Origin of the sequence: Paractinoplanes atraurantiacus (assembly GCF_900215205.1) — a bacterium.
In the GTDB taxonomy this organism is placed as follows: domain Bacteria; phylum Actinomycetota; class Actinomycetes; order Mycobacteriales; family Micromonosporaceae; genus Actinoplanes; species Actinoplanes atraurantiacus.
Genome location: NZ_OBDY01000006.1, coordinates 1 through 56,818, shown reverse-complemented (window position 1 = coordinate 56,818; position 56,818 = coordinate 1). Strand labels below are relative to the sequence as shown.

The 56,818-nt window shown below is 69.6% G+C and carries 54 protein-coding genes (1 of these 54 cut by a window edge); 28 read left to right on the top strand and 26 right to left on the bottom strand.

The annotated features are described in order from the left end of the window. Window positions 1–1,525, bottom strand: partial view of an FtsX-like permease family protein gene (locus CRP55_RS16190; protein WP_097320859.1) — the 5' portion only. It extends 971 nt beyond the left edge of the window; the window shows 1,525 of its 2,496 coding nt (coding positions 1–1,525); the start codon lies at window positions 1,523–1,525; the stop codon falls past the left edge of the window. Then, complete coding sequence (locus CRP55_RS16185; RefSeq protein WP_179855205.1) at window positions 1,522–2,277, bottom strand: ABC transporter ATP-binding protein; 756 nt, start codon at window positions 2,275–2,277, stop codon at window positions 1,522–1,524. The genes CRP55_RS16190 and CRP55_RS16185 overlap by 4 nt, the downstream gene beginning before the upstream one ends. A gap of 145 nt (window positions 2,278–2,422) precedes the next feature. On the opposite strand from CRP55_RS16185, the gene CRP55_RS16180 reads away from it, so the two are divergent. Genes CRP55_RS16180 through CRP55_RS16170 form a run of 3 tightly spaced genes read left to right on the top strand, consistent with a single transcriptional unit; the run spans window position 2,423 to window position 4,978 of the window. Beyond that, entirely contained in the window at window positions 2,423–3,595 is a 1,173-nt protein-coding gene (locus CRP55_RS16180; protein WP_097320856.1) for a sensor histidine kinase, read from the top strand. A gap of 14 nt (window positions 3,596–3,609) precedes the next feature. Continuing rightward, the gene (locus tag CRP55_RS16175; protein WP_097320854.1) at window positions 3,610–4,248 is read left to right on the top strand and encodes a response regulator; all 639 of its coding nucleotides are present in this window, start codon (window positions 3,610–3,612) and stop codon (window positions 4,246–4,248) included. Window positions 4,249–4,252: 4 nt separating this feature from the next. Further along, window positions 4,253–4,978: a PIG-L deacetylase family protein gene (locus CRP55_RS16170; protein WP_097320852.1), complete on the top strand. Its 726-nt coding sequence runs from the start codon at window positions 4,253–4,255 to the stop codon at window positions 4,976–4,978. On the opposite strand, the gene CRP55_RS16165 is transcribed toward CRP55_RS16170, so the two are convergent. Further along, complete coding sequence (locus CRP55_RS16165) at window positions 4,959–5,282, bottom strand: STAS domain-containing protein (RefSeq protein WP_143234658.1); 324 nt, start codon at window positions 5,280–5,282, stop codon at window positions 4,959–4,961. The genes CRP55_RS16170 and CRP55_RS16165 overlap by 20 nt on opposite strands. Before the next feature lie 157 nt (window positions 5,283–5,439). Here CRP55_RS16165 and CRP55_RS16160 point away from each other — a divergent pair, with 157 nt between their 5' ends. Next, window positions 5,440–6,018 (top strand): RNA polymerase sigma factor, encoded by a 579-nt coding sequence (locus CRP55_RS16160; RefSeq protein ID WP_097321165.1) that lies wholly within the window; start codon window positions 5,440–5,442, stop codon window positions 6,016–6,018. A 2-nt stretch (window positions 6,019–6,020) separates the two neighbouring features. Continuing rightward, on the top strand, window positions 6,021–6,599 hold the full coding sequence (locus CRP55_RS16155) for a hypothetical protein (protein ID WP_097320849.1): 579 nt from the start codon (window positions 6,021–6,023) through the stop codon (window positions 6,597–6,599). Here CRP55_RS16155 and CRP55_RS16150 read toward each other — a convergent pair. From CRP55_RS16150 to CRP55_RS16140, 3 genes are all read right to left on the bottom strand, one after another. Then, window positions 6,589–8,523, bottom strand: coding sequence for an ABC transporter permease (locus tag CRP55_RS16150; RefSeq protein WP_245923025.1), 1,935 nt, complete (start codon window positions 8,521–8,523; stop codon window positions 6,589–6,591). The two genes, CRP55_RS16155 and CRP55_RS16150, sit on opposite strands and share 11 nt — an antisense overlap. Before the next feature lie 26 nt (window positions 8,524–8,549). Then, on the bottom strand, window positions 8,550–9,965 hold the full coding sequence (locus CRP55_RS16145; RefSeq protein ID WP_245923023.1) for an extracellular solute-binding protein: 1,416 nt from the start codon (window positions 9,963–9,965) through the stop codon (window positions 8,550–8,552). Between the two features lie 112 nt (window positions 9,966–10,077). Continuing rightward, window positions 10,078–10,848 carry an IclR family transcriptional regulator gene (locus CRP55_RS16140; RefSeq protein WP_097320843.1) on the bottom strand — a complete coding sequence of 257 codons (771 nt, stop codon included), beginning with the start codon at window positions 10,846–10,848 and terminating at the stop codon, window positions 10,078–10,080. 34 nt (window positions 10,849–10,882) lie between these two features. Here CRP55_RS16140 and CRP55_RS16135 point away from each other — a divergent pair, with 34 nt between their 5' ends. After that, entirely contained in the window at window positions 10,883–11,725 is an 843-nt protein-coding gene (locus CRP55_RS16135; protein ID WP_097320841.1) for a fumarylacetoacetate hydrolase family protein, read from the top strand. Between the two features lie 35 nt (window positions 11,726–11,760). After that, window positions 11,761–12,471 (top strand): phosphatase PAP2 family protein, encoded by a 711-nt coding sequence (locus CRP55_RS16130; protein ID WP_097320838.1) that lies wholly within the window; start codon window positions 11,761–11,763, stop codon window positions 12,469–12,471. Here CRP55_RS16130 and CRP55_RS16125 read toward each other — a convergent pair. Both CRP55_RS16125 and CRP55_RS16120 read right to left on the bottom strand, forming a co-directional pair. Further along, entirely contained in the window at window positions 12,468–13,943 is a 1,476-nt protein-coding gene (locus CRP55_RS16125; RefSeq protein ID WP_097320836.1) for a mannitol dehydrogenase family protein, read from the bottom strand. The two genes, CRP55_RS16130 and CRP55_RS16125, sit on opposite strands and share 4 nt — an antisense overlap. A 189-nt stretch (window positions 13,944–14,132) precedes the next feature. Further along, window positions 14,133–14,357 (bottom strand): hypothetical protein, encoded by a 225-nt coding sequence (locus CRP55_RS16120; protein ID WP_143234656.1) that lies wholly within the window; start codon window positions 14,355–14,357, stop codon window positions 14,133–14,135. A 216-nt stretch (window positions 14,358–14,573) separates the two neighbouring features. On the opposite strand from CRP55_RS16120, the gene CRP55_RS16115 reads away from it, so the two are divergent. Beyond that, a complete protein-coding gene (locus CRP55_RS16115) occupies window positions 14,574–15,296 on the top strand; it encodes a hypothetical protein (protein WP_097320832.1) in 723 nt (240 codons plus the stop codon). Between the two features lie 208 nt (window positions 15,297–15,504). Continuing rightward, window positions 15,505–15,702, top strand: a complete 198-nt coding sequence (locus CRP55_RS16110) for a hypothetical protein (protein ID WP_143234654.1) — start codon at window positions 15,505–15,507, stop codon at window positions 15,700–15,702. A 349-nt stretch (window positions 15,703–16,051) separates the two neighbouring features. Here the strand turns inward: CRP55_RS16110 and aceB are convergent, their stop codons facing one another. Beyond that, entirely contained in the window at window positions 16,052–17,686 is a 1,635-nt protein-coding gene (gene aceB, locus CRP55_RS16105; protein ID WP_097320828.1) for a malate synthase A, read from the bottom strand. Then, window positions 17,686–18,975: an isocitrate lyase gene (gene aceA / locus CRP55_RS16100; protein WP_097320826.1), complete on the bottom strand. Its 1,290-nt coding sequence runs from the start codon at window positions 18,973–18,975 to the stop codon at window positions 17,686–17,688. The genes aceB and aceA overlap by 1 nt, the downstream gene beginning before the upstream one ends. Before the next feature lie 130 nt (window positions 18,976–19,105). Between aceA and CRP55_RS16095 the strand changes: the two genes are divergently transcribed. Further along, the gene (locus tag CRP55_RS16095; RefSeq protein WP_179855204.1) at window positions 19,106–20,560 is read left to right on the top strand and encodes an XRE family transcriptional regulator; all 1,455 of its coding nucleotides are present in this window, start codon (window positions 19,106–19,108) and stop codon (window positions 20,558–20,560) included. 3 nt (window positions 20,561–20,563) lie between these two features. Here the strand turns inward: CRP55_RS16095 and CRP55_RS16090 are convergent, their stop codons facing one another. After that, a complete protein-coding gene (locus CRP55_RS16090; RefSeq protein WP_097320824.1) occupies window positions 20,564–21,823 on the bottom strand; it encodes a sensor domain-containing phosphodiesterase in 1,260 nt (419 codons plus the stop codon). 124 nt (window positions 21,824–21,947) lie between these two features. On the opposite strand from CRP55_RS16090, the gene CRP55_RS16085 reads away from it, so the two are divergent. From CRP55_RS16085 to CRP55_RS53050, 5 genes are all read left to right on the top strand, one after another. Further along, window positions 21,948–22,691: a lytic polysaccharide monooxygenase gene (locus CRP55_RS16085; protein ID WP_097320822.1), complete on the top strand. Its 744-nt coding sequence runs from the start codon at window positions 21,948–21,950 to the stop codon at window positions 22,689–22,691. Beyond that, on the top strand, window positions 22,676–23,224 hold the full coding sequence (locus CRP55_RS16080) for a DUF305 domain-containing protein (protein ID WP_097320820.1): 549 nt from the start codon (window positions 22,676–22,678) through the stop codon (window positions 23,222–23,224). Before CRP55_RS16085 ends, CRP55_RS16080 begins: the two co-directional genes overlap by 16 nt. A 15-nt stretch (window positions 23,225–23,239) precedes the next feature. Continuing rightward, window positions 23,240–23,764, top strand: coding sequence for a GNAT family N-acetyltransferase (locus tag CRP55_RS16075; RefSeq protein WP_097320818.1), 525 nt, complete (start codon window positions 23,240–23,242; stop codon window positions 23,762–23,764). 2 nt (window positions 23,765–23,766) lie between these two features. Next, on the top strand, window positions 23,767–23,937 hold the full coding sequence (locus CRP55_RS53055) for a hypothetical protein (RefSeq protein WP_179855203.1): 171 nt from the start codon (window positions 23,767–23,769) through the stop codon (window positions 23,935–23,937). Between the two features lie 420 nt (window positions 23,938–24,357). Then, a complete protein-coding gene (locus CRP55_RS53050; RefSeq protein WP_179855202.1) occupies window positions 24,358–24,585 on the top strand; it encodes an SbtR family transcriptional regulator in 228 nt (75 codons plus the stop codon). Here the strand turns inward: CRP55_RS53050 and CRP55_RS16065 are convergent. Next, window positions 24,561–25,109 carry a hypothetical protein gene (locus CRP55_RS16065; protein ID WP_097320816.1) on the bottom strand — a complete coding sequence of 183 codons (549 nt, stop codon included), beginning with the start codon at window positions 25,107–25,109 and terminating at the stop codon, window positions 24,561–24,563. The genes CRP55_RS53050 and CRP55_RS16065 overlap by 25 nt on opposite strands. A gap of 84 nt (window positions 25,110–25,193) precedes the next feature. Between CRP55_RS16065 and tnpB the strand changes: the two genes are divergently transcribed. The 3 genes from tnpB to CRP55_RS16050 are packed head-to-tail and all read left to right on the top strand — an operon-like array spanning window position 25,194 to window position 29,794. Then, complete coding sequence (gene tnpB, locus CRP55_RS16060; RefSeq protein WP_245923021.1) at window positions 25,194–26,753, top strand: IS607 family element RNA-guided endonuclease TnpB; 1,560 nt, start codon at window positions 25,194–25,196, stop codon at window positions 26,751–26,753. 26 nt (window positions 26,754–26,779) lie between these two features. After that, a complete protein-coding gene (locus tag CRP55_RS16055; protein ID WP_097320811.1) occupies window positions 26,780–28,765 on the top strand; it encodes a prolyl oligopeptidase family serine peptidase in 1,986 nt (661 codons plus the stop codon). Window positions 28,766–28,774: 9 nt separating this feature from the next. Beyond that, a complete protein-coding gene (locus tag CRP55_RS16050; protein WP_143234652.1) occupies window positions 28,775–29,794 on the top strand; it encodes a hypothetical protein in 1,020 nt (339 codons plus the stop codon). A gap of 15 nt (window positions 29,795–29,809) precedes the next feature. On the opposite strand, the gene CRP55_RS16045 is transcribed toward CRP55_RS16050, so the two are convergent. The 3 genes from CRP55_RS16045 to CRP55_RS16035 are packed head-to-tail and all read right to left on the bottom strand — an operon-like array spanning window position 29,810 to window position 32,667. After that, complete coding sequence (locus CRP55_RS16045; protein ID WP_097320808.1) at window positions 29,810–30,514, bottom strand: phosphatase PAP2 family protein; 705 nt, start codon at window positions 30,512–30,514, stop codon at window positions 29,810–29,812. A 40-nt stretch (window positions 30,515–30,554) separates the two neighbouring features. Beyond that, window positions 30,555–31,127, bottom strand: a complete 573-nt coding sequence (locus tag CRP55_RS16040; RefSeq protein ID WP_097320806.1) for a redoxin domain-containing protein — start codon at window positions 31,125–31,127, stop codon at window positions 30,555–30,557. Window positions 31,128–31,176: 49 nt separating this feature from the next. Beyond that, on the bottom strand, window positions 31,177–32,667 hold the full coding sequence (locus CRP55_RS16035) for an MFS transporter (RefSeq protein WP_438865797.1): 1,491 nt from the start codon (window positions 32,665–32,667) through the stop codon (window positions 31,177–31,179). A 55-nt stretch (window positions 32,668–32,722) separates the two neighbouring features. Between CRP55_RS16035 and CRP55_RS16030 the strand changes: the two genes are divergently transcribed. Further along, window positions 32,723–33,175, top strand: coding sequence for a CGNR zinc finger domain-containing protein (locus CRP55_RS16030; protein WP_218854547.1), 453 nt, complete (start codon window positions 32,723–32,725; stop codon window positions 33,173–33,175). Here CRP55_RS16030 and CRP55_RS16025 read toward each other — a convergent pair. Continuing rightward, a complete protein-coding gene (locus tag CRP55_RS16025; RefSeq protein WP_097320804.1) occupies window positions 33,153–33,980 on the bottom strand; it encodes an SDR family oxidoreductase in 828 nt (275 codons plus the stop codon). The two genes, CRP55_RS16030 and CRP55_RS16025, sit on opposite strands and share 23 nt — an antisense overlap. Window positions 33,981–34,066: 86 nt before the next feature. Here CRP55_RS16025 and CRP55_RS16020 point away from each other — a divergent pair, with 86 nt between their 5' ends. Together CRP55_RS16020 and CRP55_RS16015 are read left to right on the top strand one after the other, a co-directional pair. Then, window positions 34,067–34,726, top strand: coding sequence for a TetR/AcrR family transcriptional regulator (locus CRP55_RS16020; protein WP_218854544.1), 660 nt, complete (start codon window positions 34,067–34,069; stop codon window positions 34,724–34,726). Window positions 34,727–34,748: 22 nt separating this feature from the next. Then, on the top strand, window positions 34,749–35,210 hold the full coding sequence (locus tag CRP55_RS16015) for a GNAT family N-acetyltransferase (RefSeq protein WP_097320801.1): 462 nt from the start codon (window positions 34,749–34,751) through the stop codon (window positions 35,208–35,210). Here CRP55_RS16015 and CRP55_RS53045 read toward each other — a convergent pair. Continuing rightward, the gene (locus tag CRP55_RS53045; RefSeq protein WP_179855201.1) at window positions 35,169–35,324 is read right to left on the bottom strand and encodes a hypothetical protein; all 156 of its coding nucleotides are present in this window, start codon (window positions 35,322–35,324) and stop codon (window positions 35,169–35,171) included. The genes CRP55_RS16015 and CRP55_RS53045 overlap by 42 nt on opposite strands. A gap of 43 nt (window positions 35,325–35,367) precedes the next feature. Here CRP55_RS53045 and CRP55_RS16010 point away from each other — a divergent pair, with 43 nt between their 5' ends. The 3 genes from CRP55_RS16010 to CRP55_RS16000 all read left to right on the top strand — a co-directional run bounded on the left by CRP55_RS16010 (window position 35,368) and on the right by CRP55_RS16000 (window position 38,097). Then, window positions 35,368–35,721: a hypothetical protein gene (locus CRP55_RS16010; protein WP_097320800.1), complete on the top strand. Its 354-nt coding sequence runs from the start codon at window positions 35,368–35,370 to the stop codon at window positions 35,719–35,721. A gap of 89 nt (window positions 35,722–35,810) precedes the next feature. Then, entirely contained in the window at window positions 35,811–37,424 is a 1,614-nt protein-coding gene (locus CRP55_RS16005; RefSeq protein WP_143234650.1) for a hypothetical protein, read from the top strand. A 112-nt stretch (window positions 37,425–37,536) separates the two neighbouring features. Beyond that, a complete protein-coding gene (locus tag CRP55_RS16000) occupies window positions 37,537–38,097 on the top strand; it encodes a hypothetical protein (protein WP_097320797.1) in 561 nt (186 codons plus the stop codon). A gap of 3 nt (window positions 38,098–38,100) precedes the next feature. On the opposite strand, the gene CRP55_RS15995 is transcribed toward CRP55_RS16000, so the two are convergent. Further along, window positions 38,101–38,667, bottom strand: a complete 567-nt coding sequence (locus CRP55_RS15995) for a GNAT family N-acetyltransferase (protein WP_097320795.1) — start codon at window positions 38,665–38,667, stop codon at window positions 38,101–38,103. Between the two features lie 17 nt (window positions 38,668–38,684). Here CRP55_RS15995 and CRP55_RS53040 point away from each other — a divergent pair, with 17 nt between their 5' ends. Continuing rightward, the gene (locus tag CRP55_RS53040; protein WP_179855200.1) at window positions 38,685–38,927 is read left to right on the top strand and encodes a hypothetical protein; all 243 of its coding nucleotides are present in this window, start codon (window positions 38,685–38,687) and stop codon (window positions 38,925–38,927) included. Here CRP55_RS53040 and CRP55_RS15985 read toward each other — a convergent pair. From CRP55_RS15985 to CRP55_RS15960, 6 genes are all read right to left on the bottom strand, one after another. Further along, window positions 38,878–40,200, bottom strand: coding sequence for a 6-phospho-beta-glucosidase (locus CRP55_RS15985; protein ID WP_245923019.1), 1,323 nt, complete (start codon window positions 40,198–40,200; stop codon window positions 38,878–38,880). The genes CRP55_RS53040 and CRP55_RS15985 overlap by 50 nt on opposite strands. Further along, the gene (locus CRP55_RS15980; RefSeq protein WP_097320793.1) at window positions 40,184–41,197 is read right to left on the bottom strand and encodes a carbohydrate kinase family protein; all 1,014 of its coding nucleotides are present in this window, start codon (window positions 41,195–41,197) and stop codon (window positions 40,184–40,186) included. Before CRP55_RS15980 ends, CRP55_RS15985 begins: the two co-directional genes overlap by 17 nt. A gap of 57 nt (window positions 41,198–41,254) precedes the next feature. After that, on the bottom strand, window positions 41,255–43,477 hold the full coding sequence (gene yicI, locus CRP55_RS15975; RefSeq protein ID WP_097320792.1) for an alpha-xylosidase: 2,223 nt from the start codon (window positions 43,475–43,477) through the stop codon (window positions 41,255–41,257). A gap of 11 nt (window positions 43,478–43,488) precedes the next feature. Next, window positions 43,489–44,349 carry a carbohydrate ABC transporter permease gene (locus tag CRP55_RS15970; RefSeq protein WP_097320790.1) on the bottom strand — a complete coding sequence of 287 codons (861 nt, stop codon included), beginning with the start codon at window positions 44,347–44,349 and terminating at the stop codon, window positions 43,489–43,491. Window positions 44,350–44,379: 30 nt separating this feature from the next. Beyond that, entirely contained in the window at window positions 44,380–45,279 is a 900-nt protein-coding gene (locus CRP55_RS15965; RefSeq protein ID WP_097320789.1) for a carbohydrate ABC transporter permease, read from the bottom strand. Window positions 45,280–45,340: 61 nt separating this feature from the next. After that, entirely contained in the window at window positions 45,341–46,651 is a 1,311-nt protein-coding gene (locus tag CRP55_RS15960; RefSeq protein WP_097320787.1) for an extracellular solute-binding protein, read from the bottom strand. Between the two features lie 434 nt (window positions 46,652–47,085). Between CRP55_RS15960 and CRP55_RS15955 the strand changes: the two genes are divergently transcribed. Next, window positions 47,086–48,042 carry a PrsW family intramembrane metalloprotease gene (locus tag CRP55_RS15955; RefSeq protein ID WP_101536195.1) on the top strand — a complete coding sequence of 319 codons (957 nt, stop codon included), beginning with the start codon at window positions 47,086–47,088 and terminating at the stop codon, window positions 48,040–48,042. A gap of 13 nt (window positions 48,043–48,055) precedes the next feature. On the opposite strand, the gene CRP55_RS15950 is transcribed toward CRP55_RS15955, so the two are convergent. Then, entirely contained in the window at window positions 48,056–49,060 is a 1,005-nt protein-coding gene (locus tag CRP55_RS15950; RefSeq protein WP_097320784.1) for a LacI family DNA-binding transcriptional regulator, read from the bottom strand. A gap of 84 nt (window positions 49,061–49,144) precedes the next feature. Further along, window positions 49,145–52,039, bottom strand: a complete 2,895-nt coding sequence (locus CRP55_RS15945; RefSeq protein ID WP_097320782.1) for a glycoside hydrolase family 3 protein — start codon at window positions 52,037–52,039, stop codon at window positions 49,145–49,147. A 658-nt stretch (window positions 52,040–52,697) separates the two neighbouring features. Between CRP55_RS15945 and CRP55_RS15940 the strand changes: the two genes are divergently transcribed. Both CRP55_RS15940 and CRP55_RS15935 read left to right on the top strand, forming a co-directional pair. Next, window positions 52,698–54,743: a CpsD/CapB family tyrosine-protein kinase gene (locus CRP55_RS15940; RefSeq protein WP_097320780.1), complete on the top strand. Its 2,046-nt coding sequence runs from the start codon at window positions 52,698–52,700 to the stop codon at window positions 54,741–54,743. A 659-nt stretch (window positions 54,744–55,402) separates the two neighbouring features. After that, complete coding sequence (locus CRP55_RS15935; protein ID WP_097320779.1) at window positions 55,403–56,329, top strand: siderophore-interacting protein; 927 nt, start codon at window positions 55,403–55,405, stop codon at window positions 56,327–56,329. Window positions 56,330–56,818 lie beyond the last annotated feature (489 nt).

Genomic DNA, 56,818 nt, shown 5'->3' with positions numbered 1-56,818 from the left:
CCCGCTCGGCCAGCACCCGGATCGACGCCCCGCCGACCAGTGCCCCGGCGATCAGGGTGACGCCGAGGGCGACCACGACCGAGATCGCGGCGGCCCGGCGCGGCGCCGCGCCCACTCCCCCGGCCGCCAGCCGGCCCACCGGCCCGGACCGCCGGATCGGCGCGCCCAGCAGGGCCAGCACCGGGCGCACCAGCACCGGGCCGAGCGCGACCAGCGCGAAGAAGGCCAGGGCGCCGGAGCCGACCACGGCGAACAGCATCGGCGTGGGGTCGTAGTCCTTCGGGTCACGGCCGGGCAGGCCATTGATGACGTACGCCGCGGCGAGCCCCGCCCCGGCCGCCAGCACCAGGCCGGTGACCCAGCGCAGGGCGCCGATGTCGCGCCGGGCCCCGGTCGTGCCGGAGCTACGCAGCGCCTCCAGCGGCGACACCCGGGCGGCCGAGGCCGCCGGCGCCAGCACGGCCAGCACGGTGATCAGCACGGCCAGCGCGACCGTGCCGAGCGCGGCCGGCACCGGGAAGCCGGGTGAGGACATCGTGAAGCCGAACCACCCGGACACGACCGGGATCAGGTGGCCCGCGCCGAGCGCGATCAGCACCCCCGCGACGCCGGTGACCAGGCCGGTCAGCGCGCCCTCGGCGGCCAGCGACCGGGTGATCGAGCCGCGTCCGGCGCCGATCGCCCGCAGCAGGGCGAGCTGGCGCATCCGCTGGGCGAACATGATGCGGAAGGTCGAGGTGGCGACGAGGGCGGCCGCGACCACGGCGATGGCGACGAACATGGCGATGACCGCGAAGACCGCGTTGACGCCGGACGCCTTCGCCTCGGCCTCCTCGTGGCGCACGTCGTCGCCGCTGGACACCTCGGCGCCCGGCGTTTTCTGCGCGATGATCGACTGCACGTCCCCGGCATCTGGTGCGTACCGGACGTCGACCCGGTTGACCTGCTGGGCGCCGGTCATCGCGATGACGGCACTCGTCGGGGCGTACGCCTGGAAACCGTAATCGTCGCGGGCCTCGACCAGGCCGACCACCGTGACCTTCGTCGGCGCCAGGGGTTTGCCGTCCTCGCTGTAGCGGAGCTGGACGCTCACCGTCTCGCCGAGGGCCATGCCCATCCGCTCGGCCGTGCGCGCGGTGACGGCGACCTCGCCCGCCTTCTGCGGATAGCGGCCCTGCTTGACCGTGGCCAGCGCCAGCGGACCACTGCCGGGATCCGACTGGAGTTGCAGATAGTCGCGGGCGCCGACCGTGCCGCCGGCGTCGATGCGGGCCACCGCCTCGGCCACCCCGGGCACCTGGCCGATGGCGGCCGCCGTCTTCGTGGTGATCTCACCGTTCTGCACGACCAGGTCGACCGCCTCGGGCGTGCCGCTGAGGCCGTTGAGCACGCTGCGCTCGGTGATCTGCTGGGCCAGCACCGACGCGTAGACGACGAAGGAGACGACCAGGACGGCCAGGCCGGTCAGCAGCAGCCGGGCCGGGCGGCGGAGCACGCCGCGCATCTGGGTGCGGAGCACGCTCATCGGGCGGCCGCCAGACCCTGCAGCGCGTCGGTGACGCTGGCGGTGTCCGGGCGGTCGATCTCGCCGGCCACCCGGCCGTCGGCCAGCAGCACGACCCGGTCGGCGTAGGCGGCCGCGCCCGGATCGTGGGTGACCATGACGATCGTCTGGCCGAGCTCACGCACCGAGTTGCGCAGGAAGAGCAGCACCTCGGCGCCGGAACGGGAGTCGAGGTTGCCGGTCGGCTCGTCGGCGAAGACCACCTCCGGGCGCGAGACCAGCGCCCGGGCCAGCGCGACCCGCTGTTGCTGGCCGCCGGAGAGCTCGCCGGGCCGGTGGTCGAGGCGGGACACGATGCCGAGCGTCTCGGTCAGGTGCGCGTAGAGGTGGTGGTCGGGCTTGCGGCCGGCCAACTCCAGCGGCAGCGTGATGTTCTGCGCGGCGGTCAGCTGCGGCAGCAGGTTGAACGCCTGGAAGACGAAGCCGATCCGCTCCCGGCGCACCTTGGTCAGCACCTTGTCGGACTGTTTGGTCAGGTCGGTGCCGCCGAGCAGGGCCTGCCCGCTGGTGGCGGTGTCGAGGCCGGCCAGGCAGTGCATGAGCGTCGACTTGCCGGAGCCGGACGGCCCCATGATCGCGGTGAACTGGGCGCGGGCGAACCCGACGGTCACGCCGTCCAGGGCCCGTACGGCGGTGTCGCCGCTGCCGTAGACCTTGGTCAGGTCGACCGCGGCGACGGCCGCCATCGTGTCTTGGAGTACGGGCGTCTGCATGGAATCTCCACTGGGCGTCGTGTCGTTGGTGACGCCGGAAATGCTCGTTCTTTTGATCAGCCCGGCACATCCGCCCGCGGCCAGGGATCCGGATCTGTCTTTCGGCCGATGAAGGCGCGCTCACCTGCAACTACGCTGGGTCACGATGCAGACGAACACGAACCGGTTGATCCTGCTGCGCCTCGGGCAGTTCCTCGCGCTGGCCGCCATGGCCGTGCTCGGGTTGTTCGACGTCGCCCAGGGTCTGCTCCGCACCTCGGAGCTGCTCGCCCTGGTCCAGGTGCTGACGGCGATCGCCGCCGCGATCGTCTGGCTGCCCGCGCACAAACAGGGGTCCACCGCTCTGCCGAAAGTCGCAGTGGCGCTCGGCCTGGCCTCGCTGCTGCTGACCGCGACGGTCGTCCTCGGCTACCGCAACGAGTACAGCTACCTCAGCTGGGGCCTGGCCGAGTCGACGGCGCTGCTCGGCGTGCTGTTCGTGCTGGCCCGCCGCGCCTCGCCGGGCTGGGCGGTGGCCGCGGTCATCACGGTCGGCGCCGCGGTCAGCTTCCAGCCGCTGCGCGGCGGCCAGTCGGCCGAGTTCGTCATCTTCGGCCTGATCCAGGCCCTGGCCGGCGCGGCCGCCATCGGCGTCGGCATCTACCTGCGCATCCTGGAGAGCTCGCGGCAGCGGGCAGTCGACGCCGTACGGGCCGAGCAGCGCGCCGAGTTCGCCCGCGACCTGCACGACTTCATCGCCCACCACGTGACCGGCATCGTCGTGCAGGCCCAGGGCGCCCGGTTCATCGCCGAGCAGGACCCGAAACGGGTGCTGCTGGCCCTGGAGCAGATCGAGGAGGCCGGCGCCGAGACGATGGCCTCGATGCGCCGGATGGTCGGCGTGCTGCGCGACCCGTCCTCGTCACCCGACGCGCCGCTGGCCCCGGTGGCCGGCCTGGGCGAGCTGCCGGTGCTGCTCGATCAGTTCAACTCGGCCGGCGGGGCGACCGCCCGCATCCACGTCGACGGCGACGCCGAGGGCCTGCCGGTGGAGGTGTCGACCTCGGCCTACCGGGTGGTGATGGAGGCCCTGACCAACGTCCGCCAGCACGCCCCTGGGGCACAGGTGGCCGACATCTGGGTGCGCCGCACCCCCGACTGGCTGCTGGTGCGGGTGGCCAACGACGGCGTTCCGGCGCGCGCCACCACCCCGCGGGATCGCCCGGGGTACGGTCTCGTGGGCCTCACCGAACGGGTCCGCGCGGTCGGCGGCCGGATCACCGCCGGTCCCGGCATCGAGGGCGGCTGGGTGGTCGACGCGGCCTTCCCCATTCCTTAAAGGCGGTTCTTCAGTTGATTCGCGTGCTTATCGCCGACGACCAGGCGATGGTCCGTACCGGCTTCGGCATGATCATCGGCGCCCAGCCCGACATGGAGGTCGTCGGCGAGGCGGCCGACGGCGTCGAGGCGGTGGCTCTGGCCCGCAAGCTCAAGCCGGACGTGGCCCTGTTCGACATCCGCATGCCGAAGATGGACGGCCTCGAGGCCCTGCGCCTGCTGGCCGGCCCCGGCGTCGCCGATCCGCTGCGCATCGTCGTGGTCACCACGTTCGACCTGGACGAATACGTCCACCAGGCGCTGCGCAACGGCGCCGCCGGCTTCCTGCTCAAAGACTCCGGCCCGGCCCTGCTGATCGAGGCGGTGCGGGCCGCGGTCTCCGGGGACGCGCTGATCAGCCCGTCGATCACCGTACGCCTGCTGGAGCACCTGTCGGCCCCGGCCGCCGCCACCGACGAGGGCGGCCTGTCGCCCCGCGAGCTGGAAGTGGTCAAGCTGACCGCCCGCGGCCTGACCAACGCCGAGATCGCGGCTCAGCTCTTCATCTCGGTCGGCACGGTCAAGACCCACCTGGGCAGCATCCACACCAAGCTGAACACCCGGAACCGGGTCGAGATCGCCGCCTGGGCCTGGGAGCGCCGCCTCGTAGGCTGAGGGCATGACCTCATTGCAGCCCGTCGACGAGTCCTGGCAGCGCGGCCTGGCCATCGTCGCGCACCCCGACGACCTCGAGTTCGGCACCGCCGCCGCCATCGCCCGCTGGACCGCGCAGGGCAAAGACATCACCTACGTGCTGCTGACCAGCGGCGAGGCCGGCATCGACGGCATGGACCCGGCCGACGCCGCCCCCGCCCGCGAGGAGGAACAGCGCGCCTCGGCCGCCATCGTCGGCGTCAAGCAGGTCGACTTCCTGGGCCTGCCCGACGGCGTCCTGGAGTACGGCGTCCCGCTGCGCCGCGAGCTCACCCGCGTGATCCGCACCCACCGCCCCGACATCATCATCACGAACAACTTCCGCGAGAGCTGGGACGAGGCCGGCCAGGCCCTCAACATGTCCGACCACATAGTCACCGGCCGGGCCGTCCTCGACGCGGCCCGCGACGCCGCCAACCGCTGGATCTTCCGCGACCTCGACCTCGAGAAGTGGTCCACCCGGCAGGTCTGGGCGGCCGGCTCGCCGCGCGCCACCCACGGCGTCGACACCACCGGCACGTTCGACCTCGGCGTCCGCTCGCTGGAGGCCCACGCCGCGTACCTGAACGGCCTGACGTCCGGCTCCTTCGACGCCGAGGAGTTCCTCGAGGGCTTCTCCCGCCAGGCCGGCACCCGCCTGGGCGTCCGCTACGGCGCCTCGTTCGAGGTCTTCAACCTCGGTCTCCTGTGACGAGCAGGCCGTACAGCCCGGTGATCACCAACGACCGGCGCACCAGCGGCCGCACATTGGTCACTCGCAGCCGGATGCCGGAGGCCGACGCCCGGGAGTAGGCGGTGGCCAGCTCCCGGATGCCGGTGGCGTCGCAGAAACCGGCGCCGGCGAGGTCCAGCACGACCTCGGCGACGTCCTCGCCGGCCAGCGCCTCCCGCAGCAGCGCCGCCAGGCCGTCCACGGTGTCCATGTCGATGTCACCGCTCACCGCCAGGTGCACGGTCCGCCCGCCGCCCATCCATCCCCCCAGATCGGCCCCCACAGTAGAAAGAGGGACGGGCGGAGTTCAACGCGAATGGCGAGAATCGCGCAGTGAGCATTATCAAGGCCCTGAGGAGTAACAAAAACAGGCCGTGAATCGCTCAGATTCCAGCGCATTCGCGGGCGCATATGCTCCTGTGCTCGAGGGGGTGCGCCATTTGCCGAAGGATGACGAGCTGGCCGCCGCGCTGACCGCCGCGCGGGCCGGCGACGAGCGGGGCTTCGCCGTCCTCTGGCGGGCGCTGCACCCCGCCGTGCTGCGCTATCTGCGGGTGCTCGCCGGCGACGCCGCCGAGGACGTGGCGTCGGAGACCTGGTTGCAGATCGCCCGCGACCTCGGCCGGTTCACCGGCGACCCGGCCGCCTTCCGGGCGTGGCTGTTCCGCGTCGCCCGGCACCGCGGCATCGACGAGGTGCGCCGCAGCGGCCGGCGCCGCGAGGATCCGGCCGAGACCGTCGACACCGGCTCGGCCGGCCCGGACGCCGCGGCCGAGGTGATCGAGGGTGACGAGACGGCGTGGGCGCTGAGCCGGGTCGCGCTGCTGCCCACCGACCAGGCCGAGGCCGTGATGCTGCGGGTGGTGGCGGGCCTCGACGTCGCCACCACCGCCCGGGTGCTGGGCAAGCGGCGCGGCGCGGTGCGGATCGCGACCATGCGCGGCCTGCGCCGGCTGGCCGCCGACCCTCAGGTCGTCCACCGGGCGGCGGACAGCCGCGACTCCAGCGAGAGGGTGTGACCATGCCCATCCGGCCACCGGACGAGCACGACCCCGCGCTCGATCACCTCCTCGGCGCCCTCCGCGCCCCCGCGACCGCCGACGAGCTGCGCGGTGAGCAGGCGATGGCGGCCGCGATGGCCGCCGAGTACCGCCAGGCCGCCCCGAAGCAGAAGAAGCGCCTGCGGCCCCTCGTCGTGTCCATCGTGGCGGCGGTGTCCGTCCTGCTCGCCGGGGGCACCGCCGTGGCGGCGCGGACCGGCCTGCTGTCGAAACCCGCCGCCACGCAGACCCCCGCGCCCACGCCGACGACCGCCCCGATTCCCCCGATTCCCCTGGCTCCCCCGCCGTCCCACGCGCCCACGCCGGCCCGCTCGGCCCCTCCGCGAGCGGACTGGTGCGCGGCCTGGCTGACGGCCGCCGCCGGTGGTAAGCCGATGAACGGGCGGGATCGCCGGGACCTCGAAGCCGCGGCCGGCGGCGAGGCTTCCGTGGCGGCCTACTGCGGTGCGGCGACCCCCGCCGAGACGGCGAAACCGGGTAGGCCCGCCAAGTCGAAGAAGCCCAAGAAGCCCAAGAAGTCCAAGGACGTCAGCCCTTGACCGCGCCCGCGGTGAGGCCCTCGGTCAGGAAGCGCTGCCCGAAGGCGTACATCACGACCACCGGGATGCTCACCAGCAGCGAGGCCGCGGCGAGCTGCCCCTGGGGGACGACGTCGCCGGCGATCATGGACTGCATGCCGACCGGGAGGGTCTTGTACTCGTCCTTCGTGATGAACACGAAGGCGAAGAGGAACTCGTTCCAGGCGTTGGTCAGGGTGAACAGCGCGACCGCCAGCAGTCCCGGCTTGGCCAGGGGCAGGACCACGCGGCCGAACGCCTGGACGCGGGAGCAGCCGTCGACCAGCGCGGCCTCCTCCAGCTCGGCCGGGATCGACGAGAAGTACCCGGCCAGCAGCCAGGTGGCGAACGGGATGGTGAAGGTCGGATAGGTCACCACGAGCGACCACAGCGAGTCGGTGAGCCTGGCCCCGATGAGCAACTGGTACAGCGGGATGAACAGCAGCGCGCCCGGCATCACGTAGGTGAGCAGCACCGTGACGGTGAAGCCCTGCGCTCCCCGGAACCGCAGCCGGGCCAGCGCGTATCCGGCCAGCACGGCGCAGACCAGAGCGACCACGGTGGACGCCGCCGACACCAGCAGCGTGTTGAGATACCAGCGCCCGAACGGCTGGTTGGCGAACAGGGCGGTGAACTGCTCGAGGCTCCACGGCGCCGGCCACAGGTCGCCGGTCCGGGCGACGACCTGCCCCTCGGTCTTGAAGGCGGTGACGGCGATCCAGTACATCGGCCCCAGCACGAACGCCAGCAGCGCCGCCAGCCCCAGGCCCGACACCCCCGATGACGTACGCCGGCGGCCCGCGACCACCCGGCCGACGGCCCAGGCGATCACCAGGATCACCGCGAGGATCACCGCCGCCTTCCAGAAGATGTCCGGTGCGGCCCAGGCCAGCAGGACGGTGAAGACCGCGGCGATGCTCCACGGCAGCGCCTTCCTGATCGTTCCCGGTGGTCGGGCCGGACCGGTCCCGCGATCCTCGCGCAGGAGCCGGACCAGGAAGAACACCAGCGCGGCGATCACCGGCAGCATGACCAGGGTGACCGCCGCCCCGGCGCCGTACTGCAGTTGCAGGATCGCCTTGGAGTAGGCGACGAGCACGTACGGCGCGGTCACGTCGCCCGGGCCGCCCTGCGTCAGCAGCCAGATGAGGTCGAAGTTGTTGAACGTCCAGATCGACGACAGGGTCACCGTCACGGTGATCACGTGGCGCAGCCCGGGCAGCGTCACGTGGGTGAACCGTTGCCGGGCCGACGCGCCGTCGATGGTGGCCGCCTCGTACTGATCGGCCGGGATGGCCTTGAGCCCGGCCAGGAAGCAGACGGTGAAGAACGGCACCCCCTTCCACACGTTGACGAGGATCACCGACGGCATCGCCAGCGACGCGTCGGACAGCCAGCCCGCGGGCCAGCTGTCGACCAGATGCACCTCGGCCAGCAGCGGCCCGATGCCCGAGGCGGTGAGCAGGGTGTTGACGCTGCCGAAGATCGGGTCGAGCAGCGACCGCCAGCTGAACGCCGTCACCACCGTGGGCACCACCCACGGCACCAGCAGGAGCCCGGTCAGCAGCGCCTTTCCGCGGGCCAGGTTGTGCAGCAGCAGGGCCGCGGCCAGACCCAGAACGACCTTGAAGATCTCGGCGTACGCGGTGAAGACGAAGGAGTTCACCACGCCCGTACGGAACTGGTCGTCGCTCACCAGGGCGAGGTAGTTGTCGAGGCCGACGAACACGCTGTCCGCGCCGTGCCGTTCCGTGGTGCTGGTGATCGCCGACCGGATGATCGGCAGGAGCACGAGCACGCCGACCAGCACGGCCGTGGGCGCCAGGAACAGCACCGCCAGCCGCCAGTCACGGCCCAGCCGGCGCTGGGTCTTCGTGAGGGAGCCGGGCCCCGGTGGTCTCTTCACCGGGGCCGGCGCCGACCGTAGGGCTGTCACTGCGGCAGCCCCTGCTGCGTGAAGATCTGCGCCATCTTCGTGTGGGCCGCCGTCACGGCCTGCGCGGGCGGCGTTCCCTGCACGACCTGCTGCATCATGTCGGTCAGGACGTAGGCTGCTACGACCGCCTGCTGCCCGGCGCTGGCTTTCTGCGGGAACTTCAGGCCGTTCTTGGTCGACAGCGGCAGCGGCTGCTGCGACATGGTGCGGACCATGGGGAACGCCGGGTCACCGCCGCTGAAGTACGGGTCGGCGTCCCACACCTTCTCCCAGGCCGGCATCACCAGGCCGGGCGCCTCCTTGGAGACGCCGACCAGCGCGGGCGCGGTGATCAGGTACTGGGCCAGGAGCTTGGCCAGCGGAGCGTTCTTGGCGCCCTTGAAGACCACGAAGCCCTGTGACTGCCCGAGCAGCAGCGACTTGGTGGTCGCGGGGCCGGTGCAGTCGGAGAAGACGTGCGTGTTGCCGTACACCGGATTCTTCTTGGTCTTGGAGTCCGCGTAGACGCTGAAGCTGTTGCGGGTGTAGCCGAGGACGCCGGCCAGCCAGTTCTCGTTGTTGCTGGTGTCGGTCCAGCTGGCCACGCCCGGCGGCAACATCGGCTTGTACTTGGGGTTGGTGTAGATGTCGCCCAGGAAGGTCACCGCCTGCACCGTCTCCGGGGAGTCGAAGGTGACCTTCCGGCCGTCGTTCGAGGCGATCGCACCGCCGTACGAGTTGATCAGCGCCTCGATCAGGCCGTTGCCGTCGCCGGACCGGTTCACCGACATGCCCCAGCCGAACCGGCGCTTGCCCGGGTCGGAGATGGCCAGGCACACCTCGCGCAGCTCTTCCCAGGAGTAGGTGTCCTTGGGGGTGATGCCCTTCTCCTGCATCCAGTCCTTGCGCAGGAACGAGCCGATCCCGATGAAGTGGTACGGGATCGCGAACCATTTGCCGTCGAAGACGCAGAAGTTCTTGGCCTCGGCGCACGGCTCGCCGTACTTGGCGGTCAGCGCCTCGACGACGTCGGTCACGTCCTCCAGGTCGCCCAGCGCGTGGAACTGCGCGATGAACCGTGAGTCGGTCATGAACGCCAGATCGCGGGCCACGCCGCCCTTCACCTCGGCGTCGATCTTGGCGACCACGTCACCGGCGTCGGCCTGGACGAGACTGTTCTCGATCTTCGAGCCGGTGGCGTCGGCGAACTTCTTGATCGAGTTGTCGAGTGCGTCGTTGGCCGCCGTCGAGTAGAGCTTCTGCGACAGCAGCCCCATCGAGGTGCCCTTCATCGGCGCCGCGGCGTCGAGCAGCTCCTTCGGAACGTCCGCCGGCACAGCCGTGGACGACGTCGAGGTTCCGCCGCACGCCGCCAGGCCGGCCGCGCCGAGCACCCCCACCCCCATCCCCAGAAATTCGCGCCTGGTCCGCATGATATGTCCCCTCGCTTGTTGTTCGAAATCTCGAACCGTGGTTCGATATTTCGTATGGAGTGGACGCGACGCTAGAACAGGACCGCGAAGGGTGTCAATGTCTGAAAGTCGGCTATCGAGACTGCTGCGGATATCCCATGCGCGCGGACAGCCTGGCCGCCCCGTCCCGGACCAACTGGGTCCACTCCCCGTGCGCCTCGGGGGTCCAGCGGATGATCGGCGCGGAGACGCTCATGGCCGCGATGACGGCGCCGGAATGATCCCGGATCCCGGCCGCGACGCAGCGCATGGCGCCGTCGGACTCACCGACGTCGACGGCGACGCCGTCGGCCCGCACCCGCTCGAGATGCTCCCGCAGGCGGTCCGGGTCGGTGATGCTGTCCGGCGTCATGCCCGGCAGCACACCCTTCGCCAGGACGTCGTCCAGCGCCGCCCGGCCGAGGCTCGACAGCAGCACCTTGCCCACCGCCGTGCAGTGCGCCGGCAGCCGCAGCCCGACACCGGAGACCATCCGGACCGGGTGCGTGCTGTCGACCTTGACGAGATAGACGACGTCCGCTCCGTCGAGCACCGCCACGTGGACCGCCTCGTTGCACACGGCCGCGACCTCCCGCGTGACGTTCTGCGCCTCGTGCACCAGATCGAGCCGGCCCGCGAAGGCCGCGCCGAGCTGGAACAGCGGCAGGCCGAGCCGGTACTGCACCGGCTGGCCCGGCACGACGATCAGGTACGAGCGCTCGACGAGAGTCACGAGCAGCTCGTGAACGGTGGTGCGCGGCAGGTCGAGCCGCTCCATCACCTCGCGGGCGGACAGCTGCGGGCGGTGCAGGAACAGTTCGAGGATGTCGAGCGCGCGGCTGACCGCCGGTACCACACGGGGCATTCGATGAGAGTATCTCCGCACCTAGGATGGTCTGATGTCGATCTCTCTGTATCGCCTGCGTGACGGCGACAAGACGCGCTGGGCGGTGCGCTCGGGCGACGGGTGGCACGAGCTCGGCGGCACGCTCGCCGGCCTGCTCGCCCTCCCTCTCGAGCAGGCCCGGGCCGTCGTCGAGACGGCCGCCCGCGACGCTGTCGGCGCCATGCCCGGCGACGAGGTGCTCGCGCCGGTCGACGAGCAGGAGGTGTGGGCGGCCGGGGTGACGTACCGGCGCAGTCGCGACGGGCGCAAGGAGGAGTCCGGGCACGGTTCGCTCTACGACGACGTCTACGACAGCGATCGCCCCGAGCTCTTCTTCAAGTCCAGCCCGTGGCGGGCCGTCGGGGACGGCGACGCCGTCGCGATCCGCGGCGACTCCGGCTGGGACGTCCCCGAGGCCGAGGCCGGCCTGGTCCTCAACTCGGCCGGCGAGATCTTCGGCTACACCCTGGGCAACGACATGAGCAGCCGGTCGATCGAGGGCGAGAACCCGCTCTACCTGCCGCAGGCGAAGATCTACGACCGTTCCTGCGCCCTGGGCCCGGGCATCGTGCCGAGCTGGGCCGTGGCGCCGGGCCCGTTCGAGATCAGCCTGCGCGTCCGGCGTGACGGCGATGAGGTGTACGCCGCGACGACCACGACGGCGGCGATGGCGCGCGGCTTCGACGACCTGGCCGCCTGGCTGTTCCGCGCGCTCACCTTCCCCACCGGCGTCGTCCTGCTGACCGGCACCGGCGTCGTGCCGGACGCCGACTTCACCACGCGTCCCGGCGACACGATCGAGATCGCCTCGCCGGCGCTGGGCACCCTGACCAACCGCGTCGTCGCCCTCGGCTGATTGGCGTGTCGCCCGATCGGGTAAAGCATCGCCCCATGCCCCCCGAGACATCGACGTGGGCCACCTCCCTCGGGCAGGTGGCCAAGCGGATCCTGCTGCCCGTCACCGTGCTGTTCGGCGTCATGGTCGCCCTCGGCCTGCTCATCACCAAGGTCTGGGCGCACGACTGGCCCTTCACCGCCGAGGACACCATCAACCGGGATTTCGCGTCGCACCGGGACGCGATCCTCAACAACGTCTCCGAGTTCTTCAGCCTGCTCGGCAGCACGCCCGTCGTCATCGGCATCACCGCGGCCGTCGCCATCGGCCTGCGGTTCACGCTGCACCGCTGGCGCGAGCCTCTCTTCCTCTGCGCCGCCGTCAGCGCCCAGGCCCTCGTCTTCCTCTTCACCACGCTGGTCATCGACCGGCAGCGCCCGGCCGTTCAGCATCTGGACGACTCGCCGCCCACCTCGAGCTTCCCGTCGGGGCACACCTCGGCCGCCGTCGCCCTCTACGTGGGCCTGGCCGTCCTGCTCAGCGTGATGCTCAAGAAGACCTGGGCCAAGCGCCTGGCCTGGCTTCTCGTGCTCGTCCCGCTGCTGGTCGCCACCGCACGCCTCTACCGCGGAATGCACCACCCGACCGACGTCACCGCCTCGTTCTTCAACGGCATCGTCTGCGTCGTCATCATGTTCCGGTCGATCCTCGACCGGGCGACGCAATGGGCCCGCCCGGTCTTCGCCAAACGAACCATTCCCGCCTAAAGCGCTCCGGCCACGAGGGCTTCCAGCGTCGCTTTCGCTCCGCGGGTGGTCAGGCTGTTCAGGACCGAGGTGTACGCGGCCACGAAGCGCTCGTTGTCCGCGAGATCCCCGAACAACTCCCGGTTCTGGATGAACGCCAACGGCTCCGGCCGCCGGGCCAGCGACACCAGCTGATCGCGCAGCCGGTCGACCACCTCGATCGGCTGCCCGTGCTCGTCCACCCCTGTCGCATAGCGCGCCCACGACGCCACCACCGCCGTCGACAGCAGGATGTCGCCGCCGGTCGCGAGGTTCTGCCGGATCACCGGGAGCAGCCACTTCGGGATCCGGTCCGAGCTCTCCGCGCACAACCGCGCCACCGTGTCCTTGACCTGCGCGTTGGAGAAGCGGTCGATCAGCTGATGCTGATATTCGCGCAGGTCGACCCCCGGCACCGGCTCCAGCGTCGGCGTCGCCTCCCGCTCCATGTAGGCGAGCAGGAACTGCGCGAACACCGGATCCCGCGTCACGTCGTGCACGAGCCGGTAGCCCGACAGATATCCGAAGTAGCACAGCGCCTGGTGCGAGGCGTTCAGGAGACGCAACTTCATCAGCTCGTACGGCTCCACGTCCGCCACGACCTGCACGCCGGCGTCCTCGAAGGGCGGCCGCCCCGAGGAGAACTTGTCCTCGAGCGCCCACTGAGTGAACGGCTCGCACACCACCGGCCAGCCGTCCTCGATCCCGAAGTGCTTGCGCACCTCGTCCCGGTCGTCGTCGGTGGTCACCGGAGTGATCCGGTCGACCATGCTGTTCGGGAACCGCACGTTCTCTTCCACGTACGCGGCCAGGCCCGGATCCCGCAGTCCGGCGTACGACACGAAGCTGCGCCGCGCCGCGTCCCCGTTGCCCTGAATGTTGTCGCAACTCATGATCGTGAACGGCGGCACCCCACGGTCCCGCCGCCGCTCGATCGCCGCGGTGATCAGCCCGAACGTCGTCCGCGGCTCCCTCGGCAGGGCGAGGTCGTGCTGCACGTCCGGGTTGTCGGCCATGAACTCGCCGGTGACCGCGTTGAAGTTGTACCCGCCCTCGGTCACCGTCAGCGAGACGATCCGCACCTCCGGCTGCGCCATCTTCTCGATCACCGCGTCCGGCGAGTCCGGCGCGAACAGATACTCCTTGATCGACCCGATGACCCGCGCGTCCAGCATCCCGTCCGGCGCCTTCACCACCAGCGTGTACAGGCAGTCCTGGGCACCGAGGACCTGCTGCATCCGCCGGTCGGCCGGCATCACCCCCACACCGCAGATCGCCCAGTCGAAGGCGGCCTGCGCACTCATCAGTCGATCCAGATACATGGCCTGGTGGGCGCGGTGAAATCCACCAACTCCGAAATGCACGATGCCGGTACGCAGCCGGCCCCGGTCATAGTTCGGCACGGCCACCCCCGCGGGCAGCGACGTCAGGTTGGCTTCAGTGAGGGGCAGCATGGGGCATCCTCCCAGCGGCGGTTCAGGGATCTCCTCAGCATCGCACCACCCCTCGAAGAACACCGTCCCAGCCACCGAAAAACCCGGCCGGCCCTACTTCACCGTCACCGTCTGCCGGATCACGCCCTTGCCATCCCCCGGCCGCACCGCCCGCCGTACAGGCCCATCCGGATCAGGTGGCAGCGTTCCCTACAGGTAGAAGAATCCATCGTTACCGCTGACGTAGTGCGGCTCAATGGCACGGAACCTCGACTCGGTCCCGAAGTAGACCTCGATGTCGGCCGCACCCGGGACCACCTTCAGGTCCGTCGTCGCGGTGAGCCCGTTGAAGTCGGAGATCACCTTGTCCAGGCAACTCCGGCTCTTGGCCGACCCGCCCCGGGCCCGAACCGTGACCACCGGCTGGTCCCACATGGTGACGGCCTGGTCGTCGTCCCCCAGATCCGCACTATCGGCAGCACACGACACAGTCCCCGGCCGACACCGAAGCCATCCGTCAACGCCCTCCCGGACCCCCATGCGCAGCCCCCGCGGCGTCTCCTCCCGAGATCGTATGACCGCCCCCGAGCACGACCGTCGTCGAGGGCAGTGGATCATGACGCGGTCATTGTGGAACGCAGGAGGCTCCAGTTGTCCGTCCAGGTTCATATCCCCGCCCAGTTCGTCGCGACGGGCTGGGGCACCCCCACCGTCTGCGCCCGCCACGGCCAGCCCGCCGTGGAGCACAAGAAGACCCGCTTCATCTCCCGGGTCCAGGGCTGGGCCTACCTGCTCCTGCTGGCCGGCGCCCTCCCGTTCCTCATCTTCGTCTTCGCCACCCGCAAGACGGTCGAGTCCCCCGCCTGGCCTTTCTGCGCCCAGTGCGCCCAGCGCCGCAAGAAGGGCCTGACGATCGGCCTCTCGGTGATCGCCGTCGGCGTGCTGTGCGTCCTCCTGCTCGACGCCGCCCCCGACAACGCCGACGCCCCACTGACCTTCCTCGCGATCCTCGCCTTCCTGGCCGGCTACATCATCGCCATCCGAGGCGCCAACCGCATGATCGTCGCCAACGGCCAGGTACACGAGAAGGGCCAGTTCGTCTCATTCCCCAAAGCCCACGAGGCTTTCGCCGCCCAGGCCACCCAGGCCCAACAGGCCGCGGCACACCACCACGCCACCCAGGCCGCCTACCACCACGCCGCCCAGCTCCAAACCGCCCCACCGCAGCCCGCCCCGTTCCAGGCGAACCCGCCGCAGCCCACCCCGTTCCAGGCCGTCCCGCCGCAGCCGCAGCCCTACGCCCAGCCTCACCCGCCGCTGCCCGACACGACCACGGGTGCCGGCGACACCACACCACCCACTCCGGCTTCCTGAGCCCGATCCACCCGAGCCCACCTCCCCGTGACTGCGGCCCTTTTTGGTTAGTGCGACTAACGCTGCGCGGGTGCTTCCGCGGCTGTTGCCTGGCGCCGGCTCGGTCGCGGCGCTTCCGATTGGGACGATGTCGCCGGGTGGGACAGAGCCCCCAGGCGCTGTCGGACATCGCACGGCCGACCGCTCACCGAATGTGCGGATCCGCTTCGTGGAACGGGCCTCCAGCGACGCCTCCGTGGAGGTGAACGCGGCCGAGGCCGTTCCCGGCATGTCGCTCGCCTTGCGGACTGACGGCAACGACGCGGCGGCGCCGGCCTGCGTTGCCGCCGGAACGGCCGCCTTCGGATTCGCACTCATCGGCGCCGGCGCCGGCCGGACTGCCGGCCCGAAGCCCGCACAGGCTTAACAGACGACCTTGGCCCCGCCCGCGCAACCGGCCTGGAATTGCCGCCCAGCCCACCACCCAGCGGGCCTGCGTAACCGGCTCCCCACCCGCACCCCGTCGCGGCAGCGAACAGCTCCCCACCACCCACCGACAGGTGACCGCACGCCGCACCATCCGCACAGCAGTCAGCAACCCACCACCCAGCCGCCACCATCTCGAATGCAAGGTCGGGGGGAGAGGGTGCCACAACAGAGCATCAAGCCTGACGGCTCTGTTGTGGCACCCTCTCCCCCCGGCCGTCGTGCGTAAGAAAGTCCAACGCAGAAAACGGCGCGACCGGTGCCAGGCCGCGCCGTTTCCTGGGAACCGCCTAGGCCGCGACAGTAGCCTCAGCGGTAGGCGAAGGAGCAGCAACCGCCGCCCCGCCCGACATGTGCCGCAGGTAAGCCGGCAGCGTCAGGAACTCAGGACAGGTCCGCTCGGTCAGCAACACAGTCAACAGCGTCCGGGCCTGCCCGAAGCGCCGAGCCGAGTCCTCGTCCAGGGCGCCCGTCTCGCTGAGCACGTCCAGCTCTTCGCGCAGCATCCGCGTCACGAGCGCCGCGCTGACCGGCACCCCGTAGTCGGTCGGCGTGCTGGAGTTGATCCACTGCCAGAGCTGGGCCCGGCAGATCTCCGCCGTGGCCGCGTCCTCCATCAGGCCGCCCAGGGCGACCGCCCCGCGACCACCCAGCCAGGCCGCGATGTAACGCAACGCCACGCTCACGTTGTTGCGCAGCGCCACCTCGCTGACCTGCACCCCGACCGCCTTCACGTCCAGTAGTTCGGTCGCGCCCACCTGCACGTCCTCGCGCTTGCGCACGATCTGGTGCGGCTCGTCCCCCAGCCACTGGTCGAACACGTCGCGGCACGTCTCGACCAGGCCCGGGTGCGCCACCCACGACCCGTCGAAGCCGTCGCCGACTTCGCGCCTCTTGTCCTGCCGGACCTGGTTCAGCGCCCTCTTCGCCGCCACCGGGTCGCGGCTGGGCACGACCGCCGCCATCCCGCCGATGGCGTGCGCGTTGCGCCGGTGACAGGTCTTGACCAGCAGTTCGGTGTACGCCCTCATGAACGGCGCCGTCATCGTGACCTGCGAGCGCTCCGGCAGCACCACGTCCGGCCGGTTCTTGATCATGCTGAACAGGTAGTCCCAGCGGCCCGCGTTCAGCCCGGCCGAGTGCTCGCGCAGCTCGTACAGGATCTCGTCCATCTCGAACGCCGCCGTGATCGTCTCGATCAGCACCGTCGCCCGGATGGTGCCCCGCGGAATCCCGCACGTCTCCTGCGCCCACACGAACACGTCGTTCCAGAGCCGCGCCTCCAGGTGCGACTCGAGCTTGGGCAGGTAGAAGTACGGCCCCGAGCCGCGGTCGATCTGCCTCTGCGCGCAGTGGAAGAAGTACAGCCCGAAGTCGAACAGGGTCGCCGACACCGCTCGCCCGCCGATCCGGACGTGGCATTCGGGCAGGTGCCAGCCGCGCGGCCGCACCATGATCGTCGGGATCCAGCCGTTGACCTTGTATTCCTTGCCTTCGTCGGACGTGAAGTCGAGCGTGCCGTCCAGCGCGTCGCGCAGGTTCAGCTGCCCGATGACCACGTTCTCCCACGTCGGCGCGGTCGCGTCCTCGAAGTCGGCCATCCACACCTTCGCGCCCGAGTTCAGCGCGTTGATCGTCATCTTGCGCTCGGGCGGCCCGGTGATCTCGACCCGCCGGTCCAGCAGGTCGGGCGCCGGGGCCGCCACCGTCCACGACGCGTCGTCGCGGATGTGCTGGGTCGAGGGCAGAAAGTCCAATTCGGAGGTACGCGTCGTCCGGCGCCGCCGGCGTCGTTCGAGCAGCTGGACCCGGCGCGCCCCGAACTCCCGGTCGAGCGCCACCACGAACTCGATGGCCTCCGGGGTCAGGATCTCGGCGTAGCGGCCCTCGGTCGTACCCGTAATCGTGATTTCCTCGTTGGCCATCAGAACTGCTCCGTTTCGGTCGAGCCCTTGAGCGCGGTCGTGGACGACTCCGGGTTGAGCGCGGTCGACACGGCGTCGAAGTAGCCCGTACCAACCTCGGCTTGGTGTTTGGTCGCCGTGTAGCCGTCGGCCTCGGCCGCGAACTCGGCCTCCTGCAATTTGACGTACGCCGTCATGCCGCTCTCGGCGTAGCCGCGGGCCAGCTCGAACATCGAGTGGTTGAGCGCGTGGAAGCCGGCCAGCGTGACGAACTGGAACTTGTAGCCCATCGCGCCGAGCTCCTTCTGGAACCGGGCGATGTCGGCGTCGTCGAGGTTGCGCTTCCAGTTGAACGACGGCGAGCAGTTGTACGCTAGCATCTTGCCCGGGTGCTCCTTGTGCACCGCCTCGGCGAACGACCGGGCGAACTCGAGGTCGGGCTTGCCGGTTTCGACCCAGAGCAGGTCGGCGTAGTCCGCGTAGGCAACACCGCGCGAGATGGCAGCATCGGGTCCGCTGCGCACCCGGAAGAAACCTTCGGCCGTACGCTCACCGGTCAGGAACGGCTTGTCGCGCTCGTCGACGTCGGTCGTCAGCAGGTCGGCCGCGAGCGCGTCGGTCCGGGCGATGACCAGCGACGGGACACCGAGGACGTCGGCCGCGAGCCGGGCCGCGTTCAGCGTGCGGATGTGCTGACCGGTCGGGATGAGCACCTTCCCGCCGAGGTGGCCGCACTTCTTCTCGCTGGCGAGCTGGTCCTCCCAGTGCACGCCGGCCGCACCGGCCACGATCATGGCCTTCATCAGCTCGAACGCGTTCAGCGGCCCACCGAAGCCGGCCTCGGCGTCGGCCACGATCGGCGCCAGCCAGTCGCGCTCGTGCCGGCCGGCCGCGGTGTCGATCTGGTCGGCCCGCATCAGCGCGTTGTTGATGCGGCGGACGACCGCGGGCACCGAGTTGGCCGGGTAGAGGGACTGGTCGGGGTAGGTGTTGCCGCTCAGGTTGGCGTCCGCGGCGACCTGCCATCCGGACAGGTAGATGGCCTTGAGACCGGCCCGCACCTGCTGGACGGCCTGCCCGCCGGTGAGCGCGCCCAGCGCGTTGATGTAGTCCTCGCTGTGCAGCAGCTCCCACAGCCGCTGCGCCCCGCGCTCGGCCAGCGTGTGCCGCTCCTGGACGCTGCCGCGCAGCTTGACCACGTCCTGCGCGGTGTAGCTGCGCTTGATGCCCAGCCACCGGGGATCGCCGGCCCATGCCCGAGTGAGGTCCGATGCGGTACCGCCACGAACTTCGGTCAGCTGATCAGTCATGGTGATAAGTCCCTTCCGTGCCCTGTCGCGTGCTTCTCGGTGGAAGAATTTGACTGTCGCGCACTTTGCCAAGGCCACTGAAGGCGTTTGTGACGAGAAGAAACGCGGAATTTCTGTTAGCGTCAAACGCGTGACCGCTTCGCCTTCCGCTGAGCCCACCGAGGTCGACCTCGTCACGCTGGGACAGCGGCTCCGCCACCTGCGCAAGAGCAAGAACCTGACGCTGGAGCAGCTCAGCGAGGCGGTCGGCCGGGCGCCGTCGCAGCTCTCCCTGATCGAGAACGGCAAGCGCGAGCCCAAGCTGTCGGTGCTGCAGGCTCTCGCGAGCGCGCTCGGCGTCGGGATGCAGGAGCTGTTGCGGGCCGAGGCCCCGAGCCGGCGCGCCGGACTGGAGATCGAGCTCGCTCATTTCCAGCGCTCACCGGCGTACGAAAGCTCGGGTCTGCCTCTGGTCCGTGGTGGCCGCCGCCTGCCCGCGGATGCGCTGGAATCGCTGGTCGGCCTGCATCGCGAGCTCAACCGGCTGCTCACCGAGCAGAGCGCCACGCCCGAGGTGGCCCGGCGGGCCAACGCGCAGCTGCGGGTGAACATGCGCGAGCGCGACAACTACTTCGCCGAGATCGAGCAGGCCGCGGCTCAGGTGCTGCGGCCGATCAAGCACACGACCGGCCCGCTGTCGCAGCGCGGCATCCTCGACATCGCGGCGCAACTGGGCTTCTCATTGCACTACGTGAACGACCTGCCCGGCTCCACACGCTCGGTGACCGACCTCAACAACCGGCGGATCTACCTGCCGCAGGTGGCCAGCGGCAAGGGCCACGATCCGCGGGCGGTGGTGCTCCAGACGCTCGGGCATTTCGTGCTCGGCCATCCGGAGCCGGCCGATTACGGCGACTTCCTGCGGCAGCGGGTCGAGGCCAACTACTTCGCGGCGGCCCTGCTCATGCCCGAGAAGTTCGCGGTCGCCTTCCTGAAGGAGGCCAAGGCCGACCGGGCGCTGGCCATCGACGATTTCCGGGACGCCTTCGGGGTGTCGTACGAGACCGCGGCCCACCGTTTCACCAACCTCGCGACCCATCATTTCGGCATTCCGGTGCACTTCACCCGGGTCCACGAGAACGGGATCGTCTACAAGGCGTACGAGAACGACGGGGTCCGCTTCCCCCGCGACGTGACCGGCGCGATCGAGGGCCAGCCGATCTGCCGCAAGTGGGCCTCGCGCACCATCTTCCAGGCCGACGACCCGTATTCGTCGTTCTACCAGTTCACCGACACCTCGGCCGGCACGTACTGGTGCACGGTCCACATCGAGTCGACCCGCTCGGGCGAGTTCTCGGTCACGGTCGGCACGCCGTACGAGCACGCCCGCTGGTTCCGTGGGGGCGACACCACCCGGCGTACGGTCTCACGCTGCCCCGACCCCGGCTGCTGCCGCCGCCCGCCCGCCGACCTGGTCGACCGCTGGGCCGGCAACGCCTGGCCCAGCGCCCGCGTGCATTCGCACCTGCTGGCCGCCCTCCCACCCGGCACCTTCCCCGGCGTCGACGCCCAGGACGTCTACGAGTTCCTCGACCGGCGCGCCTGACCTTCAGACAGCGGCGGCCAGGGAGGCGGTCGCGCTCCGGGCCGGGGCGATCCGGGTCAGCAGCGACCGGGCGGCCTCGACGACCAGGGCGCGGTCGTGGGTCAGCGCGAAGTCGAAGCGGCGGTCACCCTCCGCCCCGGTGTCGCCCAGGTCCTTGGCGACCAGCGCGGCCGCCCGGTGCGACCCGACCACGATCACGTTCCACTCGCCGCGCAGGGCGTCCCCGTCGTCCAGGCAGGCGCCCCGGACGCCGGGCACCGGCTCGGCCGCCAGACCCGTGCCCAGCGCCGCGACCAGCGGGCTCATCGCGGCGTACCGCTCGAACCGGCGGGCCGTGGCCCGCGTGAAGTGCCGGGCCTCCTGGAAGCAGGCCAGCAGCACGGGCGCCTCCTCGCCCACCTCGACCAGGGCCTCCAGGTGCCGGCTGGTCGGCATGAGGTGGTCCTTGGTGGTGCGCAGGACCGGCCGGCGGGCGGCGACGATCTCGAACGGGCTGCGGCGGTCGGGTACCGGCGGTGGCGGAATGAACGGCATCCGCGCGTTGGCGATCCGGGACGGGGCGAGCGGGCCCGGGCGGCCGAACAGCCAGCCCTGCCCGATCGTGGCGCCCATGGTGCGGGCGATGGCCAGGTGCTCCGGCGTCTCGATACCCTCGGCCAGCACCACGGCGCCGCTGGCCTCGGCGTACGCGGCCACGGCGGCGACCACCTTGGCCGTGTGCGGGTCGCCCGGCTCGCGCAGCAGCTGCATGTCGAGCTTGACCACGTCGGGGTGCACGAACGGCATGAAGGCCAGCGACAGCGGGTCGGCCCCGACGTCGTCCAGGGCCACTCCCCAGCCGGCGTCGCGGCAGGCCGCCGCGGCCGAGAGCAGGCCGGACGGGTCCCGGGCGATGGCCCGCTCGGTCATCTCGGTGACCACCCGCAGCCGGCCGCGGGCCAGCTTCACCACCGGCGCCAGGTCGGGCGGGCACACCGTACGGGCCGCCGTGGGCTCCATGTTCACGAACCAGGTGAGGGTGTTGTCGGGCTCGGCCGCGAGGATGGTCCGGTACGCCTGGGCCCGGCAGATCCAGTCGAGCTCGCCTTCCCGGCCGGCCTCCCGCGCGGCCGCGAAGAGGGCGACCGGCGACTCCCACGGGGTGCCGGCCGGACCGCGGCTGAGGGCCTCGTAGCCGATCGGCCGCCCGGTCGAGATCTCGATCAAGGGCTGGAAGAGGGTCGTCACGGCCCGCGCGTCGAGGACGTCATGGATGTTGCGCACGAGTTCCTCAATCGGCTGCTTCTTTCACCAGCTTAATTAAAGGATCAGAAATCGATGGGTCTCTTTACTGTTAACAGTCTTTAACTTAAGTTGGGCGGCATCCCCTCCCATGAAGGAGTGCTTCATGAGACGCCGTTTCACCCTCCCCGCACTAACCGTCGGAGCCCTGGTGGCCTCCCTGTTCGTCGCGGTCTCCCCCGCCGCGGCGCACGGCTACATCTCGTCACCGCCCAGCCGCCAGGCCAACTGCGCCAGCGGCGCCGTGGCCAACTGCGGCGACATCGTCTACGAGCCGCAAAGCGTCGAGGCCCCCAAGGGCTCGATGCAGTGCAACGGCGGCGGCAGCCGCTTCGCCGTGCTCAACGACAACAACCGCAGCTGGCCGGCCGCCTCGGTCGGTCAGTCCGTCACCTTCAACTGGGTGCTGACCGCCCGCCACTCCACCAGCACGTGGGAGTACTTCATCGGCAACACGCTGCTGGCCTCCTTCAACGACGGCGGCGCGCAGCCCGGCGCCACCAAGTCCCACACGGTCGGCATGAAGGGCTTCACCGGCCGGCAGACCGTGCTGGCCCGGTGGAACGTCGCCGACACGGCCATGGCCTTCTACGCCTGCGTCGACGTGAACATCGGCGGCGGCGGCACCACACCCCCGACCACGCCGCCGACCACCCCACCCACGACGACCCCACCCACCACTCCCCCGACCACCACGCCTCCGGCGACCGGCACGTGGCGCGCCGGCACCGCGTACTCCCCCGGCAACGTCGTCACCTACAACGGCGTCTCCTACACCTGCCGCCAGGCGCACACCGCCCTGGCCGGCTGGGAGCCGCCGAACGTGCCGGCCCTGTGGGCGCGAAACTAGCCCTGCGGGCCGCGCTGGTCGCGATCCTGCTGGTCTCCGGCTGCACCGCGCAGCCGGAGACCGGCCCTCCGGCTGCGGCCTTCACCGGCACCGATGTGATGTACCTGCAGATGGGCATCACCCAGATCGCCGAGGGCTCCTCGATCACCGCTCTGGCGACCGAACGCGCCACCGACCCCCGCCTCAAGGCCCTCGCCGCCGAGCTTCAAGCCCAGTGGCAGGAGGAGCTGGCCCAGATGCAGCGCTGGCTGCTCGGCTGGAGCCAGCCCTTGACCGCCCCCTCCACCTCGCACGAGGGCCACGGCTCGCTGCACATGTTGCGGCCGTCCGACATAGCCGAGCTTCGCTCTTCACCCGATTTCGACCGTACGGCCGTAAGCCTGCTCCTGGGCCACTTGGGCAACGTGGTCGAGACCGCCCGCATGGAGACCACTTCCGGCGCCTACCCACCCGCACGCCATTTGGCCGAGACCGTGACGGCCCGCCGCCAGTCCCAGATCCAGACGCTGCTGACTTTGCCCGCGACCCCGTGACCTACTCTCGGCCTCATGCCCGAGTTGATCGCCCCGACGACACGCCTGCACAAGTCGTGGCTGGAGTCCCGCGACGAGTTCGGCCCCGGCACCCACCAGGACGGCGCCGGCCTTCGCCCCACCGACGAGGTCGACACGGATGCCGGCTTCGCCACCTGGGTGCGGCGGCTGCTCGCCGAACAGGACCCGGCCGTTCCCCCCGCCGACGGCTGGGTGCACTGCTCCTACCGCTGGATCGTCGAGGACGACCAGTACCTGGGCGCCATCGCCCTGCGCCACACCCTCAACGACATGCTGCTCAACTACGGCGGCCACATCGGCTACAGCGTCCGCCCGTCGGCCCGCCGCCGCGGCCTGGCCGGCTGGGCCGTGTCCCAGATCCTCGACGAGGCCCGCACGCTGCCCCTGGACCGCGTCCTGATCACCTGCGACCCCGGCAACATACCGTCGGCCCGCACCATCGAGTCCAACGGCGGCGTCCTGGAGGACATCCGCACCACCGACGGCAAGACCGTGAAGCGCTACTGGATCAGCCTCTGACCATGCCCCGCTACCGCTGGCGCACCAGGCTGCGAACCCACCTGCCCTTCGCCCTGCTGCCCCTGGCCCCGAAGGGCACCAAGGACTGCGGCGCCCACGAGTGGTACAGATCCTCCCCAGACCTCTACCTCTGCTACCACTGCACAGCCGGCCACAAACAACAGACGCCATGAGGAAGGTGCGGCGCTCACGCTTCTGGAACACCGCCGCCGCCACGCTCTTCTCCGCCATGGCGTTCTTGCTGACCGGCTCGGCGTTCGCCTGCTCTGGCGCACAGTGAAGATCCGCTGGCGCGCCGAGAATGTGGCGCCCTGATCTTCACTGCTCCGCCGGTGAGCACCGTCCGAAGCCGGCAACCTTGTTGGCCTTCGACTCTTCGAGAGATCGCCGCAGGGCGCGGTGTCCCCTCGCCATCGTGGCGCCAGATGGATCCCGCCAGGCCGGCCTGGACGGTGAGTTCGACGGGGCGGCGGTCGCGCCCGTTGTCCGGGTCGGCGGTCTGGTGGATGACTATGTGTCGGCAGTCGTCGAAGCGTACGGGAAAAGCGGCCTGGCCCTTCCGCGTGAAATCGAGGACCTGGTGCTTGCCCTCGATGCGGGTGGGTCGGCCGGGCGCGGCGAACGGGGTCTCGACGACCACGTCGTCGCCAGCACTGCTGCGGCGGGCCCATGCCGACGGCACCGTGGCCGCGACGGTCGAGCTGCCCGAGGTGATGGCCCTGCTGGTCAGCCTCTGCCGGGGAGCGCTGCAGGGCCGGTGGGACGACAACCTGCGGACCCGCACGCTGGCGATCGTCTACGCAGGCATGAGGCGCGGCTGATCGTCCTCCTCGGTCCAGTCCGGCTCGGACGACAGGTGCCACACCTGGAGCCGGTAGTGCTCGATCCCGGCGAGCCCGGCCACCGCCGCCACGCTGCTCTCGTGGGTGAAGCCGGGCGCGAAGGCCTCGTCACAGCCGCGCCGGGCCTCGGCGCGGCCGGTCCCGAGGAGCCGGGCGCCGTACGTGCCCGGCCCGGGTGGCAAGGCGATGCCGAGGTGGAACTCGGAGTCGGCGGACTTGTCGACGGCCAGGGCGCCGGTCGGCACGAGCAGCCGATTCTCCGCGAAGACGTCGGCCGGTGGTGGCGTCGCGGGCAGCACCTCGATGTCCACGGTGACCCGGGCCAGATCCTGCGCCGTGCTGACTGCCACCACCCCCTCGGCCCAGCCCACTGTGCCGGCGATCGCGGCCGAGATGGCGATCTCGAGCTCCGCCGGCTCCTCGTAGGCCGGATCGAACACCATGAACATGTGGTAGCTCGGGCTCACCATCGTGCGGCGGGACAGCAGGAAGGCCGTGTACACGACGAAAGGGTAGTCAGCTGCTGACAGATCAAGCATCCTCTACGCTTCGCGCGGCATCTATGCTGCCTATGTGCACCTTGACGAATGGGCGCAGCCGACCGGCATCGCGTCGTCGCGGCGATTCGTGGCTGGAACTCTGCCGGTTCCCACACCGCGGATCAGGCGCTGGAAGCGGGTCACCGCCCCGCCAGGCAACCCGACCGCGTCCATCGTCGTGATCGAGCACCGCGACCGGTTCGCTCGCTTAGGCGGGATGAACAAGGCCGGCTCGGCATGAAGGCGATCCAGGCCTATCGGTTCGCACTCGACCTCACCCCGAGCCAGGAGCGTGATGCGTACGCACATGCCGGGGCGGCCCGGGTGGCGCACAACTGGGCATTGGCCCGGGTGAAGGCGGTCATGGACCAGCGGGCTGCCGAGCGTTCGTACGGCGTGCCGGATGAGCAGTTGACGCCGTTGCTGTCGTGGTCGCTGGCCGGACTGCGTAGGGCATGGAACGCCGCCAAACGAGACGTCGCCCCGTGGTGGACCGAGGTCTCCAAGGAGGCGTTCAACACCGGCCTCGACGGCCTCGCCCGCGGGCTGACTAACTGGTTCAACTCGCGCAGGAGCAGGCGGGCTGGTCGGCCGGTCGGGTTTCCTCGGTTCAAGTCCCGCCGCCGCACCACCCCGTCCGTGCGGTTCACCACCGGAGCGATCCGGGTTGAATCGGACCGCATGCATGTAGTGATGCCAAGGCTGGGCCGGTTGAAGCTGCACGAGTCCGCCCGCAAGCTCGTCCGTCGCGTCGAGAATGGCACCGCCCGGATCATGTCCGCGACGGTTCGCCGTGACAGCGGCCGCTGGCACGTGTCGTTCACCGTCGAGGTCGAACGCGCCGACCGGACGCCGGCACGGCCGGGCTCGGTGGTGGGTGTCGACGTCGGGATCAAACACCTTGCCGTGTTGTCCACCGGCGCACTGATCGACAACCCAAGACACCTGGTGGCCGCCCAGGCCAGGCTCCGCGTGCTGGGCCGGGCACTATCACGAAAGAGCGGCCCCGACCGGAGCGCCGGCCGCCGCCCATCAAAACGCTGGGACCGAGCTGCGAGCCGACTCGGCCGCGCACACGCCCGCGTCGCTCATCTCCGTCGTGACGGGCTGCACAAGCTCGCCAGCGGCCTGGCCCGCACGTACGCCACGGTCGTCATCGAAGACCTCGAAGTGACCGGCATGCTCGCCAACCGGCGCTTGGCCCGGCACATCGCAGACGCTGGCTTCGCCGAGATTCGCCGGCAACTCGCCTACAAAATGACCTGGAACGGCGGCCTGTTGCTCATCGCCGACCGCTGGTATCCATCCTCGAAAACCTGTTCGGCATGTGGTGCGGTGAAAACCAAGCTCGCCCTGTCCGAGCGCGTGTACACCTGCGAATCGTGCGATCTGGTCATCGACCGTGACCGTAACGCCTCCCTCAATCTCGCCGCCCTGGCTGCGGGAATCGACACTGCCGGGAGTGGCCCGGTGGCAGCACGTGGAGCCGACCAGAAGACCCGTGTACGCGGGCAGGTGGCGTTGAAGCGTGAACCCGGCTCGGCATCCGCTGGTAAGACCGGGACCGTCCTATCGCAAGGTAGGACTACCAACCGTGTGTTCGCTTAGGCGCACTGAAAGGTAACGGTGGCTGGGTGCCTGACGATCCGTACATCTGGCTTGAAGAACTCGACGGGCCCGATGTGGTGCGGTGGGTCGCCGAGCGCAATGCGGAATCGCTCGGGGCGCTCGGCGGTGACGGGCGGCTGCGTGAGGCGATTCGGGAGGTGCTCGACAGCAAGGAGCGCATTCCGATGCCGGGGTGGCGCGGGGACGGGCTGTATTACAACTTCTGGACCGATGCCGACCATCCGCGCGGGCTGTGGCGGCGGACCACCGCCGAGCAGTTCCGGCTCGAGGAACCCGAATGGGAGGTGCTCCTCGACGTCGACGCGCTCAATCGGGCCGAGGGCGAGAATTGGACGTGGGGCGGCGTCACGGTGCTGCGTCCCTCGTACGACCGCTGCCTCGTCCGCCTTTCCCGTGGCGGCGCCGATGCCGTTGTGGTGCGCGAATTCGATCTGGTGGGCCGGGCCTTCGTGGACGCCGGCTTCACGCTGCCGGAGGCGAAAAGTCACGTCGGGTGGATCGACGCCGACCACATTTTCGTCGCCACCGACTTCGGGCCGGGGTCGCTGACCTCGTCCGGTTATCCGCGCGTCGTCCGGCGCTGGCGGCGCGGTACGCCGCTCACCGAAGCGGAGTTGGTCTTCGAAGGGAATGCGGAGGACGTCGAAGTCGGCGCCTGGCACGACACCACTGAGGGTTACGAGCGCGACTTCATCACCCGCCGCATCGATTTCTACCACAGCGAGGAGTTCCTTCTGCGGCCGTCCGGCGAGCTCGTGCGGATAGAGATTCCGCCGGACGCCGGCTATGGCGTGCACCGCGACTGGATGGTGATTCATCTCCGATCGCCGTGGCTCGGTCATCCGGCGGGCGCTTTACTGGCGATTGATTTCGTACGCTTTCTCGCCGGCGACCGCGATCTGACGCTCCTGTTCCGGCCGGACGACCGCACGTCGCTCAGCTCCACCACGTGGACCCGCCACCACCTGATCCTGGTGACGATGACCGATGTCCGCAGTCATGTGGAGATCCTGACCCCGGACGAGCCGGAATGGCGCCGCCGCCCTCTACCGGACGCGGCCGGTTTCTCGAGCACCTGGATCGAGGATTCCGATCCGGACCGCCACGACTCGTACCTCATCTGCTCCGAAGGCTTTCTGCAACCGGCCACGCTCAGCCTGGGCACGGTCGGCGGCGCGACCACCGTCCTCAAACGGGAGCCGGCGTTCTTCGACGCCGACGGCATGTCGGTGCGCCAATTCTTCGCCACCTCGGCCGACGGCACCCGCGTCCCCTATTTCGTCATCGGCGGCGACTCCGAGGGACCGACCCTCATTGAGGGGTACGGAGGATTCGAGATCCCGCAGACACCCGAATACAGCGGCGTTTTCGGCCGGGCCTGGCTGGCTCGCGGCGGCACTCATGTCGTCGCGAACATCCGCGGCGGCGGCGAATACGGCCCGGCCTGGCACCGCGCCGCCCTGCGGGAGAACCGGCCCCGCGCTTTCGAGGATTTCGCGGCCGTCGCCGCCGACCTGGTCGCTCGCGGCCTCACCACGCCCGACCGGCTGGGCGCTCTGGGCGGCAGCAACGGCGGCCTGCTGATGGGCGCCATGCTGACCCGCTATCCGGAATTGTTCGGCGCGATCGTCGCCATGGTCCCGATTCTCGACATGCGCCGATACACGCGATTGCTCGCCGGCAAGTCGTGGATCGCCGAATACGGGGACCCCGGCGACCCGGCCGACTGGGCTTTCCTGCGCACCTTCTCCCCGTACGAGAATGTCCGCCCCGGTCTGCCCTACCCGCCGATCCTGCTCATCACCTCGACCCGCGACGACCGTGTGCACCCCGCGCACGCCCGCAAGATGGCCGCCCGGCTGCGCGAGCACGGCTACGAGACCCTGTATTACGAGAACGTCGAGGGCGGCCACGGCGCGGCCGCCGACAACGAGCAGGCGTCGACACTGTGGGCCGTCACTTTGGAGTTCCTGTGGAGCCGGCTGCACTAGAGTCGCAGGATGCCGAGAAGCCGTGGCCGGGGTAAGTCGAGCGGGGGTAAGTCGATACGCGTCGGGCACCCCGTACGCGATCTGACCATCACCGAGTACATGGTGCAGGATGCCCTCGCGTTCGGTGACGAGGACACGATCCTCGACGTCGAGGAGTGGGCCAGCGGGTGGCTCGGCGAGGCGTGGCGGGCCGCCGGGGAGCATCAGCTCTGCCTGGACGTGGTGCGGCACGCCGCGGCCACGCCGTCGGAGCACGCCCTGTCCGCCGTGGCCGCGCTGCGCCGGATGGCGCCGCCCGAGGAGTGGAAGCTGCTCGACGAGACCATCGAGCGGCTGTTCGAGAGCCAGCCGCTGCCGACGTGGTTCGGCTCACCCGCCTTCACGCCGTCGCGGGCTTATCGCTCGGTCGACCCGTACGACAGCGAGCACGTCCTGTTCATCGAGTACGGCCTGGTGCCGCACGTCCTGATGGCCGAGGTCTACTTCACCGGCATCGTCTGGGCGGAGCGGCTGACCATTCTCGAGCCGAACGCCCTCGAGGCTTGGAAGCGGCCGCTCAGCGAGCATCCCGTCGAGGAGATCCTGGCCGAGCTGGCCGACGCGATGCGCGGCACCGACGACGCCCCGTTCCAGCCCGGCATCGAGGATTACGCCGACTTGCGGGCGCTGGTCTGGTCGCGCTGCCGGGACCATCTGCCCGCCCCGCGCGAGCGGACCGAGATGGACGAGGCGGAGCGGGCCGGGATCCTGGACGAGTTCGAGACGCGCGATCCGATCGTGCGGCGCCTGGCCGAGTTGTTCCTCGACTTCGGCGACAGCTACTTCACCAGCGGCCCGTTGAGCTGGAGCCCGGCCTGGGTGCAGTTCTTCCAGGTCGACTGGCTGCCCGAGGAGAAGGTCGCCCTGGAGGCGGAGGAGCGGGCCGCGCTGCCCGGTGCGCTGCGCCGGTGGGTGCGGTTCGCCCTGGAGCGCCGGGGCGTCGCCGAGAAGTGGATCGTGCCGGTGGTGGAGATCGTCAGCGAGCCATAGGGCCGGTTGGCGGCGTCACCGGGCCATGGCGTCGGTCAGGGCCTCGCGCCGCCGGCGGCGACGGCGGCGGGCCAGGAACGCCGTGGTCGTGGCCGCGACCACGGCCAGGCCGAAGATCCAGCCGCCGAGCACGTCGCTGACCCAGTGCACGCCCAGGCCGACCCGGAAGACGCCGGTCACGAACGGGATGCCGATGCCCGCGACGAGCAGGGCCAGGCGCAGGCGCGGCCGGTGGCGCGTCATCGGCAGCAGCACCATCAGAAAGACGGCCGCGCCGAGCGCGTTGTTCAGGGCGTGCCCCGACGGGAACGAATAGCCCGCCGCCATGGCCACCGGGTCGAGGAACGACGGCCGGTGCCGCTCGAAGAGCAGTTTCAGCAGTACGCCGAGGAGCCCACCCGCCGCCATCGTGATGGCGACCCACCACGCGAGCGGCCGCGAGCCCCGCCTCACCAGCCAGATCACCAGCGCGAGCGCGCCCAGGCGCCACACCCACGGGTCGAACACCAGGCACCACGCCGCCATGAAGTCGACCAGGGCCGGATGTCCGAGGGCGACGTCGTGCACCGACACCGAGACGTCCTGGTCGACCGCGTGCAGCCAGTCGACGTCGCCGACGACCATGGCCGCGATCACCGCGAACGGCACCAGCAGTACCACGGCCCCGACGGCCGCGACCGCCAGCCGCACTTCCAGCGCATGTTCCTGATCTCGGCGCATGCGAAAGGCTATACCCCGTTCGGCCACCTTCCGTTCATGTTCAGGCCATGCTTTTGACGACCGCCAGGATCTCGGACGGCTCGGGGTAGAAGGCGCCGTCGGGACGCACGTCGGCGTAGCGGATCACCCCGGCCCGGTCGGCGATCACGACGGCCGGGAACGGCAGGATCGACCGCTTGGCGCCCAGGATCTTTTCGGCCCCCGGCTGGCGGAAGCCCAGGTTGAAGGCGTCGATCAGGAGGTGCCGGGGGTCGGAGGCCACGAAGTAGCTCAGGTCGTGGCGGCGCTTGATCTCGGCCAGCCGGTCCGGGATCTGCGGGCTCACGGCGACCAGGTGGGCGTCGGTCTCGGCCAGGGCCGGCATCAGCCGATGTTCATAATCGGCCAGGGCGGCGCTCGACGCCTCGTCCGTGGCATACCGGAAGAAGACCAGCACGATCGGGCCGGTGGCGCGCAGCCGGTCGAGGTGGATGGGGCCCAGGTCGGCCTCGAGCAGCGGTACCGACGGCAGCCGGGCACCGGGCTTGACCAGGCGGTCCCAGATGTCGTCGCGGTCGAGGTCTCCTTGGGTGAGACGTCGCGAAACCGTCGCCTTGTGGGCGGCCGTAGTCATCGCGTTTACCCCCGGTTCATTTAATATCACTCAGATAGGAGAACTATTATCACGGAACGGTCAAGACTACATCGGACTGTTTCACGTCATCCGCTTGTGGCGGCAAGGAAGTGGGCCGCAACACTTTCCAGGCCAGCACGGCCGCCACCGCCACCGACACCGCGGAAACAACGGACACCAATGCGAAGCCATTTATGTACGCGGTCTGAGCAGCACCCTCGTTCACGGTGCCGGCCGCGTCCGCGAGCGTCCCGCCGCCGGAGAAGCCGTGCCGGTAGACCGCCACCCCGACGGATCCGAGAACGGCGATTCCCAGCGCCCCGCCCAGCTCGGATCCGGTCTCGGTGACCGCCGCCGCCATTCCGGCCCGCGACGGCGAGACCGACGACACCACCAGATCGGTGCTGAGGATGTAGACCGGGGCCAGCCCGATCGAGAAGACCACCGTTCCGGCCACCACGAAACCGAGCCCGGAGAACGCCATCGCCACGAATCCCGCACTCATGACCGCCAATCCGGCCGCGATCACCCGGCCGGCCGGGAACCACCGCGCCAGCATCGGCCCCAGCAGCGACGACGCCAGGAAGGCCAGCACCGACGGCAGCGTCCACAGCCCGGCCTCGAGAGGGCTCATGCCGAGCACGAGCTGCAGATATTGCGCGATGGCGAGCTGGGTGCCGTAGAGGACGAAGTACGACAGCGCGTTGCCGGTCAGGGCCACGCTCACCCGTGACGACCGGAACATCGCCAGGTCGAGCAATGGCGCGGTCGTGCGCTTCTGACGGCGTACGAAAATGAACCCGGCGAACGCCGCCGCCAGCACCGAGCCGACCGGCCGGAGATGCCATCCCCCGGCGGCGAGCTCCTTCAGTCCGTACACGAAAAGCAGAACCGCGATCAGCGACAGAACCGCTCCCGGAAAGTCGAAGCGCCCCGCCGTGCGATCCCGCGACTCCGGCAGCAGCACCGGCCCGAGAACGAGCAGCAACACGGTCACCGGCACGGCGATCACGAAGACCGATCCCCACCAGAAATGCGTGAGCAGAAAGCCGCCGACAAGCGGCGACATGACGCCGCCGAGCGAAAAGCTGGCGCTCCACACCCCGAGCGCGATCCCCCGCTGCCGCGCGTCGGTGAACATCGCCCGAATGAGCGCCAATGTCGACGGCATCAGCGACGCCCCGGCCAGCCCCATCAGCACGCGGGCCGCGATCAGCTGCCCCGGCGTGGACGCGAACGCCGCCGCCAGCGACGCCACCCCGAACGCCCCGCCACCGATCAGAAGCAGTCGCCGCCGCCCGATGCGATCACCGAGCACCCCCATCGCGATCAGGGCCCCGGCCACCACGAACACGTAACTGTCCATGATCCAGAGCAGCTCGACCCCGCTCGGCCGCAGATCGGCCGCGAGATGCGGCGCGGCCAGGTTGAGCACCTCGGCATCGAGCGACACGAGCAGGCACGGCAGCGCCAGCACGGCCAGCCCCACCCATTGACGTGCTGTCGCCATGACATCCCCTAACGCGATGAGCCTCTTCATCACGTTACGCCTCTCGGCAACGCAATCAAGCCCTTTAACGCGTTAGACTGACTGGGTGCGGATCCCGGAGATGACCCCCGCCGACGTGGTCGCCCTGGTCAACGAGAACGGCACCCTCCCGTGCCGCACGGACGGCCGCGCCCCCACCACCGCGTCGCTGACCCCGCTGGCCGACGAGCTGCACCCGATCTTCGCCACCATCGACCCGGCGGCACGGGCCCTCCAGGTCACCGCGCTGCTCCAGCTTTCGGGGGTACGCCCCGAGCTCGACGCCACCCTCACCGAGAGCTGGACGGTCGACGACCCCACCCAGGCGTCACGGGCGGCGGCCGCCCTGGCCCTGCGCCACCACCTGTCGGCCCATCCCGGCCGCCTGGGCGTCTGCGCCGACGACCAGTGCGCCGACGTCTACGTCGACGCCTCCCCCGCCGGCAAGCGCCGCTTTTGCTGCCTCACCTGCCAGAACCGCGCCCGCGCGGCCGCTTTCAGGCGCCGCCACGCGGGCTGAGGTAGTCGGCCACGGTCCTCGGCTGCCGCCCCAACAGCTCGGCCAGCGCCGGATCGACGCCCGCGAAGCGCCCCTCGCGCGCCGCCTGGAACGTCGTGAGCATGAACCGGGCCATGAACTCGGGAACGCCGTGGGCGACCCGCTCCGCGACCCACTCCTCGTCCTCGAGCACGACCCGCTCGATCCCCAGGTCGCCGAATGTGACCGCCTCGCCGGCGGTCAGCGTGACCGGCCCGTCGAACTCCCGCTCCCCGGCCAGGATCACCGCCGCCCCCTCGGCCGCGTCGGCCCGGTCGGTCCACGACACCGGCCCGTCGGCCGGCGCCGCGATGACCCCGGTCTCCCGCCACGACCCGAGCATCCACTCGAGACTGTGCATGTAGAAGCCGTTGCGCAGCGACGTCCAGGCCACCCCCGACTCGGCCAGCAGCCCTTCGGTCGCCGCGTGGTCCCGCGCCGGGTGGAACGGGCTGTCCAGGCCCGCCCCCTGGTGGCTCGTGTACAGGATCCGCCGGGCTCCCGCCGCGACCGCCGCCTCGATCCCCGCCCGGTGCAGGCTGAGCGCGTCGGCGCGCGGGTCGCTGGACGACACCAGCAGCACCTGGTCGGCACCTTCGAACGACTCGCGCAGAGCCGCCGGGTCCTCGTACGACCCCTGCCGCACCCGCACTCCCCGGTCGGCGAAGTGCCGCGCCCTGGCCACGTCCCGAACGCTGACCCCGACCCGCTCGGCCGGCACCAGCTTCAGCAGATGCTCGACGGTGGCGCCGTTGAGCGCACCCGTGGCTCCCGTGATGACGATCATCTTCGTACCCCTTTGTTAGCGCCGTTACGCTCTCGACGTTAGCAACGTTTTAACGACGCTAGCAAGACCCTGATAACATCGCTAACGTGAGTGACCACACCCGTGCCCAGCTGGTCGACGTCGCCGCCAAGCTGCTGGCCGACGGCGGCCCCGGCGCCGTGACCACCCGCTCGGTCGCCCAGGCGGCCGGCGTCCAGGTCCCCACCATCTACCGCCTGTTCGGCGACAAGATGGGCCTTCTGGACGCCGTCGTCACCCAGGGCTTCACCTCGTACGTGGCCCAGAAGCACATGGACCCCACGTCCGACCCGGCCGAGGCGTTGCGTGAAGGCTTCCACCTGCACATCAGCTTCGGACTGGACAACCCCCAGCTGTACCGCCTGATGTACGCGACCCTGCTCACCGCACCGGTCGTGGCCGACGGCGCCCGCATCCTTCAGGAGCGCATCCACCGCGTGGCCGCCGCCGGCCGCCTCCGCGTCAGCGAGCGCCGAGCCTGCGACCTGATCCGGGCCACCGCCACCGGCGTCGTCTTCACCATGATCGACACTCCCGACCCCGACGATACCCTGCCGGCCGCCGCCTGGTCTTCCTTGAGCGCCACCATCCTGGAGGAGCACCCCGAACCGTCAGCCACCCCCACCACCGCGGCGGTGGCGCTCCGCGCCGCCTTGCCGGAGCTACCGCACTTCTCCCCCGCCGAGTCCCACATGCTCGACGAGTGGCTGGCCCGCCTCACCCGATGACGCACCACCTACACTCCGCCAGGTGATCGTGCGAAGGGCCGAACCGGCGGACGTCCCCGCCCTGGCCGAGTTCCAGGACATCCCTTCAGCGAACCTCCCGGCCTTCACCGATTGGATGTCCGCACACAGCCGAACCCACCTGGCCTTCGTAGCCGACGTGAACGGCCAGGTGGCTGGCGCCGCCTGGCTCTTGATAGCCGAGCGGGTCCCCCGCACCACCACCGCACCCCGCCGACACGGCGACATCCAGTCGGTGATGGTCCGCGAGCCTTTCCGCAACCAGGGCATAGGCACAGCCCTGATAGCGGCGATCCAGACCGAGGCCCGCACCCGTTCCCTGTCCCACGTGACCGTCCACTCGGGCCGCCGAGCCGTCGACTTCTACCTCCGCAACGGCTTCACCCACCACCGCCAGCTCCTCCTCTGGGAGCCACGCACGCCTTCAGCCGATGAGAACCTCACGAGCACTCGCGAGCACCGCTGACCACATGCCGTCCCCGGGCCGGTCGCCGGACGTCTCTTCCTGCTCGGCCGCTTCGGCAGCCTCTTCCCACGACTGCTCGGCCGCCTTGTTCAGGAAGGTCAGGTCATAGCTCACCTCGGCACTTTCCGCTCCAAGATCGGCACGCCAGGAGGCAAACGTGGAGATCTCGTCGGGTGGCACCGCGGGCCCACGGCTCACCGACGAAGTGGCCGTGCTCGACGACAACGTGTACGGATCGCTGCCCGGCACGCTGTCGGCCAGGAGCATCGCCGAGTCACTGGTCGGTTCGGGATGGCGGGCGCGGGCAAGCTCGTGGACCGCCTTCGAAGTGGAACAAGAGTGGATCCGCATAGAGCTCCAACAGCAGCCCGAAGCAGTGCTGTTCAGCGGCGTGGTCGAGCCGTCCCGGTTGGACGATCCGGCAGACACTTTCGCTCGTCTGGGCCTGAGCTATTCGATCGAGCTCTGGAACCCCGAAGGCACAGAGCCGATCCGCGAGCTTCGCAGCTGACCGGACCCCATCACCGCCGGCTCCTGATCTGGGAGTCGCCCTCCCCCTGGCCGGGCGACTCTGAGCTTCATGCCCGTTACCATGCGTTCATGGCGCCCCCGCAAGCCCGCCGCGGACGCCGACCCCAGCCGCCGGCGGTGCCCGGCGGTTACCAGGCGCGGGTCGGCTGGCTTCTTCGCATCAACCGCCTCTACGGCCGGGACGAGAGCGCCTCGATCGCGGCCGACTTCGGGCGGCGCTTCGGTGGCACGGGTCTCCAGCGTCCGGTGGGCGAACCAACGATCTCCCGTTGGGAGACAGGCCGGCGCCCGGTCAGCCATGTGGTGCTCCGTGGATACGAAGACCTTCTCGGACTTCCCGCCCAGATCCTGGTGGCGGTCGCGGACGCCGCGCGCCCCGTGGACGACGGGCCCGGTCCGGCTTCCCGCGACGCCGGTACCGAGCAACGAACCGAAGATCTGCTGTACCAGGCCGTCGACGGTGCGGTGATGGCCGGCGGCGACTGGACCGATCTGACCGGCGGTCTGCTGGCCGCGCCGCGGATCGTCTTGTTTCCTCGCGATACCTGGTCCGGGCTGGCCGAACGGCTGCTCGCCGAGATGGTCATCGCGGAAAGCACCGGATGGCTCCAGCGCATCGAGGCGCTGCAACGCCTGCTCCGGCACCCCCACGGCCGGCCCGCGGTGATCCGCGCCGTCGGCGACCTGATCCGGGACGGCACCAATCAGGTCTTCGTCGACCCGCTGACGCTCCTGGAATCGGTCGGCCACCCGGAGGCCACCGGCCACCTTCTGCGTCAGATCGCCGACCCCACGAATGAGCACGCGCGGCGCGGCGCCTGGTGCTCGGCCGCCGAGAAGATCCGCCGCGGGCATTTCAGCCCGGCCGAGCTGAACTTCCTGAGCCGGCAGGCCACCGATCTGCTGACCGGGGAGGCGCCGCATCCCGGCTGCCGGGTGGCCGCGGCGGAGTTGCTGCGCCAAACCCGCGGGGATGTCGCTTCGAAGTTCACCGGAGTGCTGAGAAAGGCTGCCGACGACGATGCCGTGACCCGGCACGTCCTGCGCCGCGGCCGGATGGCCGCCGCCGAAGCGGCGGCCACCGTGATCGAGCGCCTCGCCGGCCACGCCGTCAGCCGGTTGCCGCGAGAGGGACTCGCCGAGGACCCGTTGCTCGAGGTTCTGCTCGACGAGATGCTCTTTCATCCCCAGGTTTCCCGCCGGCTGCTCGCCGCGCAGTTCATCGAAGCCACCCCGTACCGGCCGCTGATCGCCGGTGCGCTCGTCGCCGAGCTCGGCAGATGTTCCGCCTCCTCACCGGCACTGGCCTGCGCCATTCTTCAGGCACTCAGCACGGTGGGCGACCCGGAGGCCCGGACTCTGGTGCAGAAGCTCGTTCTTGCCACCGGCATACCACCCGAGGTGACCGAGGCCGCGGCGTGGTCGCTCGGGCACCTCCGCGGCGAGAGCCCGGTGGCCTTCTGGTCGACGGCCCTCGCCCGGCAGCTCGGCAACACCCCGGTCGGGCCGTCGGCGCTTTCCCTGTCCTCCGCACGTGGCCTCGTGTACGGGCTCGGTGTCAGCCGCAACACCGCGATGCTGCGACGACTCAGCTCGAGCGCCGCGGGCGAACCCGCGGTCCGCACGGCGGCGGCATGGTGGTTGAGGACCCCTCGCGCGGTGCTGGACAGCACAGGTCGCTGACCTCTGCGGTCTTTCTTGCCGCCTGGACGGCGAAAGGCAAGAACCCGGACGACAGGTGGGCTCCGCACCTACAGTCCAGCCGGAAATCGGCCACCGCGCAGAGGAGTGCACCGTGAGCGATCGTCCAACCGAGATTCCGGATGGGCACAGCACGACGCTCGATGAACACAGAACCGCCATATGGTCCGCGGCCATCGGCGGCACGACAGTCGTCGCCGCCGCCATCGTCGCGGGCCTGCTCGGCTGGGGTCCCGGGTTCTGGACCGACCTGTTCGACCCGGGCCCCCGGGTCGAGCGCCGCACCTTGGCCGTCACCCTGCCGAACGATGGCAAGCTACCTCCCACCGATGTCGACATCACGGTTCCCGACGCGAAACCCAAGTCCGGCGAGAGCCTGTGGGTAGCCGTCCGGAACCTCAAGGACACGACCTGGTACCTGCATCCCTGCACGGCCGACAGCGCGGGCCGGGGTTTGTGCTCCGACGTGACGGTCGGGGCCACGGTCATCTCGCCCGGACCGTGGACCATATCGGCGATCATCGTGAATGACAGCGGGCACGAAAAGATCTTGAAGGCACAGTCGAAGTACACGGGCAGCCTCGAAGACTGGCTCGACGATGATCTCACCGCGATCGGAGCGGCCAGCGGCCGCCGTGAGACAAACGCGGGCTGAGGATCAGCGGATGCGGGCGTGGACGTGCATGTCGTGGCGGCCGTCCTCGTGGATGGCGCTGCTTCGCTGGGTGCCCTCCAGGATGTAGCCCGACTTCTCGGCCACTCGGCACGATGGCGCGTTCAAGGTCGAGTGGCCCAATTCCAGGCGGTGGAAGCCGGCGCTGAACGCCCACAACGTCAACGCCGTCAGGGCCCGAGGGGCCACCCCCGCGCCTCGTGCCCCCGGCAGAACCCAGTAGGCGGCGCCCGCGTTTCCGTCGGCGAAGTTCCAGCCGCGCATGGCCAGGCGGCCCAGCACCTCGCCGTCGGGGCCGGTCACCACCCAGTGGCCGCCGGTCTCCTGGCGCCAGTCCTGCTCGTATCGGGTGAACCATGCCAGGACGTCCGCCAGCGAGTCCGGCCGATTGGTGTGCCAGCGCCGGATCGCCGGGTCCTGGTAGGCGCCGAGGAAGGCGGGCGCGTCGACCGGCTGCCACGGGCGCAGGATCAGGTCGCCGTCCGCGGTCAGGGTCGGCTGGGGCTTGGCGCCGAGCGAGCCGGCGGCGATGGCCGGCGTGGTTGCGAGCATGCCCCATTCTCTGTGGTGTGCTGCTCCCCCCGCTGCCCGCTGAGCCCGCCGCCCTGCTCGACGAGCTCGGCGCGCCGCCGCGGCTCGTCGCCCACCTGCGCCTCGTCCACGACCCGGAGGAGCTGTCGGTTCCGGGGCACCGGCATGAGGCGGCCGGTCATCAACTCTTTCTGGCCAGAGGCACCGCCGAAAACAAGGCACGCTTCCAGTTCAGCGCAAGTAGGAAAGCTCCGGAAAATTCGCCTGATATCCGGTCATGAGGCGCCGGGCCACCGGCACCGAATCGATCAGCGGGTGTGAGGCCAGCGCTCGCACGGCCACCGAGCGCGAGCCCGACGAAGCCGCCGAGAGCACCGCCCGCTCGGCGGCTTTCAGCCGCTTCACCAACTCGGCGCCGTGGGCGGGAATCGACGCCCCGGGCAGCGGCCGCGCCCCCGATCCGTCGACGGCACACGGCACTTCCACCACCGCGTCGTCATCCAGCAGCGGCAATGTCCCTTGGTTGCGCACGTTCAGGATGAGCGACGTCGGCGCGTCCCGCGCGATCGCCAGCATCAACGCCAGCGCCACGTCCTCATATCCGCCGCCTTCGGCGTCGTCCCTCTCCCCCAGGCCTTCCATCGCCATGTACGTCGCGTCGCGCTGCCGCCGCGCCGCGTTCCACGCCTCCAGCGGCGACGACTGGGACGACAACATCGCATAGCATTCCCGCTGCTGCCTCAGCAGATATTCGCCCCGCGTCTCCGGCGCCGCCAGTTCGGCTTTCACCAGGGCCGCGTGGTCGTAGTAGTAGTGCAGGTATTCGTTCGGGACCGCACCCAGCTCCCGGATCTTCGCCGCCCCGAAAAGCCTGCCCTCCTCGAAGGATTCGAGCAGAGAAGAAGAATTCAGAAGCCGCGGGAGCACGTCGGCACCTTCGTGCTGCACGCCCGTCAGCCATCCCAAATGGTTGAGTCCCGCATAAGAGACACGGGCGTCGGGCAAACCGAGCGCCCGCACCACCCGCCGCCCCAGGGCCGACGGCGAGTCGCAGATCCCGATCACCCGGTCGCCCAGATGGGCCGCCATCGCCTCGGTGACCAGCCCGGCCGGGTTGGTGAAGTTGATGACCCACGCGTCCGGCGCCACCAGCTTGATCCGCCGGGCGATCGCGTCGGCCACCGGAACGGTCCGCAGTCCGTACGAGATGCCGCCCGCCCCGACCGTCTCCTGCCCGAGCATTCCCTCGGCGAGCGCCACCCGCTCGTCGATGACCCTTCCTTCGAGCCCGTGCACCCGGATGGCGCTGAACACGAAGTCGGCCCCGGTGAGCGCCTCGGTCAGATCCGTCGTCGTCTCGATGGAAGGCGCGGCCGGCGAGGAAAGGGCCTGCGCGCGCAGCACCCGCGCGATGGCCGCCAGCCGCCCCGGGTCCACGTCGTGCAACACCACGGAACCGATCGGCGACGACGGCGACAGCAGGGCCCCGTACACGAGCGGCACCCGGAAGCCGCCTCCACCGAGAATGACCAGCCGCTTAGTGGACATGCGCATCCGACAATCTCGCAATCGTGGCGCCCGCGCGTCGCACGGAACGCTGCTCGCCGCGGGGAATGACCTCGTCGAGGAAGGCGTAGCCGGAAGAACCCGACGACCGCCACCAGTCGGCGATGTCGCCCCAGCCCGGCGCGGACAGCGAGCCGCCGAAATGCTGCACCGACAAAGCCGCGATCAGGTTGGCGAACGCCAATGTCTGGCGCAACGGCCATTCGTTCAGCGTGCCCACGATCAGCCCGGCCGTGAAGACGTCGCCCGCACCCGTCGGGTCGAGCGCCGGCACCGGCACCGCCGGCGCGTGCACCGTCTCGCCCGTGCGGGAGTCGTGCGCGATCGCCCCGTCGGCGCCGCAGGTCACCACGACCAGCGGGGCCAGCCCCGACAGCCGGCGCAGCGCCTCGTCGGGCGTGGCCGCCCTCGTGTACTGCATCGCCTCGACCGCGTTCGGCACGAAGGCGTGGCAGTCCTCGAGGGTGTCCAGGGCCGAGGCCGGCCACGCGTCGCTGGCGTCCCAGCCGACGTCCGCGAAGACCAGGGTGCCGGCGTCAGCCGCCCGCCGTACCCAGCCAAGTCGGTCCTTGGTCAAACTGACCGAGGCCGCGCGGGCCGCCGGGAGCTCGGCGACCAGGCCGTCCGCGTTGACCGGGAGCGGATGGCCGTGAGTGATCATGCTGCGGTCGCGGTCGTAGGCGAGCGAGACCGTGACCGGTGAGTGGCCGTCGACGCGGCGGGACGCGGACAGGTCGATGTTCTCCTGCGAGCAGAGGATGCCGGCGCAGAAGTCGCCGTAGGCGTCGTTGTTGAGCGTGGTGCCGAGGCCGGTGCGCAGGCCGAGCCGGGCGGCGGCCACCGCGAGGTTGGCGACGCCGCCCGGGCACGAGCCCATTCCGGAGGCCCACACCTCGGTGCCGGGCTCGGGCAGCCCCTCGAGTCCGGTGAAGATGATGTCGAGATAGACGACGCCTGGGACGAACAGGTCCAGTGCCGGGGTCATCTGGAGATCCTATGTCGCGCCGCTGGTAGCGGGGCCGCGATGCGGCCCCGCTCACCTTTATCCGACCCAGCTTGACTCGTCGGCGCCCAAGGAAACGGAAGCGCCGCCGACGATCTCCACCCGCCACGGCAGCGGGGCGCCCTCGCGCGTGACGCGAATGCCGGCATCGGAGGCGGAAACGTCGAAAACGGAAGAGCCGACCCTGATTGACGTACGCCCGGAGAACTCGAACAGGCGCAACGTCACACCGTCCGCATAGTCGTAGTCGGGCCGGTCGACCACGGCGCCGACCGGGATCACCGCGCCCGGGCGCACCAGCAGCGGCACGCTGTCGAAGCCGTGCACCTCGTGCTTCCAGCCCGGCCCCTCGACGACCTCCCCGGTCTGCCACCGGGTCCAGCGCCCCGCCGGCACGTAGTAGCCGACCTCGCCGCCCTCGCTGAACACCGGCGCCACCAGCAGGTCCCCGCCGAGCAGGTACTGCCGGTCGAGGTGGGTCACCGCCGGGTCGTCCGGGAACCCGACGACCATCGGCCGCATCACCGGAAGGCCCTGCTCATGTGCTTGACGGGCGGCTTCCCAGAGGTACGGCATGAGGCTGTATTTGAGGTGCGTGAACGACCGCAGCACCTCGACGGACTCGTCGTCGAACAGCCACGGCACCCGGTAGGAGTGGTTGCCGTGCAGCCGGCTGTGCGACGAGAGCAGCCCGAACGCGATCCATCGCTTGAACACGGCCGGGTCGGGCTTGCCCTCGAACCCGCCGATGTCGTGGCTCCAGAACCCGAAGCCCGAGCTCATCAGCGACAGCCCGCCGCGAAGGCTCTCGGCCATCGACTCGTACGTGGCCGAGTTGTCGCCGCCCCAGTGCACCGGGAACTGCTGGCCGCCCACGGTCGCCGAGCGGGCGAACAGCACCGCCTCGCCCTCTCCGCGGTGCTCCTTGAGCACGTCGAAGACGACCTCGTTGTAGAGCTGCGTGTAGTAGTTGTGCATCCGCTCGGGGTCGGAGCCGTCATGCCACACGACATCGGTCGGGATGCGCTCGCCGAAATCGGACTTGAAGGCGTCGACGCCCATCTCCGCGAGTGTGGACAGCTTGCCCGCGTACCACCGACGGGCCTCGGGGTTGGTGAAATCGACCAGCGCCATGCCGGCCTGCCACCGGTCCCACTGCCAGACGTCGCCGTTCGCCTTCTTCACCAGATAGCCGTTGGCCAGGCCCTCGGCGAACATCGAGGAGCGCTGGGCGATGTACGGGTTGATCCAGAGGCACGTACGCAGGCCGCGGTCGTGCAGTCTCTTCAGCATGCCCGGCGGATCCGGGAAGATCGCCGGGTCCCACTCGAAGTCGCACCAGTGGAACTCGCGCATCCAGAACGTGTCGAAGTGGAAGACACTCAGCGGAAGGTCGCGAGAAGCCATCCCGTCGACGAAGGAGGTCACCGTCTCCTCGTCGTACGGGGTGGTGAACGACGTCGTCAGCCACAGGCCGAACGACCAGGCCGGCGGCAGCGCGGCCCGGCCGGTCAGCGCCGTGTACTTGCGCAGCACGTCGGCCGGGGCCGGGCCGTAGATCACCAGGTAGGACAGGGTCTGCCCGGCCACGCTGAACTGCGTGCGCGAGACCATCTCACTCGCGACCTCGAACGACACCTTGCCCGGGTGGTCGACCAGAACCCCGTACCCCCGGTTGGTGAAGTAGAACGGGACGTTCTTGTACGCGAGCTCGCTGCTGGTGCCGCCGTCCTCGTTCCAGATGTCGATGCTCTGGCCGTTCTTGACGAACGGGCCGAAGCGCTCGCCGAGCCCGTAGACCGCCTCGCCGACGCCGAGGTCGAGCTGCTCGTGCACGTAGCTCTCACCGTCGGCGGTGTCGACGACGCCCATGCCGCGCCAGCCGGTCCCGGTGATCCGCCTGCCCTCGGCGAGGAAGTCGAGGCCCCAGCCGTCGTCCTTGAATCGCGCGGTCAGCGCGCCCGAGGTGATCGAGTTCGCCTCGACCGCCACCGCGTGATCCTCCGCATTTACAGCGAAATTTGGACCTTTGGGGGCGCCGCCCAGGAAGTGCCCGAGGGTCACCCGGATGACGTCGGGCGCCGGCGCTTCCAGCTTGACGGTGATCAGCGGGGTGTCGAGGGTGTCCGCGCGAGCGCGTACCGGCTTGGTCGTGGCGTATGCGGTCAGGCTGTTCTCGCCGGCCTCGGTGTCCCTCAGCTGGGACGGATGCAGGACCGTCAAACCCTGGCGCTTGAGCCAGTACCCGTCGGTGAACTTCATGAGGTGTCCCTTTACTTGATCGCGCCGGCGGTGATACCGCGAGTGAGCGTGCGCTGGAAGATCAGGAAGAAGAGCATGGCCGGCAGGATGCCGATCAGCGCCGAGGCGCTGGTCGTGGTGGCGTCCATCAGGCGGTCGCCCTGGAGAACGCCCAGGGCCACCGGCACGGTCTGCTTGTCGTTCGAGATCAGGAAGACCAGCGGCAGGAAGAACTCGTTCCACGTCCAGATGAAGAAGAAGGTGAACAGCACGCCGAGCGTGGGCATGCTGACCGGCACGACGATGCGCCACAGGGTCCGCCATTTGCCCGCGCCGTCGACGGCGGCCGCGTCCAGCAACTCGACCGGGAACTCGGTGTAGACGGAGGTCAGCAGGTACGTGCCGAAGGCGGCCTGGATGACCGTGAAGATGATGACGATCGAGATCAGGTTGTCGTAGATCCCGACTTCCTTGGACAGGAAGTACAGGGGGTAGACCAGCACCTCCTGCGGCAGCAGGTTGGCCACCAGGAAGAAGACCAGGAACCAGATCCGGCCCTTCACCCGGCCGATGCCCAGCGCGTACGCGTTGAGGATCGACAGCAGCACGCCGAGCACGGCCACCGTGAAGCTGGTGATGAAGCTGTTCCAGAGCTTGGTGCCGAAATCGACCCGATTCCAGAAATTGACGATGCCGTCCCAGTACAGGTGCGTCGGCAGCGACAGCGGGCCGCCGCCGGCGTAGTCGGCCGGGCTCTTGACCGCGTTCACGGCCACGACCAGCAGCGGCGCCACGACGAGCAGCAGCAGGATGAGCAGGGCGGTGAGGATGCCGAAGCGCACGGGGTTGCGGCGCTTGGCCGCCTTGCGCGGTGGCTCTTCTTGATCGGTCATGATCGCAGGAGCGGCGGTAACGGTCATGGGTCAGCCTCGCTCGGCGCGGTTCTGCAGGCGCAGGAAGACGATCGCCAGCACGATGATGAGCACGGTCAGCACGGTCGAGATCGCCGATCCGTACCCGACCTGGGCCTTTTCGAAGAAGTTCTTGTAGGCGAAGTACGAGGGGACGAGTGTCGCGTTGCTCGGCCCGCCCCGGGTCAGCACGAAGACCTGGCCGAAGATCTTCAGCGCGGCGATCGTGGTGGTGATGAGCACGACGTAGAACTCGGGCCGGATCATGTAGACGGTGATCCGCCGGAACCGCTGCCACCAGGTGGCGCCGTCCAGGTCGGCCGCCTCGTAGAGCTCCGGGTTGATCCGCTGCAGGCCCGACATGAACATGACGATCGGGTAGCCGAGCTGGAACCAGATCATCACGCCCATCACGCTGTAGAGCGCGTACTTCGGGTCGCCCAGCCAGTTCTTGGCCAGCCCGCCGAGCCCGATCGATTCCAGGATCTTGTTCAGGGCGCCGTACGAGGGGTGCAGGATCCAGCCCCAGACGATGCCGGTGACCGCGACGGGCAGCACCTGCGGCAGGTAGAAGCCGGAGCGGAAGAAGCTGGCCCACCGGTTGCTGAAGTGCTTGGCGATGTAGTCGAACAACAGCGCCGCCAGCACGAGCCCGAGGAAGGTGGGTATCACCGCCATCGCGATGATCAGCAGGATGATGTGGCCGAACGAGGCCCAGAAGTTCGCGTCCTGGAACAGCCGGGTGTAGTTGTCGAATCCGATCCAGGTCGGGCTGCCCACACCGGTCCACCGGGTGAAGCTGGTGTAGACGGTCATCACGAGCGGCACCACGATGATCGCCACCGACAGCACCACGCCCGGGATCAGGTAGACCGCGTAGCCGCCCCGGCTGACCTTGCTGGTGCCGGCCATGGGGACGCTCCCTTCTCTTGCTTTGTTCAGGGGGCGGCGCGAGCCGCCCCCTGAACGACGGCTACTTGCCGAGGTCGGCCAGGTTCTCGTTGTACGGCTTGGCGATCTCGTCGAGCATCTGCTGCGGGGTCTTGGAGCCGTTGATCAGGCCCTGGACGCCGCCGACGAGCACGTCGTAGTAGCCGGGAGCCGGCCAGTCCGGGTAGAAGGCGAGACCGTCCTCCGTCGAGATCTTGTTGAAGTTCTCGATCAGTTCCTTGTTCTTCGGATCGGTGATCGCCGACGGGTCGGCCGCCACCGGAACGCCGCCGTTGTTGCCGAGCAGCGCCTGGATCTCGGGCTTCATGGTGATGTCGATGAAGTCGTACGCCAGCGCCTTGGCCTTGCTCTTCTCCGGCACGACCCAGAGGTTGCCGCTGGAGCCCGGGTGCAGCTTGTTGCCGGGGAACAGGAAGGTGCCCCAGTCGAAGTTCTTGATCTCGTTGACGAACCGGCCGTACCACCAGCTGCCGGAGATCATGATCGGGAACTTGCCCTGGGTGAAGGCGACGCCCATGTCCTCGGCCTTGATGCCGGCCGAGTTCTTGGCGATGTAGCCCTTCTTGACCCAGTCGGCGAACGTCTCGGCGCCGTACTTGAGCTGCGGGCCGTTGAAGTCGACCTTGTTCTTGTACAGCTGGTAGTCGTCGACGAAGGCGCGGTCGGCCTTGGACAGCGCGAGCTCGTAGAAGATCTGCTGGGCCGGGTATTCGGCGCCGCCGACCGACAGCGGGGTGACGCCCTTGGCCACGAACGCGTCCATCACCTTGGTGAACTCGTCCAGCGTGGTCGGCACCTGCAGGTTGTACTTCTTGAACTGGTCCTTGTTGTAGAAGACCTCGACGTACTCGCCGTAGTTCGGGATGCCGTACGTCTTGCCCGAGCCCATGATGCCCTGCTCGTCGTACTTGGCGGTCGTCTGGAGGCTGCCGGTGAGCGCCTTGTCCCAGCCGCGCTTGGACGCCTGCTCGGACAGGTCGGTCAGCAGGCCCTGCTTGGAGAGCAGACCCGCGGTGGCGTTGCCCTTGTTGTACTCCATGATGTCCGGGGCGGAGTCCGAGTTGAGGATCATCTGGGCGTTCTGCTGGATCTGCTCGAAGCCCTTCTCCTCGAACTTCACCGTGACGCCGGGGTGCGAGGCCTTGAACTCCTCGATCGCCTTGTTCCAGGCGATGCCCATGGCGCTGGTCGGACCCTCGTAGTGCCACAGGGTCAGGGTCTTGGCGTCGGCCCCTTCGTCCTCCGATCCACCACCACCGCCACAGGCGGTGAGGGCGAGCGAAGTGGCCAGCAACAGTGCACCGGCCGAGAGGCCGGCTCGCGATCGAATCATGGATCGTCCTCCGGGAGGGATTCGTCGAAGCGCTTCGACGATGGCCCGTCGAAGCGCTTCGACGACGGGACTTTCCGGTGACGCTAGGCCCGGCCGCGCGTAGATGTCAACGGTGTGACGAAGAGATTTCCTGGACCGTGATCGAGAGACGCCCGTCACGGATGGAATCGCTCCCACCGAAGCCCTTTGGATGCAAATGGCCCGAGTCGGCGCCCCCACGCCGACTCGGGCCACATCGATGCAGATCAGGGCGTCACAAGAGGAAAACGCGCGCCGAGCCGCTCATGGTCCTAGAAGATCGCAAACGAAAACGTCAGACCTCATCCCGCGAGGGTGAGATCATCGCCGCGCGGTGAGCGGCCCTCATCGACGGGCGGCAACTTCACCTTCTCCGGGGGAGGTCATGTGCGGCCTCAACCGCCAGCCTGACGGGCATGACCTACTCGACATCCGCCGCGTCGGCCTCGGTGGTGTCCGGCCGCCGTCGCCCGGCCTGGGCGGTCATCCTGATCACCGGCCTGATCCTGTGGCTGGCGACCGTCGCCGTCACCTTCGCCACGGCCAACGCCAACCTCGTGCCGACCCTGGTGCTGCTCGGGAGCTTCCTCGTCCCGGTCACCTTCGTGGCCTGGGCGTACAGCCACCGGGACGAGGTCATCACGGTCGAGGCGCTGTTCCGGCTCTTCATCGTCGGCGGCATCCTGGGCGTGCTCGGCGCCTCGATCCTCGAGACGTACCTGCTGCATCCCTCGGTGTGGATGTTCGTGGGCGTCGGCCTGATCGAGGAGGGCGTCAAGCTGGCCGCGCTGTGGCTGCTCACCCGCCACCTGGCCGGCAAGTCGGTGCGCAGCGGCGTCGTGCTCGGCGCCACGGTCGGCTTCGGCTTCGCGGCGTTCGAGTCGGCCGGGTACGCGCTGAACGCGCTGATCACCGTGGACGGCCTCTCGCTGCGGTCGCTGGTCGAGACCGAGATCCTGCGCGGCCTGCTCGCACCGTTCGGGCACGGACTGTGGACCGCGATCCTCGGTGGCCTGCTGTTCGCCACCGCGGCTCGGGCGACCGGCCCCGGCGCGACCACCGCCGAGCCGCATGCGGCGGTCTCGCACACCAGGCACTTCCGCCTGACCGGCGGCCTGGTCCTCGGCTATCTCGGCGTCGCCCTGCTGCACGCGCTGTGGGACTCGATGCACGGCATCGCCGTCTACCTGACCTGGGTGATCACCAGCACCGCGGGCCAGCAGGCGCTGTTCGAGCGGGGCTGGATCCCGCAGCCGACCGACGAGCAGGTCCACCTGTTCACGCTGTTCTCGATCGGCGGCACGGTCCTCATCACGCTGATCGCCCTCTACTGGCTGCGCCGGGTATGGCGTGCCGGCCGGCACGCCGCCTGAGCGCGGCCCTACCCTATCGAGGCGGCGAGCAGCTCTCCCGCTCCACCAAGGTGGGCGGCAGCAGGCGCACCGACTCGATACTGCGGCCGTCGAGCAGCCGCATGGCCGTCTCGACGGCCAGCCCGCCCACGTCGTGGGCCGGGATGTCGACCGAGGTCAGCGGCAGCGGCATGTTGATCGCCACGTCGCGCGGGCAGATGGCCACGATCGAGATGTCCTCGGGCACCCGCTTGCCGCGGGCCCGCAGCAGGTCGAGCAGGGGGCGCAGGGACTCCTCGTTGTGCACCACCAGGGCCGTGGCCCCGGGCAGCTGCGCGTCGATGTCGTCCAGGCACGCCCGTACGCCCTCGACGTCGGGCTCGCACGGGTGGGCGAGAGTCCGGAGCCCGAGCGACTCCGAGGCCTCGGTGAAGCCGGTCAGGAACCGCTCGGCGTAGGTGGTGCCGCGCCGGTAGACGGCCGGCGACGGGCCGACCAGGGCGATCTTGCGGTGGCCGTGCCAGGCCAGGTGGCGCAGGGCCTCGCCGGCGGCGGCCGCGAAGTCGAGGTCGACGCAGGCGATGCCGAGCGGGTCGTTCGGAAGCCCTATCAACACCGACGGCTGCTTGAGCCGGCGCAGCGCGGGCAGCCGGACGTCCTCCCGTTCGACGTCCATGAGGATCAGCGCGTCGACCATGGTGCTGTTCGCGACCCGTTCGAGGCCGGCCGTGCCCTCGTCCTTGGTCAGCAGCAGCACGTCGTGGTTGTGGGTGCGCGACGCGGTCACCACCGCCGTCGCGAACTGCATGATCACCGGCACGTTGACGTCGAGGCGCAGCGGCGCGACCAGCGCCAGCACGTTCGTCTTGCTGCTGGCCAGGGCCCGGGCCCCGGCGTGCGGGTGGAAGCCGAGCTCGGCGATGGCCGCCTGCACCCGTTCGCGCGTCTGCGCGGAGATGGGGCGCCGGCCGCTCAGCACGTACGACACCGTGCTCGGCGAGACACCGGCGGCACGCGCCACATCATTGATCGTCGGCATCCAACCTCCCCCTGGTTCGCCCGATCCTACTTACCTTTATGGCCCCGCCCGCCGGCTGACCAAGCCGACGGGCGGGTTCCCCTCTCACCGAATAAAGAACTGGGACAAACGGACCCCTTCGCCGAGTACGAGATAAACGTCGTGACGGCCGCTGGTCCGGGCCACCGGAACGGTCGTCGTCGCATAGCTGTAGACGTCGCCGGTCGCGGAAACGGTCGCGGTGCCGATCAGCCGCCCGGTGGGCGATCCGAGGCGCGCCTCGACCGTTCCACTGCCCGACGTGCGGACGGTCAGCGATTGGGCGTTGCGGAGATTCGCGTCCTTGTAGGCGGCCCATTGGCCGTCCGCGGTCGCGCCGATCACGGTGCCGGCCGCCTTGCTCTCGTCGAGCAGCTTCACCCCTGCGTACGCGTCGAATGTCTCGGCCCGGGTGACCCGCGAGAGATCGCGGGCCGGAATGGTCTCGCCCTTGACCTTCAGCGTCGTCCGCTGCCGGATGTCGCCGGCCGAGGCGCCGATGAGAATGTCGTAGTCGGACGACTCGACGACCCAGCGGCCGCGCGTCTGATCCCATCGAGCGAGGTCATTCTTTTTCAGCGGAAGGGTCACGGTCCGGGTTTCCCCGGCCTTCAGATGTACGCGGTCGAACGCGCGCAACTGCTTGACGGCCGTGGTGTCGCGCGAGGTGCGCTGATGCGTGTAGAGCTGTACGACTTCATCGCCGTCGCGCTTACCCGTATTGGTGATTTTCAGTGTGACTTTGTCGCCGTTGATCAGCGGCTTGCCGTACTGGAAAGAGGTGTACGAAAGGCCGTACCCGAACGGATAGAGCGGCTTCTGCTTGCTGTAGAGATACGTCTGCCCGGTCGAGATGATGTCGTACTGGTCGAGGTCGGCCGGCAGCTGATCCTGCGACGCCGGCCAGGTCTGGGTGAGACGGCCGGCCGGGTTGCGGGCGCCGTAGAGCACGTCGGCGATCGCGTGCCCGGTCTCGGCTCCGGCGTGCGTGGTCCAGACGATCGCGGGCACGTTCTGCTGGATCCAGTTGATCGTCTCCGGGTAGCTGGTCTGCAACACCACGACCGTACGCGGATTGGCCTTCACCACGGCCTTGACCAAAGCTTCCTGGCCGGCGCCGAGGGCGAGCGAGGTGCGGTCGTGCGCCTCACGGCCGTTGATGAACGGGTTGCTGCCGACCACCAGCACGGCCGTGTCGGCGCTCCTGGCCGCGGCGACCGCCTCGTCGACACCGCTGCGCAGCACCTCACGCGTGAAGTGGGCGGCACCGGCCGCGTCGGGCGAACCCAGCGTCAGCGCCCCATCGGCACCCACGGTGATGTATTTGTTCGGGCCGAACCAGCTCTCCAGCGTCTCGTAGCCGGCGTAGCGCAACGCGAAGGTGCCGTCGGCCTGCTCCTCGAGCTTGAACTGCTGCTGCACGAACCAGCCGTTGGGCTGGTCGTCGCGGGTGGTGAAGACACCGTTGGTGTTGCCGAGGTACTTGCCGTTGCCGACGTTGCGCAGGGTGAGGATGTCCTGGCCCCAGTCGACGACGTCGAACTGCGCCTCCGGCGTGGCGGCGGTGGCGGTGACGGTGGCCGCGTCCGGGCCGCCGGCCAGGTAGCGGTCGCCGAGCTTGAGCGCGATCCGGTCGGAGCCGGTGCTGTCCACCGTCGCCGCGGCCTGCTCCTTGATGCCGTCGGCGGCGGTCACCTCGTACGGCAGTTTTCCGCCGTACCAGTCCGTGTAGAGCGTGTCGGCCAGCGGGCCGATCACCGCGGTCTTGTCCTTCTTCAGCGGCAGCAGCCCATTGTTCTTGAGCAGCACCATCGCGTCGCCGGCGGTTTCGCGCGCGAGCTTCCGATGTTTATCGCTGTCGATTATTTGTCCGTTTATGTCGTTATACGGCCCGCCATCCGGATCGAACTCACCGAGCCGGAAACGAATGCTCAGCGCGTGCCCGACCGCTTTGTCGACGTCCTTCTCGGTCAGCAGCCCCTGGGCGAGCGCCTGCTTGACCGCGGTCACCGTCGGCACCGCATTGGTGTCGTCGACGGTGAAACTGTCCAGCCCCGCCTTGATCACCGCGGCGTCGGCCTCGGGCTGCGTCGAGTAGTACTTCTGCGACTGGACCAGCCCGTTCGGCGCCCACGCGTCGGTCACGTTGAACAGCGGGTAGTCGGCCCACTCGCGCAGCAGCGTCGCCTGGTCGGGGTCGACCGTCGCCGGGCGCCCGTTGATCAGGTTGTACGACGCCATGACACCGGTCGCGGCGTTCGCGGTCAGCGCCGGCTTGAACGCCTGCCGGTCGTATTCGTTCAAAACCCGCTGCGGCACATTGGAGGAGGTCGTGTCGCGCAGCGTCTCTTTGTTGTACGCCAGGTAGTGCTTCAGCGTCGGCGCGGTCTTCAGATGGGCCGGGTCAGGACCTTGGAGACCTTTGCCGTACGCCGTGGAGATCGCCCCCGTGAGCAACGGGTCCTCCGAGTAGCCCTCCTCGTTGCGACCCCACCGGGGGTCGCGCAGCAGGTTGACCACCGGGGCCCACAGGTTGAGCCCGAAGACCCGCGGATTTTCGGCGTGGAACCCCCGCGCCTCGTCGCCGACGGCCGCGCCCACCCGCTTGATCAGGTCAGGATCCCAGGTGCTGGCCAGCCCGACGGCCTGCGGAAAGGCGGTGCCGTCGGCGGTGACCACGGCCCCGTTGTTGTCGATGTCGGTCGACCAGGCGACGCCGTGCAGCGCCTCGGTGCCGGTCTTGAAGAAGTCGAGGCCGAGCCGCGGAACGGCCGGCTGATATTGGTGGAGGAGGGAGACCTTTTCATCGAGCGTGAGCCGCCCGACGAGGTCGTCGACCCGCACCTGCAACGGCAGGCGAGGATCGCGGAACGGATAGGACGGTCCCGCGTGCGCAACCCCAGGAACCGTCGGCGCGGCCAGCAGAGCCGCGGCCAGGACGGTCAGGAAACGCCTTCGCATGGGCAATTCTCCTCATCGAAGGATGACATTCCAGGAACGACGAGATAACCCACTCAGCCCAAGCGGGTCCCCATCGTCGAAGCGCTTCGATTGTCGGCGGTATCGCCCACCCTAGATGCCGCACAAACCCCTGTCCACACCCCACCCGAAATCTCCCGTTAACATCGACCCCCGCCAACCTCCCACCCAGCTCACACCCCCTTCCCACCCAACCCTGACCGTTCCCCACTCCTCTTCCTCTCCCGTTGCCGCGCTTCCCCTCGCCCTGCCCTCCTCGCCCTGCCTTCCCTCCTCCCGATCTCCTTCGCCACCTTCCGTCGTCGCCCTCCCTGGCCCCGGCCTTCCCCCCACCCCCCTCGCCCACAGCCCCGCCTCACCTCGCCCGCGGCCCTTCACCTCGCACCCCGACATCTCTTTCTTCGCCGGCTCGCCCGCTGGATCGCCCGCCGGCTCGGCTTCCGGCGCCGGGCCCGGGCCGCGCCCCTTTTCGGGCGCTCCACCACCCCCGCGCCTTCCTCCATCTGGTGCAAGTTCGGGCCTTCTCTCCCTCTACGGCCGGTGAACCGGACCGCTGTCGCGTCTCGTGATTTCTGGTAGCGGTCCGTGACGAGCCGGCCTTAGGCTCCGATCGAGGCGGCATGACGGGAGGACAACCCGGATGACGACGACGAGCGAGCCCGCGCGGCTGATCCGCGGGTACGGCGGATGGGTCCTGCTCCTGATGATCGTGCTCGCGGCCGCCGCCTGGGGTTTGAGCCTTCTCGAGCCCACCCGCTACCGCGCCGAGGCCACGCTCGTGGCCGAGCCCCGCATGCGCACCAACATCGCGCCCGTCCCCGCCGATCCCGCTACGGAGAGCGAGATCGCCCGCTCCTCCGCCGTCCTCCGCCCCGCCGCCGCCACGTTGGGCATCGCCCAGCAGGACCTGTCCGACGGCCTCACCGTCTCCCCCGCCAAGTTCGGCACTTCATTCACCATTGCGTACGAATCCCCGACCGCACCCACCGCCCGCACCCGAGCCCAGGCCGTCGCCACCCAATACCTCTCCTATCGCAACGCCACCACAGCCCAGTCCGGCATCTCCGCCGCCCTGATCACCCCCGCCAGCTCGGCGACCCGAGTGACCTGGCTGCCACCGTGGATGTACGCCACGATCGGCGCCCTGACCGGCCTGCTCATCGGCGTCGTCGCGGTCCGCCTCCGCACCCGCGACCGCGTACACGGCCGCGTCCACTTCGAGCACCTCACCGGCATGCCCGTCCTGGCCACCATCCCGCGCGCCCGCCGCTCCCGCGGCCCCGGCGCGCCACTTCCCGTACTGCTGCGCTCTCCCGCTTCCGCCGACGCCGAGGCCTACCGTTACCTGCGCGCCCGCCTCGAGGCCTGTTTGGAGGGCCCCGCCACCGTCCTGGTGACCAGCGCCCATGAGGGCGAGGGCCGTAGTACCACCGCCGCCAACCTCGCCATAGCCTTGGCCCAGTCCGGCCGCCGCGTGGTCCTCATCGACACCGACGTCCGCGGCCCTGTTCTGCACCAGATGTTCGCCCTGTCCCGAGACCGAGGCCTGACCGGCATCCTGACCGGCGACATCACCGGCGCCTCCGCGCTGCGCGACGGCCCCGTCCCTAACTTGCGCCTGATGGCCGCCGGCCCCGACCAGGACGGCGCCCCCGACCTGCTGGCCACCTCTTTCGGCGAAATGCTCCGCGAGCTCAAGTCCGAATGCGACGTCATAGTCCTCGACTCGGCCCCCGCCCTGCACGTAGCCGACGCCGTAGCCTTGGCCGCCGTAAGCGACCTGGTCCTCCTGGTAGCCGACTTCGACCGCCTGTCCCGCTCCACAGCCCGCCACACAGCCACAGTCCTGACCCCGGCCACAGCCGCCCCCGTAGCCGCAGTCCTCATAGCAGTCCCCGATTCCCGAGGCGGACTGATCCCCCGCACCAGAGCCGGCCGAGCTCCCGCCCCCACCCCTTCTTCTCCAGCCCCCACCCCTTCCTCTCAAATCCCCACCCCAGATCGCCGGGCCACCCCGGACCGGCTCACCGCACCAGGCCGCACCGCCGACCCCGATCCGCGCGCCACTCCGAACCGGCTCACCGCACCAGGCCGCACCGCCGACCCCGATACGCGCGTCGCCCCGAGCCGCCTAACCGCATCAGGCCGCACCGCCGACCCCGATACGCGCGCCACTCCGAACCGGCTCACCGCATCAGGCCGCACCGCCGACGCTGATCGGCGCGCCGCTCCCGACGATCCGGGCGATCAACCCACTCAGGCCCTCGGCTCGGCCGCCCTTCCGCCAGCTCTCGGTCTGGCCGCCCGGGCGCACCCTTCCGCCGGGCCTTCAGGCAAGCCGCCTTCCGCTCGCCCACCCGCGACTGCCACCGGCCCCGCTTTCGCCCGCCAGTCCCACAAGAGCGACCCCGGCTCCGGGCCGACCGTTCCCAACATTCCCGCCGACTCAGCCCGACCCTCCACCTCGAAACCCTCACCGAATCCCTCGCCGGCATCCCCACCGGCCAAGCCCACCTCCGCACCACCGACCGCCCACGGCTCTCCGGCGGCAACCGCCAAGGCCGCCGTCCCCAAGCCCCGCCTCTACACGTCGAGCGCCGCCTCCGAAGCCGAGACCGCGACCAACCCCGACCCGAAGCACAACGACCCCGACGCAACTGACGCTGCCCCGCCCAAGCACCCCTGAGGCCGGCAACCCGCGCCCGGCCGCGCTCGAAGCCAGCACCAATCCCGCGCCCGGCTCCCGCCGCCAGCACCAGTCACGACCTGGTTACCAGCACCGATACCGCGCCCGGCTCCCGCCGCCGGCACCGATCCCCCGCCTGCATCCCGCGCAGCACCAATCCCGAGCCCGGCTCGCGCCGCCAGCACCCATCCCGCGCCCGGCTCGCGCCGCCAGCACCAATCCCGCGCCCGGCTCGCGCCGCCAGCACCAATCCCGCGCCCGGCTCCCATCGCCAGCGCCGATCTCGCGACCGTCCGCTCCCGCCGACCGGTGCCCCGCGCACGTCCGTCCGGCTGGATCCACCTCCCGGACTCCTCGCCTACCGACGACGGTCCTAGCGGATGTGCGTTCTCACAGGCGACGACACACGTTTTCGCTGCTGGTCGTGCGCGACGACTGTGCGTCTATCCGCCCGACCCCGAACCCCTGCGTACGGCCGTCGCCTAACGACGCGCAACCCCTAAGTTCCGCGCTCCGTCGACGGTTCTGCGAAAGGTTCGACCTTGAGCGCATTTCACAATTGGTGGGGGCGGCTGGTGGCTGGCGGGTGGTTCAGGTTAGGTTAGCCATACCTTAAGCCGGAACCGGTTGGGACCGTGCGCGTATGAGGAGGCCCCCCCGTGACCCAGACTGCTGAGCAGACTGCGGCCGTACTGTCGTGGCGGTTCTTCGCCGTCGAAGTGCGCAAGGTTGACCGCTTGAGTCCCAACTTCGTGCGGATCACCTTCACCGGTGAGGACCTTCACAAGTTCGCCGACAACGGTTACGACCAGCGCATCAAGCTGCTGACCGCGCTGCCCCAGGTCGGCTTCGCGCATTTGCCCACCAGCGCCGACTGGTACACGGAATGGCGTGACCTGCCCGACGGGCACCGCAACCCGATCCGCACGTACACCATCCGGGCCGTCCGCGCCCACCTCAACGAAGTCGACGTGGACATGGTGCTGCACGGCAGCACCGGCCCCGCCTCCAAGTTCGCCGCCGAAGCCCAGCCCGGCGACGTCGCCTACCTGATGGGCCCCAACGCCGACTTCGAAGGCATCCACGGCGGCATCGACTTCCACCCGCCCGCGCACACCGACTGCCTGCTCCTCGGCGGCGACGAAACCGCCGTACCCGCCATCGCCTCAATCCTGGCGAAGCTCCCAGCCGACGCCCGCGGCGAAGCCCTCCTGGAAGTCCCCGAAGACGGCGACCAGCTCACCGACGTGGTGGCCCCGCCCAACGTCCGCGTCACCTGGCTCCCCCGCAACGGAGCCCCCCAAGGCGACAAGCTGATTCCCGCCGTACGCCAGGCCACCCGCCGCATGCTCGGCGACGTAGCCGGCACGCCGGTGACCGACCTCGAGGACGTGGACGTGGATCACGACATCCTCTGGGAGGTCCCCGAGCCGTTGACCGACGCCAGCCGTTTCTACGCGTGGTTGGCGGGTGAGGCGGCAGCCATCAAAACCATCCGCCGCCACTTGGTCTCCGAGTGCGGCGTGGACCGTCGCTCCGTCGCCTTCATGGGGTATTGGCGTCAGGGTAAGGCCGAGGACAACTAATCCTGAGCTCCTGGCTTTTCGCTGCCCCTGACCCCGGCTTCGGCGGGGGGTCGGGGGCGGATTGCTTTCTTACGCTCGGACGGTTGGGGATAGGGGGTAAGCACTCTCAGCTGGCTGGGAAGCGCTTTACGCTGTGAGTACTTACCCCCTATCCCCAACCTTGCCTGGTATCTGGTCACCCCAGGACATGAAGGCCAGGTCCGAAGAACAACACCGGCTGGGCGGCTTGCCGCCGGCTGGGGGAGTTTGGGTGCAACGAAAGCTAGCCCGTCTCGCCGCCGGCTGAGTGGCACCAGACCGTTTAACTGCATGGTCGATAAGAACCCAGAAATGCCGAACACCAAACCCGTGGTGGTACAGCAGGGGTCGGTAATGAGAGCTTTTTCAGCTCACGTGCGCAGTGGCAACAACCAGCACCGACCTGCGGTCTGGGTTCTTATCGACCATGCAGTTAAACGTCCAGAGCCCGCCCAGCGGTAGCGACCCGCC

Bases quoted from the DNA above. Each gene is read 5' to 3' on its own strand.
- CRP55_RS15965 (WP_097320789.1), bottom strand. From the start codon at position 45,279: ATGGCCGGCACCAGCAAGGTCAGCCGGGGCGGCTACGCGGTCTACCTG.
- CRP55_RS16050 (WP_143234652.1), top strand. From the start codon at position 28,775: ATGCCGAGAAGCCGTGGCCGGGGTAAGTCGAGCGGGGGTAAGTCGATA.
- CRP55_RS16155 (WP_097320849.1), top strand. From the start codon at position 6,021: ATGCCCATCCGGCCACCGGACGAGCACGACCCCGCGCTCGATCACCTC.
- CRP55_RS53050 (WP_179855202.1), top strand. From the start codon at position 24,358: ATGCGGGTGGGTCGGCCGGGCGCGGCGAACGGGGTCTCGACGACCACG.
- CRP55_RS15940 (WP_097320780.1), top strand. From the start codon at position 52,698: ATGACGACGACGAGCGAGCCCGCGCGGCTGATCCGCGGGTACGGCGGA.
- CRP55_RS16125 (WP_097320836.1), bottom strand. From the start codon at position 13,943: ATGCTGCCCCTCACTGAAGCCAACCTGACGTCGCTGCCCGCGGGGGTG.
- CRP55_RS16040 (WP_097320806.1), bottom strand. From the start codon at position 31,127: ATGACTACGGCCGCCCACAAGGCGACGGTTTCGCGACGTCTCACCCAA.
- tnpB (WP_245923021.1), top strand. From the start codon at position 25,194: ATGGGCGCAGCCGACCGGCATCGCGTCGTCGCGGCGATTCGTGGCTGG.
- CRP55_RS16035 (WP_438865797.1), bottom strand. From the start codon at position 32,667: ATGAAGAGGCTCATCGCGTTAGGGGATGTCATGGCGACAGCACGTCAA.
- CRP55_RS16180 (WP_097320856.1), top strand. From the start codon at position 2,423: ATGCAGACGAACACGAACCGGTTGATCCTGCTGCGCCTCGGGCAGTTC.
- CRP55_RS16170 (WP_097320852.1), top strand. From the start codon at position 4,253: ATGACCTCATTGCAGCCCGTCGACGAGTCCTGGCAGCGCGGCCTGGCC.
- CRP55_RS15985 (WP_245923019.1), bottom strand. From the start codon at position 40,200: ATGCGCATGTCCACTAAGCGGCTGGTCATTCTCGGTGGAGGCGGCTTC.
- CRP55_RS15945 (WP_097320782.1), bottom strand. From the start codon at position 52,039: ATGCGAAGGCGTTTCCTGACCGTCCTGGCCGCGGCTCTGCTGGCCGCG.
- CRP55_RS16140 (WP_097320843.1), bottom strand. From the start codon at position 10,848: ATGCCCCGTGTGGTACCGGCGGTCAGCCGCGCGCTCGACATCCTCGAA.
- CRP55_RS16045 (WP_097320808.1), bottom strand. From the start codon at position 30,514: ATGCGCCGAGATCAGGAACATGCGCTGGAAGTGCGGCTGGCGGTCGCG.
- CRP55_RS15995 (WP_097320795.1), bottom strand. From the start codon at position 38,667: ATGCTCGCAACCACGCCGGCCATCGCCGCCGGCTCGCTCGGCGCCAAG.
- CRP55_RS15955 (WP_101536195.1), top strand. From the start codon at position 47,086: ATGACCTACTCGACATCCGCCGCGTCGGCCTCGGTGGTGTCCGGCCGC.
- CRP55_RS16185 (WP_179855205.1), bottom strand. From the start codon at position 2,277: ATGCAGACGCCCGTACTCCAAGACACGATGGCGGCCGTCGCCGCGGTC.
- CRP55_RS53055 (WP_179855203.1), top strand. From the start codon at position 23,767: ATGCCCCGCTACCGCTGGCGCACCAGGCTGCGAACCCACCTGCCCTTC.
- aceB (WP_097320828.1), bottom strand. From the start codon at position 17,686: ATGGCCAACGAGGAAATCACGATTACGGGTACGACCGAGGGCCGCTAC.
- CRP55_RS16135 (WP_097320841.1), top strand. From the start codon at position 10,883: ATGTCGATCTCTCTGTATCGCCTGCGTGACGGCGACAAGACGCGCTGG.
- CRP55_RS15970 (WP_097320790.1), bottom strand. From the start codon at position 44,349: ATGACCGATCAAGAAGAGCCACCGCGCAAGGCGGCCAAGCGCCGCAAC.
- CRP55_RS16145 (WP_245923023.1), bottom strand. From the start codon at position 9,965: ATGCGGACCAGGCGCGAATTTCTGGGGATGGGGGTGGGGGTGCTCGGC.
- CRP55_RS16075 (WP_097320818.1), top strand. From the start codon at position 23,240: ATGCCCGAGTTGATCGCCCCGACGACACGCCTGCACAAGTCGTGGCTG.
- CRP55_RS15960 (WP_097320787.1), bottom strand. From the start codon at position 46,651: ATGATTCGATCGCGAGCCGGCCTCTCGGCCGGTGCACTGTTGCTGGCC.
- CRP55_RS16005 (WP_143234650.1), top strand. From the start codon at position 35,811: ATGGCGCCCCCGCAAGCCCGCCGCGGACGCCGACCCCAGCCGCCGGCG.
- CRP55_RS16120 (WP_143234656.1), bottom strand. From the start codon at position 14,357: ATGTGGGACCAGCCGGTGGTCACGGTTCGGGCCCGGGGCGGGTCGGCC.
- CRP55_RS15980 (WP_097320793.1), bottom strand. From the start codon at position 41,197: ATGACCCCGGCACTGGACCTGTTCGTCCCAGGCGTCGTCTATCTCGAC.
- aceA (WP_097320826.1), bottom strand. From the start codon at position 18,975: ATGACTGATCAGCTGACCGAAGTTCGTGGCGGTACCGCATCGGACCTC.
- CRP55_RS16085 (WP_097320822.1), top strand. From the start codon at position 21,948: ATGAGACGCCGTTTCACCCTCCCCGCACTAACCGTCGGAGCCCTGGTG.
- CRP55_RS16025 (WP_097320804.1), bottom strand. From the start codon at position 33,980: ATGATCGTCATCACGGGAGCCACGGGTGCGCTCAACGGCGCCACCGTC.
- CRP55_RS16130 (WP_097320838.1), top strand. From the start codon at position 11,761: ATGCCCCCCGAGACATCGACGTGGGCCACCTCCCTCGGGCAGGTGGCC.
- CRP55_RS15950 (WP_097320784.1), bottom strand. From the start codon at position 49,060: ATGCCGACGATCAATGATGTGGCGCGTGCCGCCGGTGTCTCGCCGAGC.
- yicI (WP_097320792.1), bottom strand. From the start codon at position 43,477: ATGAAGTTCACCGACGGGTACTGGCTCAAGCGCCAGGGTTTGACGGTC.